Origin of the sequence: Martinezella miluonensis (genome assembly GCF_900094545.1) — a bacterium.
Lineage (GTDB): Bacteria > Pseudomonadota > Alphaproteobacteria > Rhizobiales > Rhizobiaceae > Rhizobium > Rhizobium miluonense.
Window position 1 is genome coordinate 1 of sequence record NZ_FMAH01000019.1, and the last position, 57671, is coordinate 57671.

Sequence of the window (57671 nt, forward strand, 5' to 3'; positions counted from 1 at the left end):
AGCAGCCACATCGTCTCCACATTACGCCGGCATTCACGCTCCAGTCGCCGGGAGGAGCGCACCTCGTTGAAATAGCCGTAGATGTAGAGCTTCAGCAGATCACGCGGATCGTAGGGGGGACGACCTGTCGAGGCCTCAACCGCTCGCCTGAATCCGAGCTGCGCAACATCAAGCCCATCGACAAAGGCATCGATCACCCGCACCGCAGCATCTGCCGCAACGTAATCCTCGATCCGGGCTGGCAACAGCGACGTCTGACCCCGATCAGTCCCTGAAATGTATCCCATGAAAATGGCCGCATCGTTTCCAATGCGGCCACCTTAATTGATTTGCCGGACTTCTCACACAGGCTGCAGCGAGCCGCCTTTTTATTTGTGCGCAGCTCCCGTCTGATTGCTTGCCGCCGCCGATTCCTCCCGTCGATGCAGGAAACGGGTGGAGACAATACCCCTCCTGACGTACAGATGCCTGAACGGGAGGAATGGCGATGAGCAACGACAATCGCATGAACGCACTCACCTGGGGCCTGCTGCTACTGCTCGGGCTTATCTGGGGCGGCTCGTTCTTCTTTGCCCGCATTGCCGTTCACCACGTGCCGCCCTTCACTCTGGTCCTTCTGAGATTGTCACTGGCAGCGGTGGCCCTACACATCTATCTCGGCGGCCGCTTCGGCATCTATCAGACGATAAAGAGCCACTGGCCGCAATTTCTGTTGCTAGGCCTGATCAACAATGCCGTGCCCCACACTTTGATCTTCTTCGGCCAGACGCAGATGGGCGCCGGGCTCGCCTCTATCCTCAATGCGACGACACCGATCTGGACGGTCCTGATCGGCAATCAATTGACGACCGATGAGCGCCTGACTTCGGCCAAGCTTGCGGGCTGCCTCACCGGACTGATCGGCACGGTTGTTCTGCTCGCTCCCAGTCTGAGCAACAGCGCCTCGGTGCCCTTCTGGGCGCTGCTGCTACCGATCCTTGCGGCGATCTCCTATGGCTTTGCGGCGATCTACGCCAAGCGCTTTAAAGGTATTGCGCCGCCCGTGGTCGCCGCTGGCCAGCTGACAGGCTCTTCGCTCATCATGTTGCCGTTCGCCCTGATCATGGACCAGCCTTGGACCCTAACGATGCCACCGGCGTCGGCAATCGCTGCCATTCTGGGCCTGGCTCTGCTGTCGACAGCCTTCGCCTATATTCTCTATTTTCGCATCATGGCGCTTGCCGGCGCCACGAACGCCTCGCTCGTCACGCTGCTGGTGCCGCCGAGCGCCATGCTGTTGGGCTTCCTTTTCCTTGGAGAACGCCTCGGCTTCTCCGAGATTGCCGGCATGATGCTCGTCGCCGCAGGCCTGCTCATTCTCGATGGCCGGGCCTACGCCTGGCTAAGACGCGGCGAGCGCCCACGCCTGACCTGATTTGCGCCGTGACCGTTAGCGGCGCCGTCTTCTACCGAAAACAGGCGGCTTGGTAACATTTATTCACAATCCGTTATAGAAATGGGCGGCGACAATTGCCGCATGAAATCAATGTTCTACGGCTGGATCATGAATTGAAATATCAGCCACGTACCGCATCGCAGCAACGAATTCCCTTTCCAAGGGACACATTTTGGACATAGAACTTACCGGCTGACTGAGGAGGAAGACATGGGATTGACGCGATCCATCAACGTCCTAGTGGTCGGTGCGGCCTTTGCCTTTGTCGTGACGATGCTCTTCATCTAACGACTTCGCGAAGCCCGCAAACGATCGAACTCCGAAAGCTAACAAAACACCGATTCCATTGGAAAAGCGCATGTCCGCGATGGACATGCGCTTTTTTATGATCAAGCGCAGTGCGCCAATACCTTAAGCGGCGGCACCAGCGCGCGCCTCTGCCTTGCGCTGAATTCCCAGCCGCTCAAGAACGGCGGAAACAAGCGGTGAGCGGTTCATGGTATAGAGATGGAATTCATAAATGCCGCGCCGCACTAGGTCCTGGATCTGCTCGGCCGCGACTTCGGCCGCGACCCTGGCACGTTCCTCGGCATAATCATCGGTGCCCTCGAAACGCTCATCCAGCCAGGACGGAATATTGGTCCCGCAGGCACCGGCAAAACGCTTCAGCTGCGTCAGATTCTGAATGGGCATGATGCCCGGCACGATCGGGATCTTGATGCCAGCGGCGCGGACGCGATCATGGTAGCGCTCGAAAGCGTCATTATCGAAGAAGAACTGCGTCAATGCCCGATCGGCGCCATTATCGGCCTTGCGCTTCAGCATATCGATATCGGCTGCGGTGTCGCGGCTTTCCGGGTGCTTTTCCGGATAGGCCGATACGGAAATATCGAAGTCGCCGCGCTCGCGCAGAGCAGCCACCAGTTCGGCCGCATTGGCGTAACCGCCCGGATGCGGCTGATAAGCGGAGCCGACGCCGCCCGGAGGATCGCCGCGCAGAGCAACGAAACGGCGAACGCCAGCCGCAAGAAACTCATCGATCACCCGATGCGTATCCTCGCGCGTCGCACCGACGCAGGTCAGATGCGAAGCGGTGGTGAACGGTGTCTCATGGATCATCTTGCGCACGGCAGAAAGTGTCGGCGCCTTGGTCGAGCCGCCTGCTCCATAGGTGACGGAGACGAATTCCGGCTCCCAATCGCTAAGGTCCGCAACTGTGTTCCACAGCTGCTGCTCCGCCTCTTCCGATTTCGGCGGAAAGAACTCGAAGGATATGCGGATGCCATCCTGGGCATTTTCCGAATTCGAAGACATATCAAACCCTCTCGGCAAGAATGGGGGACGATTGGCGGTCCTGCTCTGCTGCCACCAGCAGCCGTGGGTCGCGCGCCAGCCAGATCGTGACTGTCAGCGCCTGACCGCCTTCTTTCCCTGAATGAAGATCCTGCACCTGCTCGACATCGAGCCCCGCCAACTTCAGCCAATCCGCTATGGTCTGATGCGAGAAGCCGAGACGCAGATGCGCATGTTCGTCACGCAAATACTCAAGCCCGTGCGGCGCCAGATCGATGATCACAAGCCGACCGCCGGGCCGCAGCATTCGCGCCGCCTCCGCAACCGCGATCTCGGGTTGATCGAGAAAATGCAGTACCTGGTGGATGGTAATCAGATCGAAATCTTGCTGCTCGAGCGGCAGATTGAAAATGTCGCCCTGGCGCACCGAAGCAGCCGTGATGTTGGAACGGTCGAGATTGGCCCGCGCCACGGCCAGCATGTCGCGGCTGGCATCGATGCCGACCGCACGCCGATAATGACCCGCCAATAGCTGCAACATACGGCCGGTGCCGGTGCCGAGATCGAGAAATGAGTCGATCGGCTGCGGACCGATCAGCTCGATCAAAGCCTTGTCGACATCTTCGTCCGCAACATGCAGGCGGCGCAGCTCATCCCATTCGGCAGCATTGCGGCTGAAATAGGCCTGCGCACGCTCGGAGCGGATGCGCTTCACGGCGGTAAGGCGCTCTCCGTCGCGCAATAGAACGGCATCCTTCTCCGCCGTGTGACGCAGAAGGGTGCGGGCGAGCGTTACCGCCTTGCCTTCCTGCTTCAAGCGGAAATAGGCCCAGGCCCCCTCCTGATAACGATCGATCAGGCCGGCTTCGCCAAGCAGCTTCAGATGCCGCGAGATGCGGGGCTGCGACTGGCCGAGAATTTCGGTAAGATCGGTAACGGTCAGGTCGCCGGCGGCAAGGAGCGCCAGGAGACGCAGCCGAGTCGGTTCGCCGACCGCCTTCAGCACGTCCACAACCTCATCCAAACCGAGTTTCACCAGATCCGTCATTTGATGCCCAATCAACATATAAAGATATCTTTATGTGATTTGGGTGCATTTCGCAAGAGCCATTTGGCCGCCGAGCCCGTTCGACGTCGGAATCTTGCCAGCTTCTGCCGAAAGCGGAATATTGCCGGCCATCGCCGGGCAAACAAAAACCCCGGTTGAACCGGGGTTTTCGAAAAGCAAAGCGGGAGCCTATCGCGTCAGGCGCTTATAGGTGACGCGGCTCGGGTTGATACTATCCACACCGAGGCGGCGCATCTTGTCCTGTTCGTAATCCTCGAAGTTGCCTTCGAACCATTCGACATGACTGTCGCCTTCAAAAGCGAGGATGTGCGTGGCCAAACGGTCGAGGAACATACGATCGTGGCTGATGATCACAGCGCAGCCGGCGAAATTTTCAAGCGCGATCTCGAGAGCACCGAGCGTTTCGGTATCAAGGTCGTTGGTCGGTTCGTCGAGCAGCAGAACGTTGCCGCCAGCCTTCAGCATCTTGGCGAGATGGACGCGGTTGCGCTGGCCGCCGGAGAGGTTGCCGACCTTCTGTTGCTGGTCGCCGCCCTTGAAATTGAACGTCGCGCAATAAGCTCTCGAGTTCATTTCATACTTGCCGAGCTTGATGACTTCCGCACCGCCGGAGATTTCCTCCCAGACGGTCTTGCCGCCATCAAGTGCATCACGGCTCTGGTCGACATACCCAAGATGAACGCTGTCGCCGATGCGGATGCTACCGCTATCCGGCTTTTCCTGGCCGGTGATCATGCGGAAGAGCGTCGTCTTGCCGGCGCCGTTCGCACCGATAACGCCGACGATACCACCCGGCGGCAATTTCAGCGATAGACCTTCGATCAAGACGCGGTCGCCATAGCCCTTGGTGATGCCTTCCATTTCGATGACCACCTGACCGAGACGCTCGCCGACCGGAATGATGATCTGCGCATCGCCGGGACGCTGGTTCTCGGCCGCATCGACCAACTCATCATAGGCGCGGATACGGGCCTTGGACTTCGACTGGCGAGCTTTCGGGCTGGAAGCGATCCATTCCTGTTCGCGTGCGATCGCCTTCTGGCGGCCGGCCTCTTCGCGGCCCTCCTGCTGCATACGCTTCGCCTTCGCCAGCAAGTACGAGGAGTAGTTGCCTTCGTAGGGAATGCCGCGACCGCGGTCGAGTTCGAGGATCCAGCCGGTGACGTTATCCAGGAAGTAGCGATCGTGGGTGATCATCAGCACGGCGCCCGGATAGGCGCGCAGGTGCTTTTCAAGCCAGGCGATGGTTTCCGCGTCCAGGTGGTTGGTCGGCTCGTCGAGCAGCAGCACGTCCGGCTGCGACAGCAAGAGCTTGCACAGCGCCAGACGGCGGCGCTCACCGCCGGAGAGATTGGTGACGTCGGCATCGCCGGGCGGGCAGCGCAGCGCATCCATCGCCATTTCCACCTGGCTTTCCAGATCCCAGAGGTTCTGGCTGTCGATGATATCCTGGAGCTTGGCGCCCTCTTCCGCCGTCTCGTCGGAATAGTTCATCATCAATTCGTTGTAGCGATTGAGGATTTCCGTTTTGGCGGAAACGCCTTCCATGACGTTTTCGAGCGCGGTCTTGGTCGGATCGAGCTGCGGCTCCTGCGGCAGGTAGCCAATGGTCGCGCCTTCGGCCAGCCAGGCCTCACCGGTATATTCCTTATCGAGGCCGGCCATGATGCGCAGCACCGTCGACTTACCGGCGCCGTTCGGACCGAGAATACCGATCTTGGCGTCGGGGTAGAAGGAGAGATGAATATTCTCGAGGATCTTCTTGGCGCCATAGGCCTTATTCAGACCGGACATATGATAAATGAACTGACGTGCCATAGCTTGGGTTACTCCACGGGCGGATAACATTGCGAATTGTGCCGCTATGTAGGCGAAACCCGGCCCTCGGGCAACGGCGAAACCTTGTCCGAGGGCATTTATCCGCGCCGCAAAGACCGGAACAGCTTAGAAACCGGCCGCATCCACCACGCCGCGATCGCAGCCGAACGACGTGCTGCCGGCACCCTGGATCAGTTTTGCAAGCCGCGGCTCGCTGCCCTGCTGCGGATCGATCGCGTCTTCGGACAAGCCGATCGTCAGTTCAGAGATCATCCTGACGTTGCCGACCTTGCGGCAGCTCATCTTGATGCGAGCATTGGCATCCTCGCCGAAGCTCTGGTCGAAGGCGGCCTTGATGCTTTCCGCATCCAGCTCCTTGCCGATATTCTTGGCGAAAAGATCGCGCACGGCAGATGTATTGAGTTCGGCGACTAGGCCGGCAGCAATGGAAAAATATTGGTCGGCGCTGAGCTTGGTGCAGGTGCCGTGCTTGATCCATTCATGCCGTTCCAGACCGGATTGCGTGCCCGGCATGACCTTGTCCAGCCTCGCCTTGACGTCCTGCGACAGCTGTACCGCCGGCAGGTCCTTCCAGTCACGGCCGCGATCCGCCTGTTTCAGATCGTCCGAAACGTCGCAATATTCCTGCCGCATCGGCCAGAGGCCATGCAGCGAGAAATTCGTGGCATCATGATTGCTCGACGACTGGTTCCGGCATTCCGCCTTCTTCTGGTTCGTCGCGCAAAATGCCGGCTCCCAGCTTGCCGCCAGGATAAAGCGCGTGCGCCCCCGGCTGTGTTCTTGCGCCGCTGCGCTCGCGACTGTCCCGACCGAAAGGAGCACAACCGCAAATACCCGAAGCAAATGCTTCATTCCATGCCTCCAAATTAGAACATTATAGGAACAAATAAGCAGTTTGGCCGAGCGTATGCAACCCTGAGAATCACAAAGCGCGAAAAGAATTTATTTCTGTGGGCTTCGATCCCTATCCATTGCAATCCACCGGCTGATAAACTTTCGTCGAAATGGGGAGGAACCATGCATGTTCGCCGAGACGCAACGCCTGGATAGTCCAACAGGCGCGACGATCGCCTATCATCACGCGCCGGCTTCAGGCGAGGCGCGCGGTATCCTCCTGATCTCCCACGGCCTTGCTGAACATTCGCGCCGCTACGAGGCTTTCGCGCATGCCATGGCGTCCCACAGCTTTCATGTCTACGCGCATGATCACCGCGGCCACGGCGAAACAGTCGCCGCCGATGCCCCGACCGGCCGTTTCGCGCGCAGAGGCGGCGTCGATCAGGTCATTGCCGACGTTCTGGCCATGCGAGAGCTTGCTGCAGCTGCCCATCCCGGCCTGCCGATCATCCTGTTCGGCCACTCGATGGGCGGCTTGATCAGCCTCAATACTGCCGTCACGCACCCGGATAAATTCGATGCCGTCACGGTCTGGAATTCCAATTTCAACCCGGGCATTGCCGGCCGTGCCGCTCAACTCATCCTGAAGACGGAGCGCATGTTCAAGGGGTCGGATGTGCCAAGCGGGCCGCTGCCGAAGCTGACCTTTGGTGCCTGGGGCAAATCCATCGCCAATCGTCGCACCGAGTTCGATTGGCTGTCGCGCGTCCCCGAGCAGGTCGACAAGTACGTCGCCGACCCCCTCTGCGGCTTCGATGCATCCGTTTCGCTCTGGCTGGACATATTCGAACTCAGCTTTCGCGCACCGCAAAAGGCGTATCTCGGCCGGCTCCGGGGCGACATGCCGATCCATCTCGTCGGAGGTGCGAAGGATCCGGCGACGGACAACGGGAAAGCGATTTCCTGGCTGTCAAATCATTTGAAGGGCGCAGGCTTCTCTCATATTACAACGATCATCTACCCAGACATGCGGCACGAAACGCTGAACGAAATCGATGCCGATCAAGCCATTGCCGACTTTGCCAATTGGTGCAGGAAGATCACGGCAAGGAATTGATTTTCAAAGGAATACCCCAATGAACACCAGCGGCGGCTCCTCGCTACGATTGCCGCAGTCGGAGCTGACTTTCGGTCTTGCGATGATGTTCCTCTCCGTCATCCTTTCGCCGATTATCGATATCTTCTCCAAGCTCGCGGCGGCCACCATTCCACCAGCCGAAGTTACGGCCGCACGCTTCATCTTGCAGGCGCTTTTTGCCCTGCCGATGATGGCCATGCGAGGGCAGTGGGGCGTCTGGACATGGCGTCGCAGCGGCGTGCATGCCATCCGTGCCGGCATGCTGACGCTGTCCATGGTCTCATTCGTGACCACGCTACAGGTCATGGAAGTCGCCGACGCCATCGCCATCTTTTTCGTGGAGCCGATGATACTGACTATTCTCAGCAGCATCTTCCTGAAGGAAACCATCGGCTGGCGGCGCTATACGGCCTGTGCAGTCGGCTTCATCGGCGCGATGCTCATCATCCAGCCGAGCTTCCAGGAAGTCGGCTTCGTCGCATTGCTACCCGTCGTTACCGCCCTCTGCATCGCCGTCTACGTAATGATCACCCGCGTCGTCTCCCATAGCGAGGATGCATGGCCCATGCAGTTCCAGACTGGCATATGGGGCATCGCCTTCAGCCTGATCCTGCTCCTTATCGGCCAGGCAACGGGATTTGCAATTCTGAATACGGTCATGCCGGACTTGATAGCCATGCTCTATCTGCTCGGTGTCGGCGTTACCGCAGCCGTCGCCGGCATTCTCACGGTACACGCCTATCGCGCCGTGCCGGCCTCGAAGCTGGCGCCCTTGCAATATTTCGAGATCGTCTCCGCAACCATCTTCGGCTGGCTGGTTTTCGACAATTTTCCGAACGCCATCAAATGGCTCGGCATCCTCATCATCATCGGCTCCGGGCTCTACATTCTCTGGCGCGAACGGCGCTTTGCATCCAAGCCTGTATCCGATACATCTGAAGCAGCGTTCACGCCGTAAGCGGGAGAGCGGATCCATATGACAGAACAAAAGACCAAGAAACCTCCGCTTTCTGGTATTCGCGTCATCGAGCTTGCCCGCGTGCTCGCCGGCCCCTGGGCCGGGCAGATGCTGGCCGATCTCGGCGCCGACGTCATCAAGGTAGAAAATCCCGACGGCGGCGACGACACGCGCCAATGGGGACCTCCCTTCGTCGAAGGCAAGGACGGCGAGAACCTCTCGGCCGCCTATTACCATTCCGCCAACCGCGGCAAGCGTTCCATCGTCGCCGACCTCAAGACCGAGGAAGGACAGGAGCTGGTGCGCCGGTTGGTAAAAACTGCCGACGTGGTGATCGAAAACTTCAAGCTCGGCGGCCTCGTCAAATACGGGCTGGACTATGAAAGCCTGACAAAGATCAATCCCCGCATCGTCTATTGCTCCATCACCGGCTTCGGGCAGACCGGCCCCTATGCCGGCCTTGCAGGCTATGACTATATCGTCCAAGGCATGTCCGGCTTCATGTCGATCACCGGCGAGCCGGACGGCCAACCGGTGAAGGCAGGCGTTGCGATCGCCGATATCTTCACCGGCATCTATGCCGTCTCGGCAATCGAGGCCGCGCTGATCCACGCGCTGAAATCCGGCGAAGGCCAGCTTGTCGATATGGCGTTGCTCGATGTTCAATCGGCCGTGCTTGCCAACCAGAACATGAACTATCTGATCTCGGGCAAGCCGCCCGTGCGGCTTGGCAACGCCCACCCCAATATCTCGCCTTACGAGGTCGTTCCCACCGCGGACGGCTATCTCATTCTCGCCGTGGGGAATGACGGGCAATTCCGCCGCCTGTGCGGCATTCTCGGCCTCGAAGGCAATGCCGACGACGAACGCTACGCAACCAACAAAGCCCGCGTCGCCAACCGCGACGAGGTCAGGACGTTCATATCGGCAAAGACGTTGACCTGGAACAAGGCAGATCTGCTGAAGGCCTGCGAGGACAATGCCGTCCCGGCCGGCGCCATCAACACGATCGAGGATATGTTCGCCGACCCGCAGATCAAGGCGCGAGGCTTGCGCATCGATCTCGAGGACGGTGCAGGCACCATGATCCCAAGCGTGCGCACGCCGATCGTCCTGTCGGAGACACCGTTGACCTATACGCGGCCAAGTCCGCGCCTTGGAGAGCATCAGGAGGAGGTTCTCGCCGAATTGGCGGAACTGGAGGGAAAGGCGAAGATATGAAACGAACGGGCGGCCAACTCATCGTCGAGGCTTTGAAAGCAAATGGCGTAAAACGCATTTCCTGCGTGCCGGGCGAGAGCTTTCTGGCGGTGCTCGATGCGCTGCACGACAGCGACATCAATGTGCTCGTCTGCCGTCAGGAGGGTGGCGCGGCGATGATGGCGGATGCCTGGGGCCGGCTGACCGGCGAGCCAGGCATCTGCATGGTCACCCGCGGCCCCGGAGCCACGAACGCATCGGCCGGGCTCCACATCGCCCGGCAGGACTCGATCCCGATGATCCTTTTCATCGGTCAGGTCCAGCGCGACGCCCGCGAGCGCGAGGCCTTCCAGGAGGTGGAATTCCGCCGCGCGCTCACCGAATTTGCAAAATGGGTCGGCGAGATCGACGATGCTGCCCGCATCCCGGAATTCGTCACCCGCGCCTTTGCAGTCGCAACGTCTGGACGTCCCGGCCCCGTTGTACTGACCCTGCCGGAAGACATGCTGCGCGACGAGGTCGAGGCGCCGGAAGCCAAGCCTTATACGCCCGTCGCCGCTCATCCCGGCCGCGGCGAGCTTGCCGACCTTCAGCGGCGCCTCGCCGCCGCAGAGCGCCCAATCGTCATTCTCGGCGGTACGCGTTGGAATGAGGAGGCCGTTGCCGGCATCCAGCGGTTCGCGGAGCGTTTCAGCCTGCCGGTCGGATGCTCCTTCCGTCGCCAGATGCTGTTCGACCATCTGCACCCGAGCTATGCCGGCGATGTCGGCATCGGCATCAACCCGGCGCTGGCAAAGGAGATCAAGGAGGCGGATCTGCTGATCCTTCTCGGCGGACGCCTCTCCGAAATGCCGTCCTCCGGCTATACGCTTGTGGACATCCCCTACCCGCGTCAACAGCTCGTCCACGTTTACCCCGATCCGTCCGAGCTTGGCCGCGTCTATCGTCCGGATCTGGCGATCTGTGCCAGCCCCGCCGACTTCGTCGCCGCACTCGCCGATCTGGGGGCACCCAGCAAAGCGCGTTGGGCAGAGCGTACCGAGCGCATGCATGCCGCCTATCTCACCTGGTCGACGACACCGGAAAAAAGCCCCGGCGCGGTGCACATGGGCCGGATCATGGATTGGATCGAAGCCAATACGGCTGATGATACGATCTTCACCAACGGAGCCGGCAACTATGCGACGTGGCTGCATCGTTTTCACCGTTTCCGCCGCTTCGAGACACAGGCAGCGCCTGCGTCCGGATCGATGGGTTATGGCCTGCCGGCGGCGGTTGCCGCCAAGCAGCTGTTTCCGGAACGGGAAGTCATCTGCTTTGCCGGCGACGGCTGCTTCATGATGCACGGGCAGGAATTCGCGACCGCCGTGCAATATGGCTTGCCGCTGATCGCGCTCGTCATCAACAACGGCATGTACGGCACCATCCGCATGCATCAGGAGCGGGAATATCCCGGTCGTGTCAGCGGTACAGAACTCAGGAATCCGGATTTTGCAGCACTTGCCCGTGCCTATGGCGGCCATGGAGAGACGGTGACGGCGACGGAGGAATTTGCTCCGGCCTTCGAGCGAGCCCGCGCCAGCAGCAAGCCGGCCATCATCGAGATCGCGCTCGATCCGGAAGCGATCACGCCTTCGCGCACTCTGACGGAAATCGCCCAAACGAAAGGCCGGTGAGCGCAAGCTCCCCGGCCCTCCAAAACATGTCAGTTCGGACTAGTCGAGCGCTGCGGTCACGATGAACTCGACCTTGTACTTCGGCGCAGCGAGCTTGGCTTCGCTGGTCGCACGGGCCGGCGTGTTGGCCGGATCGACCCAGGCTTCCCATGCAGCGTTCATTTCTGCGAAGTCGGAAATGTCTGCGAGATAGATGAGCGTCTGCAGGATCTTCGACTTGTTGGTGCCGGCAGCTGCGAGCAGGCGGTCAACTTCGGCCAGTGCCGACTTGCATTGATCCGTAACGCTTGCACCCTCGCCGACCTGGCCAGCGAGATAAACGGTGTTGCCGTGGATGACTGCGCCGCTCATGCGGGCGCCGACGTCAATGCGCTTGATGCTCATGGTTTTCTCCTGATGTTATTTTCGACAGGCAAACAGGGCGCGGCGCATAGCCTGCCCCGCAATCTCAAGGGTTGGGAAAGCCGCTCAGCCGCGAATATGGTGCGTCTTCTGATAGATCGCCGTCGAGCGGGCGCCGGACCGGCAATAGCCGAGCATCGGGCGCGCAAACTCGTCGAGCGCATCGACCATGCCCTGCACAGCCTCCTCAGTGACGCCCATGGGGCCTACGGGCACATGGGTGATCTCCAGGCCAAGCTCCTTGGCGCGCGCTTCGATGACGCCAAACGGCGTCTGATCCGGGCTTTCATTGTCCGGGCGGTGGCAAACGATGGACTTGAAACCCATGGCCTTGATCTGGTCGAGATCCTCTACGCTGATCTGGCCGGATACCGAGTACTCATCGTCGATCGGGCGGATATCCATGGTTCATGTCCTCTCTAAAACCGTGGCCTTGATCTACGCCGCCCCGGATCAAGCGTCAACCGCCGCACGCGCTCAAACGAAGGCAAAGTTGAGCGCGAAACTGCGGGCTTCGCCAGGCTGGAGAATATTGAATTCGCCCGCCTCATCAAGCTCCGCGCGGGAAACCCATCGATGCGAAACGGGCTCGATACCGAGCACATGTGCCGGCGCGCGCTGATTGCGCCAGACCTGCAGGAAAGGCAGCGTATCCGTGCCGAAACGCACCCTTAAAGACCTGCCGCCGATGGCCGCGATGGGGCCGAGACTGATTTCCGCCCAGTCCTCTCCCTTGTCTTCTGCCGGCACGCAGAAAATGTCGCCAGGCTCCTCGCCAAACGTCCAGGGAAAACCACCATTCTCGAGCATCTGCCCGGTGAGACGCGTGCCGCTGTCGAACCACTTCCCCCCGATATTCATGTGGTACATGAGGAAGACCGGCATAGCCTCGATGCTCGTATTGACGACGCGATCAGCAAGCGAGACCTCGCCGCTCGCGCCATCGATGCGCCAATGGCGCTCCAGCCTTGCCGTTCGTCCCTCGGCGGTGACAATGTCGATATCGGCACGGCACTCCGCATTGCCATTCTCGACTTTGGTCCAGAGAATTTTGGCCGGATGAGAAGAAAACGAGCCGTGCAGTGGATAGCGCCTTCCCTCGAATGCCCCGGTCATCGGCTGCGGATGGCGGATATGATCCGGACCGCAAGTGAACAGGAAGCCCTCCAGCGAATGGTCGATGCGCGGGTCCCCGTCATCGGGAATGGCGCGCCCGGGAGCAAGGTTGTTCCCATCAACAACGCAGGCGCCGATGTCCAGAACGGAGGTTTCATCCAGTGCCAGTTTCGGCCCTTTGGCTGCGGCAAAATCCATCATTCTCCGAAATCCTCCCAGACCGGCTCCACGCGCGGGCGTTGTCCCGCAATGGCGCACGGCGCAAAATAAACGGTGATATACCTTACCGATTGTTAACTCGAACCCTTGATTACACAAATTTTTATATTTTATTCAGCATGATAATCTAAATTTCCATACTGGCGTCAAAATTGCCATGTGTGTGTCAGCCGAACTACCATCCGAGGATTCGACAGACGTGAACCGGTTCGTAAAATTGAGTTTTATCTTGGCAATGACTGCCACGGTGTCCGCGCTCGCGCTTAGCGAGGCGCAAGCACAGTATTATCGTGGCGGAAACGGCAATACGGTTCTAGTCACACCCGACGGGCGAATCCTCGAGCAGTACCCCGATGGGGGTGGATATTCCATGGCGAGAGACGGACGCGGCCGACGGGTTCTGGTCGACACCTACGGCAATGTCGTTGCGACGGAAATGAGGGCGAGCACCTATTATCCCAAAGCACCGGCCCGCGATGCCTACAACGACAATGGGTACGGCAATGGCGGCCGCTACGGCGACACGCAGCTTTCCAACAATGGTGGCTATCGCGACTATCGCCAGTATCGCACCGACGGCTATGGCCAACAGGATCAAGACATCGTGACCGGCGGCATTCCGCGCGATGGCGATATTCAGCGCCAGCCGCTCGACGACCAGCCAATGCCGGGCAAGAGCCCAAATCAGATGAATTCGACCGGCAACGACTATGCCTCGATCGACCCGCAGCAGGGCACGCCGGATATCATCCGCAAGCCGCAGCCGGCGGATCCAGTCATTACGCTCAAGGGCAAATCGAAAATGGAAATCACCGCGCTCGAGGTCTTCCTCGCGCGGCAGGGTATTTCCCCAGGCGCCATCGACGGCCGCATGGGCGCAAACGTCACCAAAGCGATCTATGCCTATCAGCAGATGACCGGCCAGACGCTCGATCCGAACAATACCGACGCGATTCTCGAGCAGCTGCGCATGTCCGGCGGCATGCCGATCATCAATTATACGATCACCGCAGCCGACGCGGCAGGCCCCTATGTCGCGTCGATCCCAGAGGACTATGCAGCGAAGTCGCAGATGCCGTCTCTCGGCTATACGTCAACCACGGAAATGCTGGCCGAGCGCTTTCATATGGATGAGGGCTACCTGAAGGCGCTCAACCCCGGCGTCGATTTCACTGTGCCAGGCAACACCATCAAGGTCGTCAATACGGGTCCTGCCAAGATCGGCGCGGTCGCCAAAATCCTGGCGGACAAGGGCCGCAAGCAGGTTTTTGCCTATGACGCCAACGGCACGCTGATCGCGGCCTATCCAGCAAGCATCGGTTCCGCCGACACGCCCTCGCCCTCCGGCACGGTCACGGTCGAGCGCGTCGCCTTCAATCCGGGCTATACCTACAACCCGAAGATCAACTTCCAACAGGGCGTCAACGACAAGGTTCTCAACATTCCGCCTGGCCCGAACGGCCCGGTCGGTACGGTGTGGATGGCTCTGTCGAAGCCGACCTACGGTATCCACGGCACGCCGGACCCTTCGAGGATCGGCAAGTCGCAAAGCCACGGCTGCGTGCGCCTCACCAATTGGGATGCGACCGAGCTCGCCAAGATGGTCAAGCCCGGCGTCGTCGTCGAATTCGTGGATTGATCGGCAACAAAGTTTCAACAAAAAAGCCGCTGGGCGCTCGCTCCGGCGGCTTTTTGTTTGTCTTTAAGTCCCTGACGCGCTGCTGCTTCCGTTCGGCGCGTCAGGAGTTGGGCAGCTTTTCAGAAGCAATCCCGGAAGAGAGCCTTGGTGTTTTCCAGCGTCATCGGCACCGGATTGCCGCCTGCACTCGGATCCTCGATCGCCATCGCAGAAAGCTCGTCGATCCGATCGGGCGCAATGCCCATGGCCGAGAGGCTTTCCGGCACGCCGAGTTCTGCACGCAGCTGCAGCACATAATCATAGAAGCCGTCGAAGCCGCCGGCGATGCCGAGGTAGGCTGCCGCGCGGGCGATCTTCTCCTCGATGGCCTTGCGGTTGAAGCGCAGGACCGCCGGCATGACGACAGCATTGGTCATGCCGTGATGCGTATTGTAGACGGCGCCGATCGGGTGCGACAATGCGTGAATGGCACCCAGGCCCTTCTGGAAGGCGACGGCGCCCATGGCGGCGGCGCTCATCATGTTGGCACGGGCTTCGAGATCCGTTCCCTCGCGATAGGCGCGCGGCAGGAATTCCTTGACCAGACGCATGCCTTCCAGCGCGATGCCGGCCGACATCGGATGGTAGAACGGCGAGGAATAGGCTTCCAGGCAATGGGCAAACGCGTCCATGCCGGTGCCGGCCGTAATGACCTTCGGCATGCCCACAGTCAGTTCCGGATCGGCGATGACGACACCCGGCAGGAACTTCGGATGGAAGATGATCTTCTTCACATGCGTCGCCGAATTGGTGATGACGCTGGCGCGGCCGACTTCAGAACCAGTGCCTGCCGTGGTCGGCACGGCGACGATCGGTGCGATCCCTTCGAGATTGGCGCGGGTCCACCAATCGCCGATATCTTCGAAATCCCAAACCGGCCGGGTCTGGCCAGCCATGAAGGCGACGCACTTGCCGAGATCGAGGCCGGAGCCGCCGCCGAAGGCGACGACGCCGTCGTGACCGCCATCCTTGAATGCCTTCACGCCGGCATCGAGGTTCTTCTCATTCGGGTTCGGATCGACATCGGCGAAAATCGCGCGTCCGAGTCCGGCGTCTTCCAGAATGTCGAGCGCGGTCTTGGTGATCGCCATGGATGCGAGTCCCCGGTCGGTGACCAGGAGAGGCTTCTTCATGCCCAGGCTCTTGCAGGCGTCCGCCAGTTCCTTGATGCGGCCGCGGCCGAGCTTGAAGGCGTTCGGATAGCTCCAATTCGCTGAGATGTTGCTCATGCTGTTACTTTCTTCAGGTGATAGGATTTCGGACGCGTCAGATTGTGAAAGCCGATGATCGACAGCGAACCGCCGCGGCCGGTTTCCTTGACGCCGGTCCAGCACAGTGCCGGATCGAGATAATCGGCGCGGTTCATGAAGACGGTGCCGGTTTCGATCTCGCGGCCGATGCGCGAGGCGCGCTCGACATCCTTCGTCCAGAGAGAAGCCGTCAGGCCGTAGGGGCTGTCGTTCATGAGTTCCAGTGCTTCTGCATCGCTCTTCACCTTCATGATGCCAACGGCCGGGCCGAAGGTCTCTTCCCGCATGAAGGCCATGGAATGATCGACATTGACGAGGATCTGCGGCGCAAGATAGGCGCCGCCGTCATCGGCCGGAAACAGCTTGGGATCGACCAGCGCCTTGGCGCCCTTGGCGACCGCATCGGCGATCTGCTCGCGCACGACCTTGGCAAAGCGCTTGTGCGCCATCGGCCCAAGCGACGTCTCAGGATCCAGCGGATTGCCGAGCTTATAGTTCGAAACCCATGCGACGGATTTCTCGACAAAAGCACCGTACAGGGATTCATGCACGTAGATGCGCTCGATGCCGCAGCAGCACTGGCCGGAATTGAAGGTGGCGCCATCCATCAGCGTGTCGACGGCTGCGTCGAGATCGGCATCCTCCATGACATAGCCAGGATCCTTGCCGCCGAGTTCCAGCCCGAGGCTGGTGAAGGTTCCGGCTGCCGCGCGCTCAATCGACCGACCGCCTTCGACGGAGCCGGTGAAATTGACAAAGTTGAAGCTGCCGTCCGCAATCAGCGCCGAGGTCGTTGCATGATCGAGGAAGACATTCTGGAAGACGTCGGCGGGAACGCCCGCCTCGATGAAGGCCTGAACGAGCCGCTCACCGACCAGAAGCGTCTGGCTTGCGTGCTTGAGAATGACAGTATTGCCGGCCATCAGGGCCGGGGCGACCGTGTTGATCGCCGTCATATAAGGATAGTTCCAGGGCGCGATAACGAAGACGACGCCATGCGGCTCGCGCTCGATTCGGCGCGCAAAATTGGCGCTGTCTTCGACCACCATCGGTGCCAGCGCATCCGCAGCGATCGACGCGACATAGTTCGAACGCTCGTTGAAGCCGCGATATTCGCCGCCATACTTGATCGGGCGGCCCATCTGCCAGGAGAGCTCCGGCACGACCACGTCGGCCATCTCATTGAGCCGGGCAACGCCCTTCAGGACGAGCTGGACACGATCTTCCAGCGGGCGACGCGCCCAATCCTTTTGCGCCTTGCGGGCACGGGCCACGACTTCCTTGGCCGCGTCCAGCGATAAAGCCGGACGTTCGGCATAAACCTCTCCGTTCACCGGAGAGACGCATGTGATCATGGTCATGATCGAATTCCTGTTTCCTTAATCATCCATTGATTGCCGGATGTTGCACAACCTGCAGCCGCATTCAAAAGGGGGAATGTCAGGCAGGCAAGTCATCCTTGCGCCCCTGCCCGATCATAGAATGAAATCGGGCATGAGGCAGTTCGCGAAAGCCTTACGCTCTTTCAAATCCGCGCGCCACTTCCCAATCGGTAATGCGGCGATCGTACTCCTCCTGCTCCCATTCGGCAGCGCGGGTATAGTGATCTATGACATCGTCGCCGAAGGCGGCGCGCAGCATTTTCGAATTGGCCAGGGCCTCGGTCGCACCGCGCAGGGTGCGCGGAATTTCGCGAACCTCACGTGCGCCATAGGCGTCGCCGACGAACGGCGCTTCCAGTTCGAGCTTGTTCTCGATGCCATCGATACCAGCAGCAATCAGGGCCGCGAAAGCGAGATAGGGATTAAGATCGGAGCCGCCGACCCGGCATTCGATACGAATGCTCTTGGTCTCAGCACCGCACAGGCGATAACCGGCCGTGCGATTATCGGTGCTCCAGATTGCCTTGGTGGGCGCGAAGGTGCCGGCGACGAAGCGCTTGTAGGAATTGATATAGGGCGCCAGGAAATAGGTAATTTCGCTGGCATGGTTCAAAAGACCGGCGACATAATGCTTCATCAGCGGCGTCATGCCGTGCTCTTTTTCCTTGTCGAAGAACAGCGGTGTCTTGCCGTCTGCGCTCCAGAGCGACTGATGGATATGCGAGGAGCTGCCGGCAGCGCTATAGTTCCATTTCGCCAGGAACGTTATGGCTTTGCCCTTCGACCAGGCAATTTCCTTGCAGCCGTTCTTGATGATGGCATGGCGGTCGGCCATGGTCAGCGCGTCGGCGTAGCGGACGTTGATTTCCTCCTGGCCGGCCGAGGCCTCGCCCTTGGAGTTTTCAACCGGAATATCGGCACCCTGCAAACCCTTGCGGATCGCCCGCATCACATCCTCTTCCTTGGTGGTCTGGAAGATGTGGTAATCCTCATTGTAGCCGCTGACGAGATTGAGGTTGCGATAACCAGATTCGCGGGCGCTATCGTAGCTCTGATCGAACAGGAAGAATTCGAGCTCCGAAGCCATATAGGCCTTCATACCCATCGCCTCGAGGCGCTTGACTTGCTTCTTGAGGATGGCACGCGGCGAATGCGCCACTTCCTCATGCGTATGATGGTCGAGCACGTCACAGAGAACCAGCGCCGTGCCTTCGAGCCAGGGAATGCGGCGCAGCGTTGCGAGATCGGGCTTCATGGTATAGTCGCCATAGCCTTTCTCCCAGCTTGTGGACTTGTAGCCGGAGACGGTTTCCATCTCGATGTCGGTCGCCTGCAGATAGTTGCAGCTATGCGTTTCCTTCCAAGCACTCTCGACGAAGAATTCCGCCTGGAAACGTTTGCCCATCAGGCGTCCCTGCATGTCCACCTGGCATGCCAGAACCGTGTCGATGCGCCCTTCGGCCACATCCTTTCTGAGGTCATCGAACGTATAGCTAGTGCTCATGATTAATCCGCCTGAAAGATATGAAGAGTGATCGGCTGACAGCTTAGTGGGACGTATAACCCAAAGCCGCGCATCGAGTGGGGGGGGGCCCGCAACAACGGCCCCCGCCGGATTGAAGACGAACGAGGATTATACTTCGCCAACGGCCCGTTCAGCGGCAGCGATATCGGCCTGACGCTTGGCGATGACGTCACCAATCGGCGGTCCCTGGAAGCGCCGCTGTTCGAAGGCAAACCAAACCACCGCGGTCAGGACCAGGAAGCCGATGGTGATGTAGAGAGCCCATTCGTTCGGCGGCTGCACGCCGATGATGAAGATGATCGCCATAGCAATGACCACCAGCACCGAGACCAGCTTATAGGCGCCGATACCCATGTTCCACGGTCCCATTTTGGGCCACTTCGCAGTTCCGATCGCCTTGATGCCGAGGACGATCGGCACAGTGAACGAGAGGAACAGGAAGATGACGGTGCACGACACGACGATGGTGTAGGCCGAAGAGCCGGCGATCGTGACGAGCGAAGCGCCCCAGACAAACAGGACGGAAAGAATGGCGGCCGTCCAGATGGCGACGGAAGGCGTGCGGAACTTGGGGCTGACGCTGGCGAGCGATTTCGAGAACGGCAGGCCGCCGTCGCGCGAGAAAGCATAGATCATGCGCGACGCGGATGTGACGGTCGCAAGGCCGCACAGCAGCTGCGAGATGAAGATCGCAACATAGAGGATATTGGCGACGACAGGGTTGGTGATGCTGTTGATCGTCCAGAAGAAGACGTTCCAGCCCTGTTTCGATGCTTCATTCATGTCCGGGATGGCCAGCAGGAAGGCCAGCAGCATGATGTAGCCGAACAATGACGACCACCAGACCGAGGAGACCATGCCGCGCGGCACCGAGCTGGATGCCTTGACGGTCTCTTCGGATGTATGCGCCGACGCGTCATATCCCGTGATCGTGTAGATCGGCAGCAGCAGACCAAGGGCAAAGACGTACCAAATATTGTCCATCTTCGGCCAAACCGATGCATCACCTTCCGGCGTGCCGGAGTAGTTGGTGAAGGTCCAGATGCGGCTGATGTCCCAGCTCTTCACGCCGATCAGGCAGACGACGGTCAGCGCGATCGCGGCAGCAAAGATCAGGTAGCCGGACATATCGGTCAGCTTTGCCGTAAGCTTGATGCCGAAATGATTGATCAACGCCTGCAGGCCGGTGATGAGCGCAACGAAAATGATCTGGTTCGCAAAACCGGCCGAAGTGTTGGTATCAACGGCAATGCCGAACCACGATGCGATGGAGCCGCTGAAGAAGCCCCAAGTCCCGACGTTGATCGCGCCAAGCACGGTGATCAGGCCGAGAAGATTGAGCCAGGCCGTCAGCCAGCCGGTGAACCGGTTGCCAAGGATCGAGCCCCAGTGATAAAGGCCGCCGGCCGTAGGATAGGCCGAGGAAATCTGTGCCATCGAGAGCGCGAAAACGCCGGAAATCAGGCAGCCGAGCGGCCAGCCGATGCCGATAGCGGCACCGCCTGCGCCCGATGTTGCCTGTGCGAGCGAATTGATACCGCCAGATAGAATGCAGATGATGGAGAAGGAAATGGCGAAATTCGAGAATGAACTCATGCGCCGTTCCAGCTCCTGAGCATAGCCCATGGAGTGCAGGATATGAACATCCTGCTTTTTGTCTAACTCTGTGTAATCAGACATGTCATTCCCCCTTAAGCCCGGTCGTCCGCGGGATTGCGGAGAACCATGTGTCACATGAGCCGCCAGCTTTTTGCCATGCGGCTCGATCGCAGTTGAACTGCTCCCCGGGGTCTTTTTCTTTTATGCTCAGGCTTCCAGACTGTTCTGGAGGAGCCCTGTCAGATAGTCAGCCATGACCCCTTGGCTAACGTCATCTTCGATGAGATCGTTGCGGATCTCGATCATTACGTTGTGCAGACCGTTGGCGATCCCATGCAGCTTCAGCGTATGGGTGACGCCATCTTCAGGACCGTAAGGCTGGTTGCGTTCGGTCTGACAGAGCGGCGCCTGCGCCGCCGCATCCAGCATGCGATCGGCCAGCCAATGGTCTTCGTCATGCAGAATGCCGAGCTCCACCGCCCGTTGCTTGCCGTTATAGATCGGCGTGAAGCTATGTATCGTCACGATCACGGTTTTTTGTGCGCGCGCCGCTCTCTCTTTCAGCAGAGCCCGGATGCGGTCATGAAAGGGTATGTAGAGACCTTCGGTGCGTGCCCGCCGGTCCGCCTCGCCCAGCCGCTGATTGCCCGGGATCGTATAAATCTCGCTGGTCTCCGGCATCGCACCGGCACTTTCCGGTGGCCGGTTGCAGTCATAAATCAGACGGGAGAAACGCTGAAAGATCAAAGTCGCGTCGAGGGCTGCCGAAATCTTGCCTGCAACCGCAAGTGCGCCCGGATCCCAGGCGATATGGCTGGAAAGAGCTTCGGCGGAAAGGCCGAGATCGCCAAACCGCTCGGGCAAAGCACGAGATGCGTGTTCGCAGATGATGAAAACCGCGCTGCTTCCGTCCGGCCTTTCGACCGCGACGCAATCGCCGTCCGCCTTCGTCAAAATGCCTTGCTGTGCAAGCATCCGGGGCGCCCCATTGCCGATTAATAAAATCTTTATAAGAAAAGAATTCTTCAGCTTTTGACCGCTGTCAACTGGAAACTGAAAATATTTCTTCATTTGTGACATTGACTCGAAATGTGACAGCGTTGTTATATCGTTGCAGGAGATCGGCATAAGACCGGCCCGGGGAGCAAAAATCGATTGCGCAATGCGTCAAAGACAGTTTCTGACGTGATCAATGCCCGCTTCGACACGCTGACGCGCGCCGAAAAGCAGCTGGCTAAGAGCCTGCTCGACAACTATCCGGTTTCTGGGCTGGGCAGCATCACGACAGTCGCCGAGAATGCGCGCGTTTCGACGCCGACCGTCGCCCGCATGGTGCAAAAGCTCGGCTATAAGGGCTATCCCGACTTTCAGTCTCATCTCCATCAGGAGGTCGAGGCGACCATCTCCAACCCGCTGACAAAGCATGATCGTTGGGCATCGAATGCGCCCGGCACGCATATTCTCAATCGCTTCGCAGATGCGATCATGAACAATTTGCGCCAGACGCTCGCTGATATCGATGCCGCAGCATTCGATAGCGTAGCGGCCTTGCTGTCCGAGCGTAAACGTGGCCTCTATTTCGTCGGCGGCCGCATCACGGGCGCGCTTGCCGAGTATTTCTTCACCCATATGCAGGTGATCCGCCCCAACACCACGCTGCTCTCTTCCAATTCCAGCACTTGGCCGCAATATCTGCTGAATATGAATCCGGGCGATCTGCTCGTGATCTTCGACATCAGGCGCTATGAGCAGGAAATGGTCAATCTGGCTGCCGCCGCCCGTCGGCGCGGCGCCGAGATCATCGTCTTTACCGATCAATGGGCGACACCGGCTGCCAAGCACGCCAAGCACATCTTCCGCGTGCAAATCGAGGCGCCATCAGCCTGGGATTCGTCGGTTGTCACACTTTTCATCGTCGAGGCCCTGATCGAAGCCGTGCAAAGCTTGACCTGGGACGAGACAAGCGAACGCATGAAAACGCTCGAAGGTCTTTTCGAACAAACGAAGTTGTTTCGCAAACTCAGCTAGAGGGAAGCAAAACTACAAAATTACATGAGATGGAGCGGTGTGAAATGCAGCAGCTGTCACACTTGACGATTAGAAGCGAAATCAACCGCGTTTACCGGAAACGAAGCGCTTTGAAGCCGTCACACAACCTTCATGCAACGTCATTAACAGCAACGCAAGGCACTGAAAACCCAAAAGGAGGAAATGCAGTGATCTCGAAAATTCACCGTCTTCTGACTATCTCCACCGCGATGCTCGTCGCTTCGTCCGCCATCGCTGCCGCAGAGCCGAGCGCCGATCTCATCGCTGCGGCCAAGAAGGAAGGCACGCTGACCACGATCGCCCTGCCCCACAACTGGTGCGGTTATGGCGACCTGATCGCTGCGTTCAAGGCCAAGTACGGTATCGACGTCAACGAACTGAACCCGGATGCCGGTTCGGGCGATGAAGTCGAAGCAATCCGCGCCAACAAAGGCAACACCGGCCCGCAGGCTCCTGATGTCATCGACGTCGGTCTCTCCTTCGGCCCGACCGCCAAGAAGGAAGGCCTGCTGCAGCCTTACAAGGTCTCCACCTGGGCTTCCATTCCGGACAGCGCCAAGGATGCCGAAGGCTACTGGTACGGCGACTATTACGGCGTTCTCTCCTTCGTCGTGAACAAGGACGTCGTGAAGAACCCGCCGAAGGACTGGGCTGACCTACAGAAGTCGGAATACGCAAACACCGTTTCGCTCGCTGGCGACCCGCGTACTTCCAACCAGGCTGTTCAGGCCGTTTACGCCGCTGGCCTCGCTGCCGGCGAAAAGGATGCCACCAAGGCAGGCGCAGCTGGTCTCGATTACTTTGCAAAGCTGAACAAGGCCGGCAACTTCGTTCCGGTCATCGGCAAGTCTGCTTCGCTCGCTCAGGGCGCGACCCCGATCGTCATCGCTTGGGACTACAACGGTCTTTCCTGGCGCGACAGCCTGAAGGGCAACCCGCCGGTTGACGTGACCGTCCCGGCTTCGGGCGTTATCGCCGGCGTATATGTTCAGGCGATCTCGGCCTTCGCTCCGCATCCGAACGCTGCCAAGCTCTGGATGGAATTCCTCTATTCGGACGAAGGTCAGATCGGCTGGCTGAAGGGCTATTGCCACCCCATCCGCTTCAACGACCTGGCAAAGAACAAGAAGGTTCCGCAGGAACTTCTCGACAAGCTGCCGCCGGCTGCTGCCTATGAAAAGGCTGTCTTCCCGACGCTCGAAGAGCAGGCTGCCGGCAAGACCGCCATCACCACCAAGTGGGATTCCGTCGTCGGTTCGAACGTACAGTAATCCGACCTAGCAGACCTCCCCGTTTCGGCGGGGAGGTTTTCCATTTTTTCGACGCCGCGGATTGGACCAGTCATGAGCATCGTCACAACATCAACGGTCAGTTCCACTCCGATGATCAACAAGCGCGTGGTCGTCGACTGGCTGGGTATTGCGCCCTTCCTGATCTTTGCGCTGCTGTTTCTGATTTTCCCGACGGTCTATCTGGTCGCCGGCGCTTTTTTGACGCCGGACGGAAGCTTTACGCTCAAGAACATCGCCGACCTGTTCACGCCGACGATCATGAGCGCCTATCTGATCAGTATCAAAATCTCGGTCGCTTCGGCGCTCGGCGGTGCGATCATCGGCTTTTATCTCGCTTGGGCGCTGGTGCTTGGCGGCCTCCCTTCGTGGGTCCGCCATGCCTTCCTGACCTTCTCGGGCGTCGCGTCCAATTTCGCCGGCGTGCCGCTGGCCTTTTCGTTCATCGCCACGCTGGGCCGCCAGGGTCTCGTCACCATATTGCTCGCCCATTTCGGCTTCAATCTTTACTCGACGGGCTTCAATCTCCTCAGCTTCTTCGGCCTTACCATCACCTACATGTACTTCCAGATCCCGTTGATGGTGCTGATCATCACGCCGGCGCTCGATGGCATGAAGAAGGAATGGCGCGAAGCCGCCTCCATTCTCGGCGCAACCAACACGCAATATTGGTTGATGGTCGCCCTGCCGATCCTCTGGCCCAGCCTGCTTGGCACGACGCTGCTGCTATTTGCCAATTCGTTCGGCGCGATCGCGACGGCAATTGCGCTCACCGGCAGCTCGCTAAATATCGTTCCGATCGTGCTCTATGCGCAAATCCGCGGCGACGTACTGCACAATGCCAATCTCGGCTATGCCCTGGCACTCGGCATGATCGTCATCACCGGTATCTCGAACGTCGTCTATATCTTGATGCGCATGCGCGCTGAACGGTGGCAAAAATGAAGCTGCAAAAACTCTTCGCCTGGATCGCCGTTGCCATCGGCCTCATCTACTTTCTGGTTCCGCTCATCGGCACGCTGGAATTCTCGCTGCGCATGCGGCGCAACGCCTATAGCTTCGATGCCTACGCTTCGGTCTTTTCGGACTTCGGCTTTATAACGGCCTTCGGCTTTTCGATGCTGATGGCGCTTCTGACTATCATCTTCGGCATGCTGCTCGTCGTACCGACCGTCTATTGGGTGCGGCTGCGGCTGCCGCAGATGCGCCCCTTCGTCGAATTCATCACGCTGATGCCGCTGGTCATTCCCGCCATCGTCATCGTCTTCGGCTATCTGCGCCTCTATAATTCTTCGTCGGTCCTGCCGCTGACGGGCTATAATTCAACGACGAACATTCTGCTTGTCTGTTCCTACATTGTATTATCCCTACCCTATATGTATCGTTCGGTGGATACGGCGATGCGCACCATTGATGTCGGCACGCTGACGGAAGCGGCCGAGAGCCTTGGTGCAAAATGGACAACCATCATGTTCAAATGCATCTTTCCAAATGTCATGAGCGGTGTGCTTTCCGGAGCGTTCATCACACTCGCGATCGTCATGGGTGAATTCACCATGGCGTCGCTGCTCAACCGTCCGGCATTCGGGCCCTATATGCAGCTCATGGGCGCCAACAGAGCTTACGAGCCGTCCGCACTGGCAATCATCGCACTTGCCGTTACCTGGCTCAGCATGGGCCTGTTGCAGCTCGTTTCCCGTTTCTCAAGATCCGCTCCGATTAAGGCGTAAGGCTTCTCACCATGGCTTTTCTCGAACTCACCCACATCAAGAAATCATTCGGCGAAGTTCAGGTCGTTCACGATTTCAATATGCAAATCGAGAAGGGCGAATTCGTCTCCTTCCTCGGACCGTCGGGTTGCGGCAAGACGACCGTGCTGCGCATGATCGCCGGCTTCGAAATGCCGACGGCAGGCACGTTGACGATCAACGGCAAGGATCAACGGCAGCTGAAGCCGAATCAGCGCAACATCGGCATGGTGTTTCAGGCTTACGCGCTGTTTCCCAATATGACGGTGCACGACAACGTCGCTTTCGGCCTCAAGGTCGCTGGCATGTCGAAGCCTGATATCGACAAGCGCGTCAACGAGATGCTGCGCCTCATCAAGCTCGATCACCTCGCTGGTCGCTATCCCTACCAGATGTCAGGCGGTCAGCAGCAGCGCGTGGCACTTGCGCGCGCCATTGCGGTCAAGCCTCAGGTTCTCCTGCTCGATGAACCGCTCTCGGCCTTGGATGCCAAGATCCGCATCTCGCTACGCGAGGAAATCCGCGCCATCCAGCAGCAGCTCGGCATCACCACGGTCTTCGTCACGCACGATCAGGAGGAGGCACTGTCGATCTCCGACCGCATCGTCGTCATGAATGCCGGCCGCGCCGACCAGATCGGTACGCCCTTTGAAATCTACAATACCCCAGCGACCCGCTTCGTAGCTTCCTTCGTCGGCACGCTGAACCTGATCGAAGGCAAAGTCGTCGATCCCAACAGCAACCGCATCATGATCGGCGATCAGGGCGTGACCTTGAAGCAGTCGGTTACGACCTACAAGCCGGGCGATACGGTATCGCTCGCCCTGCGTCCGGAGGCAGGCTCGCTGGCCGAATCGGCCAAGGGCGACACGGCATTGACGGGCGAGGTTTCCTCGGCGCACTTCCTGGGCTCGGTCATCCGCACGCGCATGAACGTCGCCGGCAACACGATTTCCTTCGATATGTTCAACAGCCCAGGCATGCTGCCCCCGAGCGTCGGAGAAAGGGTGACCCTGCGGTTCGCCTCGTCCGATCTCCTGGTCATTCAGGATTGAGAACATCCTCACACAAGAGGAATGTTTTGGAAAAATAATCGCCAACGCCGGGCCAAAAGCCTGGCGTTTTTCTTTGATTTCCCAGCGGAAATGCATTTATAGTTCACGCGTTCTCAGGGCGGGGTGAAATTCCCCACCGGCGGTATGGGGATTTCCCCGAGCCCGCGAGCGCCTTTCGGTTTTCCGAAAGGGTCAGCAGATCCGGTGAAAGGCCGGAGCCGACGGTATAGTCCGGATGGAAGAGAGCAAGCAGGGTCGCACCTCCTCGGCGCCGAGGGGCGCCGCAATGCTGCGTGTTCGCCCAAGGGATATTTGACACAACCCTTGAAAGGCAAATTCATGACTATTTCTATCTCTACCCAGCCGAGCCGCATTGCGCTTATTCGGGCCCGCTGGCACGCCGATGTCGTCGACCGTTGCGTCGATTCATTCATTGCCGAGTGGCAGACGGCGGAAGGCGCATCGCCGATCGATATCTTCGACGTGCCAGGTGCGCTTGAAATCCCGTTGCATGCGCAAACGCTTGCTCGCAACGGCCGCTATTCGGCGATCGTCGCCACCGCTTTTGTTGTCGATGGCGGCATCTATCGCCACGAATTCGTTGCCAATACGGTTCTCGATGCAATGATGCGCGTTCAGCTCGACACCGGCGTGCCGATCCTTTCGGCAGTCCTGACGCCACATCACTTCCAGGAGTCGGAGGCCCACATCCAGTTCTTCAAGGAACATTTCATCATCAAGGGCCGCGAAGCGGCGAGCGCCTGCCGGCATATTCTCGCAGAACGCGCAAAGCTGCTGCCATCCGTTACGGTCTGAGCCAACATGGTGGAGGCGCGGCGATAGCCCGCCTCCATTTCACATGGGAGAAACGTCAGTGACCGTCTTACGCATAATCCCAAACCTTACCGCCGCCGATCCTGCTGCGGCCCGACTATTTTATCACGACCTGCTCGGGCTCGACCTTGTCATGGACCATGGCTGGATCCTCACCTTCGCCTCAGAAGCGGCAACGGTGCCGCAGATCAGCGTCGCCAGCGAAGGCGGTTCGGGAACCATCGTTCCCGATCTTTCGATCGAGGTGGATGATGTCGACACACTCTATCAGCGCGCCACATCCATGGGTTTCGGCATATTGTATGACCTCACCGACGAGCCTTGGGGCGTTCGCCGTTTCTACCTTCGCGACCCTTTCGGCAAGGTTGTCAACATTCTGTCTCATCGCTAAAACAGAGCGAGCGGAGCACGCGGCGCAGTCCCGTTGCAAAACGATGCAGATCTCCCCTCAACCCAACTATCGCAGATCAACATTGAAGGTGGTGCGCTCGGCCGGCCAGATCGATTCCGAATAGGTTATCGGCACTCCGTCCGCATCCGCATCCACTTTGCGCGTCACGAGCAGCGGTGTCGATTTCGGTTGACGCAGGATCCGCGCCTCTTCGGCCGTCGGCATGCGTGCCTCGATCTCCGTCGACAAGCGCTCGTAATCGGTGACACCATAGCTGGCAAGCGCCGCCGAAATCGTTTGATACTGCAATCTGGCCTTGTCGAAATCAAGAAAGCGTTCGGCCGGATAATAAGAGTCGCCCAATTCGGCCGGAATGCCGTCGGCCGTCATCACGCCGCGGCGATGGATCACCAGCGCACCTACCGGCAGCTTCAGATAGGCAGCAATGCGTTCACTCGCCGGGATGATCTCGTGAACGAGCAGTTCGCCGCCCGGCTCGAAACCCTGCTCGATCAGGTTCTTGTGAAAGCGGGTGCGCTTCGACAGCGTATAGTCGAGCACACCCCTGTGGACGAAAGTTCCCCGCCCCTGTTCGGCGCGAACCAACCCGCGCTGCTCCAGATGCCCCAGCGCCTGGCGCACGGTGAAACGACTAACGCCGAAGCGCTGCATCAATTCAGGCTCGGTCGGCAATTTCTCTCCAGCAACGAAAGTCCCGGCAGCGATCTCTGCCGCCAGGATTTCACCAACCTGATGCCAGAGGGAGCTCCCGCCCTTTCGATCGATCGTCTCCATGTCAGACGCGCTTTTCTAGCCGGAACAACAGCTTGTATTCGGCAGGATAGCTGAGCGCGTCGAGAATGCTCGGATAGTATTTCCGATCCTTCGTCGCATGCACTAAGCCGTCATAGCCGAAGCGCTTGACGGAGACATCGAAGCCCGCCGCGGCGAAGGCATCGATGTAGTCCTGCGGGGAACGATCCTGCACCGGCGCATTGCTGTTACCGCCGATGAGGTCTCGCCACTTCGGCCAGAGCGGCATTTCATTGTGGCAACCGGTGACCGCGTAATAAACACCGCCATTGCGCATGACCTGGAACATCTGCTCGGCATGCCGCTTCAGATCCGGCAGCAGATAAACGACCTCGTAGCTGAAGGCCACGTCGAAGCTTTCAGCAAACGGGGACAGGTCGGTCGTCACATGAAACTGCAGCGGCATGTTGCCGACGACCGCGACAGCTGCAGCCACCGACTCCGAGGCGATATCGACGCCGACGCCGCGGCGGAAGGGCCGCATGGCATAGAGCAGCCGCAGGAAGCCGCCACGATTGCAGCCAAAATCCAGAATCGTCTTCGAAGAAAAATCACGCTCCGGCACCGTTTCGATGAAATGCCGCCAATAGGGACTATGCGATTCCGCCATCGCCCTATCGCCCTGCGGATCCGTATGCCAGGTTGCATAAGTGGATACTGCGTTTGTCATGATACTCTCGCTGTTGGAGTGGCTCGTGCTTTTGATAGCGCAGCTTCATGACATCGCTATAAATTCGTCCGGACGACCGGATTATTTTGGACCAGCTTTCAGAGTCGCAATAAGCGAGGTTCCTATTGCGCGCAGTCAATCATCCATTGCACGCCATACCGATCCGTCAGTTTGCCGTAGTAGCTGCCCCATGGCTGTACGGCGAGCGGCGTCGTCACCGTTGCGCCCTCAGCCAATAGGGCAAAAATCCTGTCGGCGCTGGCGCGGTCGTCCATGACCAGGATGTGCGCGGATCCGCGCATCGGCTCGGCGTCATGATTGTCGGATGCGAAGAATAACACGCCTGGCCCCTCGAAACGCGCATGCATCACCCTGCCCCGCATAGACTCGTCAGCAAGCGTCATTCCATTGGCACCGTGCCGAACCAACAGCGTGACCCGGCCGAGCCCACAGGCGGTATAGAAGGCAAGCGCTTCCTCACAATGCGTCGTGAAAAACAGATAATTGGCGAGTTGCACGTCCTGCCTCCCTCTTGCTGTCGGACGATAGCGGCTTAAGCGCACTCGCCCGGAGTTGATGTTAACTCCGCTGCCTCAGCGGTGATAAGCCTTTGCTTAGGATGCTGCAGCGTTCTGAATGGCTCCAACCAGATCTGCGTTGCTGTAACTCTGCCCTGCGATGCCCCAGGCCCCCTCCGGCGCATAGACGATATTCGACCAGATGTGCTCGCGCTTGATGCGCCCTTCGGCTGCGCGCTCGACGACGTCTGTCGCCTTTTCGATGAAAGCGCGCTTGGCCTCAGTCGTCGCAAGTGCGATCTCGGGCAGCTTGAGTTCGACAAAGGCCGCGGCAACGGGCTTGCCTGCAGCCAGCACATGTTCGGCGGGAAGCACGTTGATCGTGCCGATGACATTTGCCGTCATGAAGGTATTCCCGGTCAAGCCGGCAACATCGAGGACTGCATCGGTCAAGCCGGCAAAAGCCTGCGCCTGTGCTTGAGACGAAAGCAGTCCTTCGGGTACTGTGAGCGTAATGGGCATGGAACATCTCCTTGTTGGACCTGTGGCGGCAATTGATATATACCGATCACTCTTTAACGATACACACTGATCGCTCTCTATGCAACCGATAAAGAGAGACCACTCTTAATGGAGGCCGCAATGCGGTATAGTGCCGAACATAAGCAAGAGACCCGGACACGGGTTATCGCGGCTGCCGGACAGGTATTTCGAAAGGAAGGTTACGGCGGTGCGGGCATCGACGCCCTGACGAAAGCGGCCGGGGTTACCAACGGCGCTTTCTACGGACACTTTAAGTCTAAGGTCGAAGCATTCCGCACGGCTGTCGTGGAGGGATTGGAGGAGCTGCGCCAGGCCGTTTTAACACTCAGGGAAAGCCAGTCGAAAGGCTGGCTGCAAACCTTTGCCAGCTACTATCTCGGCTACAAGCGGACTTGCGATCTCGGCGACAGCTGCACGCTGCCGAGCCTTTCCCCCGATGTCATGCGCGCCGACGAGGAAACGCGCGATGCCTATACGGCAGTATTGAAGAAACTCATTGCGGATGTTGCGGCCGGCCTGCCGGAGGACAAGAAAGGAGACGCAAACGAGACAACGGCGGAGGATCGCGCAATCATTCTCCTCGCCACACTCAGCGGCGGCGTGACCCTTGCGCGCGCGGTCTCCGATCCTGCTCTTTCCAGCCATATTGCCGAGGTCATAGAACGGGCCGCCCTGGTAATGGGCAATCTCGCTAGTCCGCAAGACGAGTGATCAATTGTCGGGATTTTTCAGCGAGAAGCGACCGAGGCAAAGCTTCCCGCTTCACCTCGGTTAGGCCAATTTACGCCCGGATCGCTTGGTCATTCGCATCGAAGCGATGCATATGGCTCCTGTCCGGCGTCGCGTAAACGATCTGGTCCGGCTCGTATTTGTGCTCGCCGAATAAACGCACGGTCAGGAGGCCGGTGGTCTCGGATTCGAGATAGATGATCGTGTCGGCGCCGAGATGCTCGACGTGGATGACCTTGGCGGCCCAAGAGCCCTGATCGGGCGACAGCGTAATATGCTCGGGGCGGATGCCGACAGTCTTGGCGCCGCTTTCGCCCAGCCGCTCGGCCGGAATGAAATTCATCTGCGGCGAGCCGATGAAGCCGGCAACGAAGGTGTTGGCCGGGCGATTGTAGAGTTCCATCGGCGAGCCGATCTGCTCGATCGCGCCGGCATTGAGCACCACGATCTTGTCGGCAAGCGTCATCGCCTCAACCTGATCGTGGGTAACATAGATCATGGTTGCCTTAAGGCTGCGATGCAGGCGGGCGATTTCGAGGCGTGTCTGTACGCGCAGGGCCGCATCGAGGTTCGACAGCGGCTCGTCGAAAAGGAAAAGTTCCGGTTCGCGCACGATAGCGCGGCCGATGGCGACACGCTGGCGCTGACCGCCGGAAAGCTCGGCCGGTCGGCGGGCCAGATAAGGGGCAAGCGACAGCATGCCGGAAGCCTTCTCGACACGGCTGTCGATCTCTGCCTTTGGGGTGCCGGCCTGCTTGAGACCAAGCCCCATATTGTCCTTCACCGTCAGATGCGGGTAGAGCGCATAGGACTGGAAGACCATCGAAATGCCCCGCTTTGCAGGCGGCGTCACGGTGACATCCTGCCCATTAATCAGCACGGCGCCCGAAGTCACGTCTTCGAGGCCGGCAATGCTGCGCAGAAGGGTCGACTTGCCGCAGCCGGAAGGACCGACGAAGATGACGAACTCACCGTCCTTCACTTCGAGGTCGATGCCCTTCAGCACATCATGGATACCGTAGGCCTTGCGGATGGATTTCAGTTGAAGCGATCCCACAGACTTTTGTCCTTATAGATAAACAGGCTTGCCGGTGCGCACGCTTTCATCGGCGGCGAGGCAGATTCGAAGAGAGTTGAGAGCGTCGTCCATGTGGCGGGTGAGGTCCAAGTCTTCACGGATGGCCTTCAACATGAAGGCCTGCTCCGCCTCACAAAGTTCCTGGTGACCAGGTTCGCCCGTCATGCTGATGATTTCATCCGGAGATGCGAGCCGACCAGTCGCTTTGTCGATATCAGCGCGATGAACGCGGATCGTTGAGGTCTTCGTGTGAGCATCCACATCATCCGACTTCGTATTCGGATCAACGACAATCGAGACTGCCCCATTCGGCGACATCACATCCTTCACGAAGAAGGCCGTCTCCGAAATCATCGGCCCCCAGCCAGCCTCATACCAGCCGACCGAACCGTCCTCGTAGATCACCTGCAGATGGCCGTAATTATACATATCCGGCTTGATCTCCTGCGATAGCCGCAGACCCATGCCGCGCACTTCGACGGGTTTGGCATCGGTGATCTGGCACATCACGTCGACATAATGCACGCCGCAATCGACGATCGGCGAGGTCGTGCGCATCAATGACTTGTGTGTTTCCCAAGTCGGGCCGCTGGATTGTTGATTGAGGTTCATGCGGAAGACATAGGGGCCGCCGAGCTTCCGCGCTTCCTCAATCAGTTTCACCCAGGATGGATGATGGCGAAGGATGTAACCGATCACCAGCTTCCGCCCGGCCTTCTTGGCGGCGGCAACAATACGCTCCGCATCCTCCATAGTTGCCGCCAGCGGCTTTTCAATAAAGACGTCGCAACCTGCCTCAAGCGCCATCACAGCGTAGTCGGCATGGCTTTCCGTATAAGTGCAAATCGAACAAAGATCCGGTTTCAGCTCGGCAAGGGCTTTGGCAAAGTCAGGCCGGATCTCGTAGATATGCAGGGCCGGATCCAATGTTGGAGCTGTCCGGTTCACCAAACCGACAATCTCGAAGCCCGGATTGCGGTGATACGCGAGGGCGTGGCTGCGACCCATATTGCCGAGCCCGGCGACGAGCACACGAACTGGCTTGTTTGCCGCGTTGATATCTGCTTGTTCGGGTTTCACTTGACTGCTCCGGAGGTAATGCCGCGAATGAGTTGACGCGAAAACAGGACGTAGAGGATGAGGATCGGCAGGATGGCGAGCGTCAGCGCCGCCAGCACAGCGTTCCAGTTGGTGACGAACTGGCCGATGAAGATCTGCGAGCCTAACGTCACCGTCTTGGTCGCCTCGCTCGGCGCCAGGATCAGCGGGAACCATAGGTCGTTCCAGATCGGGATCATGGTGAAGACCGCGACCGTTGCCATCGCCGGACGGACCAGCGGCAGAACCAGGCGGAAGAAGATGGCGTATTCACTGAGACCATCGATCCGGCCGGCGTTCTTCAGATCACCGGATACGGTCCGCATGAACTCCGAGAGAATGAAGATCGCCAGCGGCAGACCCTGCGCGGTATAGACGAGGATCAGCGCCGTCAGCGTGTTGACGAGGCCGGCGGCGACCATGCCCTGCAGAATCGCGACCGTACCGAGGCGGATCGGGATCATGATGCCGATCGCCAGATAAAGGCCCGTAATGGTATTGCCGCGGAAGCGATATTCCGACAGCGCGAAAGCCGCCATCGCCCCGAACAGCAAGGTGAAAATGATCGAGACGATCGTCACGATGAAACTGTTCTGGAAATAGGTCAGGAAATCCCCCTGCTTCAGAACGGTGTCATAACCGATCATGCTGAAGGAGGATGGCGTCGGAACCGACAAGGGCGCACGGAAGATCGATGCGCGATCCTTGAAGGAATTGATGACCGTCAGGAACACCGGGAAAATGGCGACAAGCGTATAGGCGATGAGCGCCAGATGGACGAGGCTGGTACGGATAACGGAAGTGCGTGCCTTCGACATGGATCGCCGCTCCTCAGAATTGGTAACGGCGAATGCGCCGCTGCACGATGAAAAGATAGAAGGAAACGCCGGCGAGGATGATCAGGAACATCACCGTCGCGATCGTCGCCCCCATCGAGCGGTCACCCAGCTGCAGCTGAAAGCCGAAGAACACGCGATAGAGCAACGTGCCGAGAATATCGGTGGAGCCGTCGGGTCCCGCCAGGGCACCCTGCACGGTATAGACCAGATCGAACGCGTTGAAGTTGCCGACGAAGGTAAGGATCGAGATGATGCCGATCGCAGGAAGCACCAGCGGCAGTTTGATCTTCCAGAACTGGCTCCAGCCGGTGATGCCATCGCATTCGGCAGCCTCGATGACCTCTTCTGGAATGTTGAGCAGGGCCGCATAGATCAGCATCATCGGAATGCCGACATATTGCCAGACGGAGATAAGGGCGACGGCAATCAGAGCCGTGCTCGGCTTGCCGAGCCAGGGCGCAAAAAGCGACTTGAGGCCGATCACGTTCAAGAGCTCCGGCGCAACGCCCCAGAGCGGCGAGAGGATCAGCTTCCAGATAAAGCCGACGACGACGAAGGACAGCAATGTCGGCAGGAAAATGGCCGTGCGGTAGAAGGCGACGAAGCGCAGCTTCGGCAGAGACAGAAGTGCTGCCAGCGCGACACCGATCGGATTCTGCACGCACATATGAATGACGAAGAAGATCAGATTGTTGCGCAGCGCATTCCAGAAGTCATGCGCCCAGCGCTCATCGCCGAACAGCACTTTGAAATTGTTCAGACCGACGAAGACGGGTTGATTGTCGACGACGTTGTAAAGCGACAGTCGCAAGGTCTCGATCAGCGGCAGGATCATGATCGCCGTGTAGACGACGAAGGCCGGGAAAAGGAAAACGAGGATGTGCCAGCGTTTGGGGTGCCTGATCGGCCTGACCTCAAGGGCATCTGATGTCGCAGCGTCGCTCATGGCTTTCTGCCTGTTCTTGTTGGCTGACCGATGGAACGGTAGCACTAAGGTTCAAATCCACCCGTTGCCCCGGTGTGCGGCCGGATCGAAACGACGTCGGGCGTGTCGCAATGCAATGGCGATATGATCGCCGGAGCGATGGTCAATGATAAGAAAAGGGCGGGGAGCCAGAAGCCCCTCGCCCCTCTAAGCGATGATCACTTGGCCGGCTTGTACCAGCTGTCGAGACCCTTCTGCAGCTTCTCGCCAGCCTGTGCCGGCGTATCCGTGCCGTTGATGACGTTCGCGGATTCGGTCCAAGTTGCGTTTTCCAGGTTCGGCGTGCCGCGCGACAGGATCTGATACGTGGAGCGAACGGTCGACTTGTGGTCGTTGCGCCAGGAAACGAATGCCTGGGCAAGCGGATCGCTCATCTTTACCGGATGCGAGTTCAAGCTGAAGAAGCCCGGCAGCGCATTGGCGTAGATGGTGGCGAACTCGTCGGAAGCGACCCAGCTCAGGAACTTCTTGGCTTCTTCCTGATGTGTGCTCTTCGCATTGAGGCCAACGCCGATATCCGGATGGTCCGAGATGTAAGCTGCGTCGCCAGCCTTTGCGACCGGTGGCGGGAAAGCGCCCATCTTGAACTGAGCCTGCGTGTTGAACAGGCCGATTTCCCAGGAACCGGACGGATAGATCGCAGCCTTGCCGAGCGTGAAGAGGTTCTGGCTGTCAGAATAGCTCTGAGCCTCGAAACCGTCGCCGAGATAGGGCTTCCACTTGACCAGTTCCTTGTAAGGATCGATCCATGCGGCGTCCGTCAGCTTTTCCTTGCCTGATATCAGAGCCTTGCGGCCATCCTCACCCTTCCAGTAGTTCGGGCCGACGTTCTGGTAGCCCATGGTTGCGGCTTCCCACAGATCCTTCGTGCCCATTGCCATCGGGATGTAGGTGCCGTCAGCCTTAATCTTGTCGAGAACTGCAAAGAACTCGTCGCGCGTCGTCGGAACCTTGAGGCCGAGCTTGTCGAAGGCGTCCTTATTGTAGATGAAGCCGTGAATGACCGAGGCCATCGGCACGCAGAAGGTCGACTTGCCGTCGTCCGTGGACCATGCAGCCTTGGCAACTGCTGAGAAGTTGTCCATCCCCTTCAGGCTCGTGAGATCAACAAGATGCTTCTTGTTGAAGAGATCGAGCGAGGCGTCGAACGGACGGCAGGTGATGATGTCACCGGCGGAGCCGGCATCGAGCTTGGCGTTCAGCGATGCGTTGTATTCGGTCGGCGCAGTCGGCGAGAAGACGATCTTGATGCCCGGGTTCTTCGCCTCGAACGCCGGGATGATCTTTTCCTGCCAGATCTGCAGGTCGTCGTTACGCCAGCTTTCAATGGTCAGCGTCACGTCGGCTGCATGCGCCAGGCTGACGGAGGTCAGCAGGCTCGATGCGAGAAGCAAGCCTTTCAGAACATTGGTTTTCATTTCCCTCTCCTGTTTTCCGCGCCCGTAGCAAGGCGCTGTTCTCGATCTGAAAATCCGCTAGCCGGTCCGAGGAAACGGTCAGCGCTCCATAGAGATCGCCAGTTCTGCCGACCTCCCATGCATAAGGCTTCAGGGGCGAATTGCCCGATCGGCCCGAACGACGTCTGCCTGCCGCAGGAAAACGGAGGCACTGCAAGAACCCTGCGGGAAATTCATGACGAGCGCCGAAACGCGGATCCTCCTGATCCAGTGGCTTCGAACAACGACGAGATGCGCGCTTAATCGCCTCGCCTACCGGCCGTTGTTGTTCTGCCAGCCCTGCCGATGTCCATTCGCACTGTTCCCTTGAAACGAATTAAGGCCAAAAAAATACCAATTGTCCAGCCGATTTTAACGCTCGGCAGCAAAAAGAAAGAATAAAAAATTTTTATGTAAATTTTTCAAATAGATAGAAGACGGCAAAAATGGACGCTTTGCCTATTGGTAAATGGTATTTTTTTGGTATTGTATAAAAAGGCGGGGAACAGGCGGTATCCGGAGGCATGATGGGACAGTTTGCAATAGGCATCGACGGCGGCGGAACGAACTGCCGTGCGGCCGTGATAGACCAAACGGGGCAAATTCTCGGCACAGGCAAAGCCGGCGCCGCAAACATTCTCTCCGACCTGGAAAACTCTCTGATCAACATCGTCGAGTCGGCACGGCAGGCATTGGCAACAGCGGGGCTTGACCCGGAGCTTGTTCGCCAGCTGCCTGCAGTCATCGGTACGGCAGGCGCCAATGTCGGCAACTATGGCAAACGGGTGGAGGGCGCCCTTCCCTTCGCGAGCTCTCGCGTGGTGACGGATGCCACGATCGCGCTTCAGGGCGCGCTCGGCGATGCCGATGGGATCATCGGCGCCTTCGGCACCGGCTCCGTCTACAATGCCCGCCGTGACGGCAAAATCTGGGGGATCGGCGGTTGGGGTTTTGTCATCGGCGATCAGGCGAGCGGCGCCCGTCTCGGTCGCGACCTGCTCGAACGAGCCGTTCTCGCCTTTGATCGGGTCACTGCAGCCTCACCGCTGACGGATGCCGTCATGGCCGAATACGGAAATGATCCAGAGCGGGTCGTCGAATTTGCCCATGCATCCAAGCCAAAGGATTTTGCGCGCTATTCGCCGATCGTCTTCGAATATGCCGCAATGAACGATGTCGTCGCCATGGACATCGTCAAGACGGCAGCAAAGGCCATAACCGAAAGCCTCGACGCGCTGCTCTGGCCCGAATGCCCTTCGATCTGCCTTCTCGGCGGCCTTGCCCAAGCCTACCGCCCCTGGCTCGATGCGCGCCATAAAACGCTTCTCGCCGAACCCAGGGGTGACGTGCTACGCGGAGCAATTGATCTGGCAGTAAAACTACTGCGGGATGGGGAAGGAAACCGGGGATGACCGAGGATTTAAGTGCCATCTTCTCACCGGAACGCCTGTCAGGCGGGGGCACCGGCCCGCTCTATGTCAAGCTGCGCCGTACGCTCGAAGATGCCGTAAAGGTCGGGAGATTGAAACAAGGCGACGCGCTGCCGCCCGAGCGCGATATCGCCGAGTTCGCCGCCGTCAGCCGCGTCACCGTGCGCAAGGCGATCGACGATCTCGTCGCCGAAGGCATTCTGGTGCGCCGTCACGGATCAGGCACCTTCGTCGCAAAGCCGGTTTCCAAAGTGGAACAGCGCCTATCGCAGCTCACCTCGTTCACCGAGGATATGGCGCGGCGCGGTATGACCGCGCGTTCAGAATGGCTGCATAAGGGCATCCATACGCCATCCCCCGACGAGATGATGATCCTCGGCCTTGCCGCCGATACCAAAGTGTCGAGGCTGAGCCGCCTGCGTATCGCCGACGATCAGCCGCTCGCGATCGAGCACGCCAGCGTCTCCGGCGAGTTCCTGCCGGATCCATCGGTGGTGACGACATCGCTTTATGCGGAACTGGAGAAGCAGCAGGTTCGCCCGGTGCGGGCCGTTCAGCGCATATCGGCGACCAATATGAAAGAGGCGGACGCGGGGCTGCTTGGCGTTCCGGTGGGAGCGGCAGGCCTTTCGATCGAGCGTATTTCCTATCTCGGCTCAGGTCGAGCCGTGGAATTCACAAGGTCGCTCTATCGGGGAGACGCCTATGATTTCGTCGCAGAATTGACGATCGGCGCCACGTAATCTCACTCCCGCCCAGACAAGAGATTCATATCTGCAATCAAATTGATATCGTCGCAACCTCAGTGAGATTGCGACGATTGTGGAATGCGGAATGAGCCTGTGATCGAAACGCTCTAAGACGTTGAAACGACTCTCAATCAGGCCGCATCATCGACCACGTCATCGCCCTTCGCCGGCACATAGTTTAGCACCGGACCCAGCCAACGCTCTACCTCGGCGACGGGCATGCCCTTGCGGATCGAATAGTCCTCGACCTGATCGCGCTCGACCTTGGCGACGCCGAAATAGTAGGAGTCGGGATGCCCGATATAGATGCCGGACACCGAGGAACCGGGCCACATCGCATAGCTCTCCGTGAGCTTGACGCCGGTCGCCGCTTCGGCATCGAGCAGACGGAAGAGCGTTTCCTTTTCGGTGTGATCGGGCTGCGCGGGATAGCCGGGCGCCGGACGAATGCCGGCATAGGCTTCCGAAACAAGCTCCTCGCCGGAAAAGTTCTCATCTGGAGCATAACCCCAGAATTCACGTCGGACGCGCTCGTGCATCCGTTCAGCGAAGGCTTCGGCAAAACGATCGGCGAGCGCCTTCACCAGGATCGACGAATAATCGTCATTGGCGCGTTCGAAGCGCTCGGCAATAGCGATTTCTTCGATCCCCGCTGTGACGACGAAACCGCCGACATAGTCGCCCACATCGCTCGAAATCGGCGCAACGAAGTCCGAAAGAGCGACATTCGGGCGACCGTCACGCTTCGACAGCTGCTGGCGTAGCGTGTAGAACGTCGCAAGCTCACTGGAACGGCTTCCGTCCGTGAACAGCTTGATGTCGTCACCGACGGTACCGGCCGGCCAGAAGCCGATGACGGCGCGAGGCCGGAACCAGTTTTCCGAGATGATCTTTTCCAGCATCGCCTGAGCGTCGCCATAAAGCTGCCGCGCCGCCTCGCCCTGCTTTTCATCTTCGAGGATCGCCGGGAAGCGCCCCTTCAACTCCCAGGTCTGGAAGAATGGCGTCCAGTCGATATATTTAGCGAGTTCCGCCAGATCGTAGTTCTCGAATACCTTTGTTCCGAAGAACTGCGGCTTGACGGGCTTGTAGTTCGCCCAATCGACCTTCTGGGCATTCTCGCGGGCTCTGGCAATCGGCAGGCGCACCTTCTCCGCCTCGCTGCGCGCATGGGCGGCGGCGACTTTGGCATATTCCGTCCTGATAGTGTCGACATAGCCCTGCTTGGCATCCTGCGACAGTAGCGACGAGACAACACCGACGGCGCGGCTGGCATCGGTGACGTAAACCGCCTGCCCCTTCTCGTAGCGCGGATGGATCTTCACCGCCGTATGCACACGGCTGGTGGTCGCACCGCCGATCAGCAACGGAATGTCAAAACCCTGCCTCTCCATCTCCGAGGCGACATGCACCATTTCATCCAGGGACGGCGTGATCAGGCCCGAGAGGCCAATAATATCGACCTTCTCGGCAACTGCCGTTTCGAGAATCTTCGTCGTCGGCACCATCACGCCGAGATCGATGATCTCGTAGTTGTTGCAGGCGAGCACAACGCCGACGATATTCTTGCCGATATCATGCACGTCGCCCTTGACTGTCGCCATCAGCACCTTGCCGGCGGACTGTCGTTCGCTGACGCCGCCATTGGCGAGCTTCTCAGCTTCCATGTAGGGCAGCAACACGGCAACAGCCTGCTTCATCACGCGAGCGGACTTCACCACCTGCGGCAGGAACATCTTGCCCGCACCAAAAAGATCGCCAACGACGTTCATACCGGCCATCAGCGGGCCTTCGATAACATGCAGGGGACGCTCGGCTGCCTGACGCGCCTCCTCGGTATCGGCCTCGATATACTCGGTAATGCCGTTGACCAGCGCATGCTCCAGCCGCTTCGCGACGGGCCATTCGCGCCAGGAAAGATCCTGCGCCCTCGCTTCCTTGCTGCCAGCTCCGCGGAAACGCTCGGCAATTTCAAGCAGCCTTTCCGTGCCGTCAGGCCGGCGATTGAGAACGACATCCTCGCAGGCCTCGCGCAGTTCAGGGTCGATGTTGTCGTAGACTGCGAGCTGACCGGCATTGACAATGCCCATGTCCATACCCGCCTGAATGGCGTGGTAGAGGAACACGGCATGCATCGCTTCGCGGACGGGTTCATTGCCACGGAAGGAAAATGACAGGTTCGACACGCCGCCGGAAATATGAACCAGCGGCATGGTCTGACGGATCGTCCGCGTCGCTTCGATGAAGTCGACGCCGTAATTGTTGTGTTCCTCGATACCGGTCGCAACGGCGAAGATGTTCGGATCGAAGATGATATCTTCCGGCGGCAGGCCTGCCTTTTCCGTCAGCAGCTTATAAGCGCGCGAGCAAATCTCGACCTTACGCTCATAGCTATCTGCCTGCCCCTGCTCATCGAACGCCATGACCACGACTGCAGCGCCATACATGCGCATCAGGCGGGCCTGCTTGAGGAAGTTCTCCTCACCCTCTTTCAAGGAGATCGAATTGACGATCGGCTTGCCCTGCACGCATTTCAAACCAGCCTCGATGATCGAGAATTTCGAGCTGTCGATCATCACGGGAACGCGGGCAATGTCCGGCTCGGCGGCAACCAAATTCAAAAACTCGACCATGGCCTTTTCGGAATCGATCAGGCCCTCGTCCATATTGATGTCAATGACTTGCGCACCGTTCTCGACCTGATCGCGGGCAACCGCCAGCGCTGCCGAATAGTCGGCATTGGTGATCAGCTTGCGGAATTTCGCGGAACCCGTGACATTCGTACGCTCGCCAACGTTGACAAACGGAATGTCCTTGGTGAGCTCGAACGGTTCGAGACCGGAAAGTGACATAAAGGGGCGGTGCTCGGCCGGCTTGCGCGGAGGATATTTCGAAACCGCCTTGGCGATCGCAGCGATATGCTCAGGCGTGGAGCCACAGCAGCCGCCAACGATATTCACGAGGCCTTCGCGCGCAAACTCCTCCACCTGAGCCGCCATCATTTCGGGCGTCTCGTCATACTGGCCGAACTCGTTCGGCAAGCCGGCGTTGGGATAGGCGCAGATGAACGTGTCTGAAGCCGCCGAAAGCTCCTGTAGATGCGGCAGCATAGCATTTGCGCCGAGAGCGCAATTGAGGCCGACTGTGAAAGGGCTGGCGTGACGCACGGAGTTCCAGAAGGCCGACGGAGTCTGACCCGACAGCGTGCGGCCCGAAAGATCCGTGATCGTGCCTGAAATCATGACCGGCAGGTGGATGCCCTTGGCCTCGAAGCGCTCTTCACAGGCGAAAATCGCTGCCTTGGCGTTCAAAGTATCGAAAATGGTCTCGATCAGGATGATGTCGGCGCCGCCATCGATCAGGCCGTCAATCTGCTCGCCATAGGCCAGGCGCAAATCGTCGAAGCTGACGGCGCGATAGCCGGGATTGTTCACATCAGGGGAAATGGAAGCGGTACGGTTGGTCGGACCGATGGCGCCGGCCACGAAGCGGCGCTTGCCGTCTTCCCGTTCCGCACGGATTGCGGCGCGGCGGACGATCTCGGCCCCCTCTTTGTTGAGATCATAGACCGCACCTTCCATCTGGTAGTCCGCTTGCGCGATGCTCGTGGATGAGAAGGTGTTGGTTTCCAGGATGTCGGCACCGGCCTTGGCGTAGCGATAATGAATCTCTTCGATCGCGTCAGGCTGGGTCAGAATAAGAAGGTCGTTATTGCCCTTCTGGTGACAGGCGCAGCCTATGAAGCGATGACCCCGAAACTGGTCCTCGTCGAAACCGAGACCTTGGATCTGCGTACCCATGGCGCCATCGAGCACGAGAATGCGCTCGCTCGCAGCCTTTCGCAGAGCTTTGAGTATTTCGCCGCCGTCACGCTTTGTCGTTTCGGAACCAAAAAGATCGTCAAACATTGGGTGAATTCCTCTGGCCTGATTACGACTCCGCAATCAGATCACATAAAGATATCTTTATGTCAATATATCTATGCTCTAGTCGCGCGCAACGCAAGCTCGCTGCTTCTATAGCCTACCCAATTTGCGAAAAATACGAATAAAGCGATTCCCCATCCGACCATGGACAAAACAATGCCGTCGACACAGTTTCCTCCCATCACGCCATGACAGCACTTTCGGGCAGCGCTATAGGGCTTGTGGAAAAGAATCCAAGGAGGACGGCATGAATACACAGGTTGAACCCGCAACGCTCGGAAACTGGAGCACGCGCGCCTATCATCGGCGCTGGCTGCTTGATCAGGCGAGCGCGCTCTTTGACTTCTTCCAGTATCGCGCCGTCAATCCCAAAGGCGGCTTCTATGACTTAGACGATGCCGGCAAGCCGCTGGATGCGACCAATCCGGTACGCGGCATTCATTCGACGGCCCGCATGGTCCATTGCTTCTCGATCGGATCACTGCTCGGCCGCCCCGGCGCGAACGAGATTGTCGATCACGGAATGAACTATCTGTGGAAGCATCACCGCGATACGAAACATGGCGGTTACGTCTGGTCGGTGAACAATGACGGCCCGGTCGATTCCAGCAAGCAGGGCTATGGCCATGCATTCGTACTGCTCGCAGCCTCCTCCGCCAAGACGATCGGCCATCCTCTGGCCGACGGGATGCTCGCCGATGTCACCGAAATTCTGAATGCGAAGTTCTGGGAAGAAAAGCACGGCGCGATTGCCGAGGAGTTCAATCAGGATTGGTCGCTGATCGATGGCGGTAGCTATCGCGGCCAGAACTCCAACATGCATTTGACCGAAGCCCTGATGGCCGCTTTCGAAGCAACGGGCGACAAGTCGTACCTCGACAAGGCTGAAAGCATCGCCGATCTCGTCATCAGGCGATCGGCTGGATCCGTTGGCTGGCGCGTGGCCGAACACTTCAACACCGATTGGGTGCTGGACAAGGATTACCGCGGCAACGAAATGTTCCGCCCATCGGGCACGACGCCAGGGCATTGGCTGGAATGGGCGCGCCTCATCCTACAGCTTTGGTCTTTGGGGGAAAAGCGTCACGACTGGATGCCGGAAGCGGCTAAAGGCTTGTTCTCTCAGTCCATGTCACTGGGTTGGGACAGCAAAAAGAACGGGTTCTTCTACACGCTCGATTGGGAAGATGTGCCTGCAAAGCGCAACAAGCTCTGGTGGCCTGCCTGCGAAGGCGCCGGCGCCGCTTACTATCTGAATGAGCACGTTCCGAGTGATTTCCACGAGGAAAGCTATCGCAAGATTTGGAGCGTGATCGGCCAGGCGTTCATAGATCGCACCAATGGTGGTTGGCATGAGGAACTGACGGAAGATCTCGTTCCGGCTCACACGCTGTTCCCCGGCAAGGGTGATATCTACCACGCCTTGCAAGCATGTCTGATCCCCCTCTTCTCGGCAACGGGCAGCCTGACCAAAGTCATCACCGAGGCCGGCGGAAAGATCTGACATTGGTGGCGGCGCCCGCTCAAAGCCCGGCGCCGCCTCAGCCCTCTAGCCGAGGCTGAGATTGTGGAGTTCGTGGCCGAGCGTGAGAGCCAAAGCCTCGACAACGAGATTGTGGTCTTCACGCTGAGGGAGACCTGAAACCGTGACAGCACCAATGCAGCCCGTGCCGTTGACGAAAATGGGGAAGCTGCCGCCGGATGCGGCGTACTCGGCGCTCGAAAGCCCGCTCTCCTCGATCGTCTTGCCCTGCTGCTGCAGCCGCAATGTGCTGGCATAGCTGCTACGAAAATAGCGCAGCACCATGTTGCACTTGCGGCGTATCCAGTTGGAATTGTCGGGTGTCGATCCGGGCAAGGCTATGTAAAAAACCGGCATGGAGTGCAGCGTGATGTCGATGGCAACGCCGAGATTACGCTCGCTGGCGAGATCATGCAGCAACTTGCCGAGTACCCAGGCAGTCGAGAGGTCAAAGGCGTCGAAACGCAGCGTCTCCTCTTGCAGCGCGATACGATTGAGGTCCTTGTCGATCGTCATAGAAAACCTTCCCTAAAAATAGATCAGCCTATCAAACGCTGAGGGAGTGATTTGTCCACCTATCTATTCGACATTTCAAAACCAAGTTGCCACTTCTGGCCCAGCAGAAGATCGTATTCCTCCGGCTCGAGCACCTCGAAGCCTCCGCCTGGATAGAACGTCAACTCGCCGATGCAAACCCAATCTGCCGACGCATAGAAATCGACCCGCACGAAATCGATGTCGGAAGCGACGGTTTCCGCAACGGAAATCATCTCGTCGAGCCGCGGCGGACGCGCGACATGGCCCGGATAGAGACCGAGGTAATCCCGATCGAAGAACGGAAGCTTTTGCCAGTCCGGCGTATAGTTGCAGGAATAGCCCCGGCCATTCTCGCGTATGTCGATTTCGATATGCGATACCTTGCCGTTGAAGGTGAAGAGCCGGTAATCCCAGGGAACACGCCCCTCGACCAGCAGCATGCTTTCGATCAGGATGCGAGGTTCGATGCGCCTGTAGGCCCACTCCCGGTTATAAGACGCGTGGTCGATCGCCAGCCATTCGGCGGAAGGGTTGTTCTTAAGCAGCCGATCCACATCGGCCTGTCCGTAAAGAAAGAGCCCTACCCCGCTTGCATGGGTCGGCTTGACGACGGCGGGCAAGGAAATCTCGAACCAGTTGACGGCCGCAAGGTCTGTGCCGACCCAGAGTGTCGGGATGATGTACTGGCTACCCACTCTTTCCGCAATTAGCGCTTTCGCATCGGCCTTATCCACGAAACGCGGAAGCAGCGGATTACGATCATAGAGCTTCCGGGCCTGGATCTTCTCGGTGAGCGTTTGAGGCGACGTCAGATTGGGAAATCTGCCGCGGATGATACGATATTTCAACGCGCAATAGGACTTGTCGGGCAGCGGCGATATAAGGCGCCATAGAAGATTGTGCGCTCGCTCACGCAACCCCTTCTGGAGATACCCCGGAATAAGAAACCCATCCCGGTCGACGGTTCTATCTGTCATGGCAGCCAACTTAAATTTCAACTAGAACGCAAGTGAAAATTATCAGCGGGCCTTTAACACAAGGTTATGCGGCAACCTCCTAGATGAATTGCATGAGTACTTCTGTGTCCAATCTTCTTAAAAGTTCACTGATTAGCCTGGCGGCGACCTTGATTTCGCTGGTTGCCGGCTTTGCAACCAGTGTCATCGCCGCCCGCCTGCTTGGTCCGGCAGGATCCGGCAAAGTTGCCTACGCATTGTGGATTGCGACCTCCGCCGCGGCATTGGCCGATATGGGACTTCCACAAGCATTGCTGCGCAACACTGGCGGCCTTTCAGGCGACGGCGAAGCATGGAAAATACTGGTGCGGACGGCACTGCGCAGTTTCATAATTTCGGTCAGCATGGTGGGCGCCGCCATATTGGCCTTTGCCGCGATCATCTACATTCAACGCGATGCACAGCACGCCTGGCTCTGGATCGTCACGGGGCTTTTGTTTTTAAGCTACGCATTCCACGTATTTTCCACGGCGATCGCGCGTGGGAGAAATCGGTTCGGCCAGACTGCACGGACGACCGCTCTTGGTGGAGTGTTACAAATTCCGCTCGTCTTTGTCGGAGCATGGCTGCTTGGCCCAACCGGCGCTCTGATCGGATATATCGCGCGCTACCTGCCGCAAGCGTTGCTATTGCGGAGCTATATCGATCGCGACATGAAACCGTCCCGTGAAGCCCTGACGCAGGAAATGCGGCGTTACGGTCGCCACATATGGTTGAGCGACCTCATCGAAATTCTGGTTCTGTCGCGGATAGAATTCCTGTTTCTTGGCTTCTTTCTTTCGTCGACCAGCATCGGGTATTTTGCAGCAGGCCTCGGCCTGGCCGGCCTAATCGAACAGGTGATGCTGCAGATATCACCAGCGCTGATCGTCAGCTTTACCGAAGCGCATGCGAAAAACGATCAGCAGATGCTGAACGCTGCGTACCGTCGTGTCATTCGCATAGTCGCGCTCGTCATGCTGCCGATCAGTTTCGGCGGCGCGGCCATCATGCCCGATCTTTTGCCTCTCATATTCGGCAATGCCTTCGATCCTGCCATACCGGCTTCCGCGACCTTGCTCGCCTTCGTCTGGCTTGCCGGGATGTCCGTCATTCCCTGGGGTATCATAGGCGCATCGGGGCGCAGCGTTCTTTTGCTACGCGTGCAGATCGTAAGTGGCCTATTGATGATATTGTTGCTCACAGCTCTCGTGCCGCGGATGGGCCTGCAGGGTGCTGCCCTTGCTCGCGCTGCCATTGTAACGCTGACTTTTGTTCTGCTCGGCTGGACTGCCTGGAGACATGTCCAGGTTTCCGTCCCGGTTACGGCACTGGCAAAAACGATGCTTGCCGCCGTTCTTTGCGCAGTGGCGGCTGGGGTCGGCATCTATAGTTTCGACGGAGCAATCGCGATCGCAACTGCCATTCCAGCGGGTGTGGTGGCTTATATGCTGGCTGTCCGCGTCCTGCGCCTCATCACCCCTGAAGACGTACAGATACTGATGGATACGGCTGGCGGAAAACTGCCCGGCGCCTCACGCCCACTCGCCAACAAGCTCTTGACCTTCCTGGCGCCAGGCTAGGCCAGTCATAGCGGTTCGAAGGCTGCACTCAGCGTCTGCCGCGCAACTTCGTCCCAAGTCATGATCCCATCGCGAAAGACCGGCGAACGCTGCATCGCCAACGCTGCATCGATTTTTTCGCGCCACGCTGCTTCGCCGTCGAGGCAGTAAGCAATACCATTGGCGCGGGCAAATGGGACGAGATCTGGCAACAGGATCGGTAGACCGCAATAGCTGTACTGCGCCAGCTTGAGGCTCGATTCCGCCAGATAAACCTCATTTTCGGTGAGGCGGTAGGGAGCGATGCCGAAATCCGCATGCTGCAGATAAGGCACAATGCTCTCAAAGTCTTTCTCGCCATAGATTACGACATTTGGTGGTGCCCAACCGCTCCAGGCCGCACCAAACACATGGAAATTCACATCTGGCGCAGCCGTTGCCATTGCGGCGACGGAAGCATGATCGAAAAGCATATTACCGATGGAAATGGCGTTGCGGGTGCCGGGCCGATATGGTGACGGCTGCTCTCGATCAAACAAGGCTGCATCAACGCCTTGGGGAATAACCCTTACGCGGCCGCCATGCGGAAGCAAGGCCCCTAGCCTTTCCGATGGAACGCAAACGGCGTCGAAACGACCAATCTCGGTCGCTTGGATATCCTGCAGCACCGGTGCCGCCCCTATGCTTCTCAGCAGGTCGCGGCAAAAATAGAGCGTACGCGCCTTCGGATTGAGCTTTTTAATCTGACCGAAGAAAGCGAGCGCCGAGCCGCTCTCAGCCAGCACCAGATCCGCATTACTTATGATGCGACGGGCAAAGCGCGGCAGGTAGCTGCCATAGAGCCGAAAGAGCACTGCGTTCGCCGCATTCAGAAAGCGGTTGCTCGAGCTGAATGCATGCAATGGCGGCAGATAGGCCCCCGCTCTCAAATTGGTATCGATCGTATGAAATCGGTTTGCTTGATCCTGCGACAAGGCTCGGAAGCGCGGGCGATCCTTAAGCAAGGTCAACCAACTATGACCTATAGTGAGAAAATGAACCTCATGCCCCTGTTCAGCCCAGTGGGATGCGATGAAATGGACCGACGCCTTGCGATAGCCACGCAGAAACGCGTGCGCTGTTAGAATGACGATTCTTCTTCGCTGCTCGGCCTCGTTTAAGGCCGGCTCTGCTTTCCTATTTGCCAAAGGCTGCCCCCAACAGCGCCCCTCAGCCGGTTTTGTCATGACCGACATTAAAACGTCGATAAAGCTGCGGCGGCGAACGATCATGTCCGGGGCGCTGATAGCCGCAGCCAAAGCCCAATTTTGCGGGATATGAACCGCAAAGCGTCTAACAGGCCGTTAAAGTTGAACGGGAAATGACACAATAAGTTGAGTAAATCTTCTGAAATCGAGCAAAATCAATTGCGGTCGCCATCAATGCATCGTGAAGCGACATACCTCTCACTTGCCTGCGAGAAGCGAACAGGTCATTGATAATGCTTTGCGAATGTCCCGCCATAGGAATATCCCAGCATGAATGCAAAATATGCGCTGCCCGCGATCCTGGCCTGCACCTGCGCCGGTGTCGTAACACCAGCTTTGGCTGAGGACGCCGCACAACTTGTGCTGCATGACGGATTCGACGGTAAGGACTTCGCCCCATCAGGCCATCTTTATTATCGGGAAAATTTCGAGCAGAAAGCTGGAACGATTGAATTTCAGTCAGACGTGAAGCGCTCGGGCACGGGAGCTTTGAAGCTCAGCGTCAAGCCATTCTGCCCGCCAGGCAAAGCAAATTGCAGCGAGAGAGCCGAAATCTGGGAACGCACAAAATACCGCGTGCCCTACGATCAGGGAGTCTGGTACGGCTTTGCCGTGAAATTTGCCGACCCCATTCCGTCAGGGGATCACCGCTATCTCATCGCGCAATGGAAGCGAGAAATTGGGCCACAGGCCGAGGGTGATTTCAGCCCCTTTCTGGCATTGCGGCTCAACAACGGCAAGCTGTTTGCCACGGTGGAAACCAACTACCTTGCTCCAGTCGCCAAGAAGGACGAGATCAAGAATGGTGGCAAAGCTTGCAGCGATGGCGAGACACCCGTCTGGTTCCGCCCAGATACCAATCAAATGCGCGCACTGGTCGCCACGGATGGCAATTGGAACACGGCAGATGGTGAAGAGTTTACGGATTGCACTAGCGCCATCAAGGTAATTAATCGCGGCAACAGCCTTCCGCCCCCCGCCTCAGGCTGGATTGATTTCGCCATTTACAGCAAACCCGGCCCGGATGGCTCAGGTCACATCGAAATATTCGCCAACAATAAATGGATTTCCACGGTCACGGGGCACATTGGACACGCGGATCATGGACTTGGTAAAAATCAATACTTTAAATTCGGCCCTTATCGTGCCGCCGATACTACGGTATGGACGCTTTATTACGACGATTTTCGCCGCTCGCCCCACTGCGCGGACGTATTGGCGGATCCCAATCTTTGCCCGATGAAATCGATTGACCACCAGTAGCCACTATTAGCAAATAGGGATCGAAAAGGCACTGCGGGTATCCCGTCGATTTTTTTTAAAAACTCGGCTGAACTTTTTCGCTTCTTGCCGGTTATCTCCCTTGGTGAAGGAGATAACCGAAATGCTTACCACCCATCGCGATTGCAAGCATCACGTCAAGAGGAATGCGATTCCATCTCTCGGCGAGATAGAGGGGCGCGTTGCTGTTCTGGAAATAGTCGCTCAATCTGCTTTGACCCACGTCTTCGATGAAGGAGAAGTGGACTTTGACGCAGCGTTTCTGTCTCAAATCCGCAGGGCCATGCATCGCAAATGTAAGGAGCTGAAGCTGGACGGCGAGGATACGGCGTCAGCACTTTCTTACGCAGAGGAATTGATCGAGGCCGCAGTGAATTCGTCGCATCCAATCCACCAATGATGCCTTCCGGGCCAAGATATATTTTGTTTCTGATGGTGGCGCTGACGTTTGTGCTCGGCGTCCTTCTCTTTCTTGCGCCCCGCGCGTCGATCGACAAACTTCAGCACCCGGCTCAATCCTCTGAGCGCAAAAATCCGCAGTGATGTTTCATAACGAGACCGTGTCGCATTAAGAGACAAAGCGCCTGTATCATCTCAGGAGCATATTAACGTCGAGAAATGATCGCGATTGCAAATCCCAAAAATCAAAGCAGTGTTTGCTACACCCGCCGCCTCGGCTCCAGCCCTAACCATGAATGGTCTAGCGAATGTCTATGATGGTCAACGCGCCTCTCTATTCCGACGATATCGACGTTCTTGCAAGCGCGCTCTTTGCTTGGTGTGCCGAACGCAGCATTAGATTGCAAAGTCAAGAAGGTCTGTCCGCTGCAAACGTGGCCATCAATCTTTACAATGCTGGTTACCAGACACAGGACCGGCTTCTTGGCGCCCTACACAATCATGATTTTCATTAGGGCATAACTGATATTGCCGTTCGAAGGCGAAGAACAAGCCGCGACGAGCTTGGCCTCGTCGGTCAGTGTTTAGAATTGGCGCAATCTCGCCTTCATCCCGCCGCCGCTTTTCGCAGCACCCCGGAGATGCACTCACGCTCTACGAGAATCCCGGGCCATTCGTCCTCATAGTATGGGGAATCATAGATAAGCGTGAAAGGGCCGCGATAACCAACCGCGTTGGACAGCTCTATGCAACGAACATAGTCCGCTAAATCGAGACCGGTAGTCGAATAGCGTTCCTTCGCGTGGCAGAGCTCAGCCCGCCCCATGATCTTCGCCAGATCTTCGTACTTGCCGACGCGCTCCCAATTTCCGAAATCACCATTGAGACCAACTTTTCCGCCTAAGGCGTCGAGAACACGGTTAACTTCGCTCGGCCCAGGCAACAGGTCGAACCAGTTTTCGGCGCGGCTGGCGACACCCTTGGAGAACGATGGCTCTGCAAGGAATGAAGATCTTGACGAAGATGATGATTAATAGTTTGAAATCACTGGGAAATATCGCAATTCCTTGTCCGACAAAATGAGTGAAGTTGTCTCCAGTTCATAGCAACATACCTCAGCTCGCGGCGTATCAATGACCCAGATACGCAATGGGATCCGGTCGAGCAAACAATCTGAAGTAGGGTTCCGCTATACTTTCGGAGCTTGCCATGGAATGCATAGCACCGCCGAACTCACCGATGTTGATCAACCGCAGCGGAGACGGCGTCTGATAACGGCGACGAAGAGCGAGCGGGAAAGCACATTGGAACGTAGCCAGGACAGCATCGCGAATCTCGACTGGGTGCGGCAGTTCATTGCTGCCAATCTTCCGATTCTGCCCGTTCCCGGCGTTCCGGAAATTCGCCTGCACAAAGCAGGCCCGCATAGCGGATTGCGGCGCCTTGCAGAGAGAGATCCGCAATTCGGCTCGCCCTACTGGGCACATCATTGGGGAGGAGGCCTGGTCCTGGCCCGGTACCTCTTTGACAGATCGGAAGTCGTCGCTGGCCACCGCGTGCTCGACCTCGGCGCCGGCTCGGGAATCGTGGGCATCGCAGCCGCAAAGAGCGGCGCTCGGGAAGTGTACGCTGCCGACGTCGATCCCTATGCCATTGCAGCCATCGGGCTTAATGCAGCGCTTAATGAGGTCGCCATCAAAGCCACCCTCGCCGACCTGACGACCGGCGAGCCGCCCGCAGTCGATATCATCTGTGTCGGCGATCTTTTCTACGAAGAAGCACTTGCGAAGTGCGTCACCGGATTTCTGGATCGCTGCCTGGCGCAGGGCATAAAGGTTTTGATCGGCGACCCATGGCGCGCCCATCTCCCGGCATCGAGACTTCGGTTTTTGGCGGAATATACCGTGCCGGATTTTGGCGAAGCCGCGGCAAGCCCCCGGCGAAGCGGTGTTTTCGCCAGCAATATGTCATCGTGAAAGGTGAAGGCGATTGGGAACGTCGGCAATGGCAAAATCCGGGTTCGGACCGTTTATGCCGCCGCAGTCTAGACTCTCAACTTCGCACGCCGGCGATTGCCGCGCTCCAGCTGCTTGGCAAGTTCGGCAAGCTCCGGGCTTGCCGCATCGAACACCGGTTTGGCATCATCGGCCAGCCAATGCCTTTCGTGTTTGGTTATTCGGGCGATGAGCGAGGATAGCCTCCGCGGCACGCTCTACGAAGTTCGATCTGGCAGCGCATCGATGGTCGATGGCAGATGATATTTCATCAGGGCACACTCACCACGCCACATCCCTGATGCTCCAAGATCATCCAGGCAGCAGAGCGATTACCCAGGGGCAAAGGCGTCATCCTATACGAACATATGAAGCCTAACGTGACCGGGGTGTAACGCCGCTGCCCTTGCCGTCGGCGGTTGCGTCGGACAATCCAAGACTATCTGCCATTCTGATGAGGTCGGCGATGGAGTCTGCTCGCATCTTGCGCATGACTTGGCCACGATGAACCTTCACGGTGATCTCGCTCAAACCGATTTCGGCGGCGATCTGCTTATTCAGGAGGCCACGCGCCACGAGGGACATCACCTCACGCTCGCGCGGCGTCAACGACGCGAAATGTTCGTGAAGATCGACTGCGGCGGCTTCCTTGCGAAGACGGGCGCGATCCACATCTAAAGCCTGCCGGATTGCGTCGAGAAGATCCTGTTCGCGAAAGGGCTTTAGAAGAAACTCCACCGCGCCGGCCTTCATGGCCCGCACGGACATCGGCACATCGCCATGGCCGGTAAGAAAGATGATCGGCGTCAGATAACCAGCCTTTGCAAGCTCATCCTGAAAGTCGAGACCGCTTGCATCCGGCATCCGAACGTCGAGGACGATGCAGGCCGGGCTGTTCGAGCGCGGATGCAGAAGAAAATCGCGCGGCGAAGCGAAGCCGCGCGTTTCATAGCCGACAGAACGCAGGAGGCTATCCAGCCCGTCGCGCACGGACGGATCATCATCGATCACATAGACGGCCGGTCGCTGTTCTTGCATATCCTATCCTCTTGTCTTTCCATCCAGCGGCAGGGTGAAGCCAAATACGGTCCCATGAGGGAAGTTCGGTGCCGCATAGACGGTGCCACCGTGCGCTTCGATAATCGACCGGCTGATTGCAAGCCCCATTCCCATGCCGTTCGGCTTGGTCGTGTAGAAAGCCTCGAATATTCTGTCGAGCCTGGCAGGCGCCACACCGATGCCTGTGTCGCGCACGCTGACCGTAATTTTGCTCTCGGCGGCGGCGGCGCTGACAAGCAACTCACGAGCCCCCGCATCGACATCCGCCAGGGCCTCGATCGCATTCATCACGAAATTGAGGATCACCTGCTGAAGCTGCACGCGATCGCCAGCCACGAACGGCAGATCACTCGCCAGCTCGGTGCGAAGAAGGATCTGGTTCTTCCGGATTTCGCCGCGAACGAGCTCCAACACGTCGCCAATCGCCTCGGTCAGATCAAACGTATCGCGCGAAGGGGATGAGCGGGCGACGAGCCTGCGAACGCGGCCGATGACGTCACCCGCCCGGCCTGCATCCATGACGATCCGCTCGATGGCCCGCCGCGCCTCTTCCTGGTCGGCAGGCGTGGCCGCAAGCCATCTAAGCGCGGCGTTGCCATTCGCTGTGATCGCCGTAATCGGCTGGCTGACCTCATGGGCAATGGATGTGCCGAGCTCGCCGACAATCATCAGGCGCGACATCCGTGCGAGTTCGGATTGCGCCGCCCTCGCTCTTGCATCAAACGTCTCGATCCTGATCGCCAGATAGGTCGTCGCACCTATGGCAACCAGACTGAGGATGCCATTGATCAGGCCGGCATGGGAAGCGCCGTGGCGTGTCAGAAAATAGCTCAATACCGTAAGGGCTGCACAGACAATGCCGACGACCGCAATCGCTCCGGTTCGTCCGAAGTTAACCGATAGCAGGATCACCGAAACATAGAGAACGGCAAACGCAATCTCCAAATCCGTGATGGTATCGCCGACAAAGATAACGCCTGCAAGAACCGCAATGCCGAGCCAGAGCAAGGGCATATCGAAAAGATACTTCAGAAACTCGCGCCTCATGCCTTTCGTCCTTGTATCAGCGTTTCGGCACGTAGAGTGCGCGAAAGGCAAACTGCCTCAGCCGAAGTCCGAACACAACCGCAGCCTTCAACCGCCTCATCAGCCTATAGCGCTGATTTTATTCGATGAGAGCCTCGGCCCGCCAGCGTGCAGCCGTCACCTGTGGCTCGAGACTGAGCCGTCCAACGATATGTTCAAGCGCAGCGTCTTCACGGTGGTCGGCAGTAACGATCGCCGTCACCTCCACTCGGTCGCTATCTTCGATATTGACGCTGTCCAGTTGCTGAAGATGCAGCTTGGCCGAACCGAACCCCTGAAGCATCAACGCGCGAACATGAGCCTCACCCTCATTCCTGCAAACCGCCGTCACCGTATATCGAACAATGAGCTCCGTGGTTGCTATGGATTGCCGGGCAATCACTTGGATCAAGGGACGCAGCGCCAGATTGACCAGAATGACAAAGGCTGTCGCTATAAGGGCATGCAGGGGATAGCCAGCGCCGGCCACAAGGCCGACAGCCGCCGAACACCAGAGCGTCGCGGCCGTATTGAGACCCCGAACATTAAGCCCTTCCTTAAAGATGACGCCAGCTCCAAGAAAGCCGATCCCGGAGACGACCTGCGCCGCCACCCGGGTCGGGCTGCCATCTCCTGGAAAGAGGCCCGCAAAATTGACGTATATGGCCGCTCCCAAGGCAACGAGCGTATTCGTCCGCAAGCCTGCGAGGCGCTGCCTCCATTGCCGTTCAAAACCGATAATGGCCCCAAACGCGAAGGCCGTACCCAGATTGAGAGCGATTTGATCAAGTTCGACGGTCATAATTGTCGTTCCAGGCATAATAATTGAAGAGACGCCGGCGTTGGCTGCGCCGGAGAATGACGAGGCTCTTTCTATTGAGGAATGCCGCCCAGCGAAGCAGCGTGCGCGTCTGGTTTACTGATAGAAAACCGGTGAAAAACAGTCGAGTAGCGCCTAGCATGAGCCAGTGCGCACCCCATACGAGCGCCCGCATGGCCACCAATCCGGCATAATCCTTCGGACGCTCCATTCGTGTCCGAAAGCGCCTCCTCCCACCCGAGTGCCGCGGTTTTCCCGCGCCAGGCTTGTTTCGGTTATTCCTGCTGCGAGCCTCCAGAAAGCAGCCAAGTTCTTCGTTGTTTCTGGGCATGACGATCCATCCCCCAGCCGGAAAGGCCGCGCGAGTGCAGGTCGCCACCGTTGGCAATCTGCCGGAATTCCCTGCGCTAGGTCCTGCCTTGGCTGCTTATCAAGTTCAAAAAAAATAATGGGGTCGCTCGCCGCCTCAGCCAGCGGCGACCCTGCAGCATTCGACCCGACAGCTTGTTTCAACTCGGGTTCTCCAGCGTGAACAGGTCGGCATTCTCGTCATAGGCGAAATATTCGGCGTAGCGGGCCCAGTTCGTGACCGCCTTGATGGTGGTGTCTGCGTAATCTTCCGACATGTAGTCCTCGAGTTCGTCGCGGAACCGCCGAGCCGGGGCGCGATGGGTCGGACGCTCGTCGAGCACGCGACGGATATGCGCGGCAAGCGGCACATAGGTCGCCAGATGCTGCTCGAAGAGCTTCTTGCGCTCATCGACATCGCTGTCGGAGAAACGCAGGCCGGGTGCGGTCAACTTGATGTCACCCCCTTCGAGATCGGCAAAGCGCAGAAGCTGCAGGATTTCCGCGACGGGGAACAGATCATCGATGCCGAGATGCAGATGCGTGGCCAGCGGCGGCAGGTCGGCCTGACCGCGATAAGGTTCGGCGGCAAGCGTCTCGATAAGACCGGACATCAGGTTGGTCGAGACCCGCGGCAGTGCCATGGCGATACCGGTGCCGGGGAAGAGACCGTCGCGTGTCGGCGCTCCGGTCTTCACCGTCATCCGAGCATAGATGTCTTCGACCAACATACGGAATGCCGGGTCGAGGCGGTTGCGCGGCTGCGGCAGATCCACCTTGATTTCAGCGATCACACGGCCGGGATTTGATCCGAAGATCAGGATGCGGTCGCACATCAGCACCGCTTCTTCGATGTTGTGCGTCACCATCAGAACCGACTCGATCGGCATGCGGCCTTCGCACCACAGGTCGAGAAGGTCAGTACGAAGCGTTTCCGCGGTCAAGACGTCGAGCGCGGAAAACGGCTCGTCCATCAGCAGCACTTTCGGCCGAACGACAAGCGCACGGGCAAGGCCGACACGTTGACGCATGCCGCCCGACAACTCTTTCGGATAGGCGCTTTCGAAGCCGTCGAGACCGATCAGGTCGATGGCGGCCAGTGCGCGCTTGCGGCGTTCCGACGAAGCGACACCCTGAGCCTCGAGGCCGAGTTCAACATTCTGCAGCACCGTCAGCCACGGAAACAGGGCGAAGCTCTGAAAGACGACAGCGACATCGGAATTGGGGCCAACCACCGGCCGGCCGGCGAAGGTGATCTCACCTTTGCTGGGACGGATCAGGCCGGCGATGGCGCGCAGCAGCGTGGACTTGCCCGAACCGGAGCGGCCAAGCAGACCGACGATTTCATTCGGGTAGAGCTGAAGGTCGACATTATCGAGTACGACCAGCGAACCCGAAGTTCCCTTGTCGTATGTCTGGCAGACCTGCTTGGCCAGAACCAGCGGCGTGCCATTTGCAATATCGACCTTTTTGGAGACGACAGCGTTTTCCATGTTCATTTCTCCGATCTGTGATTAATCGAGACGCAGGCGACGTTCAGCGAAGACGTAAAGCGGCCGCCAAAGCGTTCTGTTGAAAAGGGTGACGAAGATCGACATGACGACAATGCCGAGAATGACCCGCGGAAAATCGCCCGCTGCGGTCGCTTTCGCGATGTATGATCCCAGCCCAAAGGCTTCGAGCTTCGTGTCTCCCCAGCTCGCCAGCTCAGCGACGATGCTCGCATTCCAGGAGCCGCCGGAAGCCGTCAGCGCTCCCGTGACGTAGTAGGGAAATATTCCCGGCAGTATCGCACGGCGCCACCAGGTCCACGAACGGAGCCTGTAGACCGCGGATGCCTCCCGCAGATCGGTGGGGAAAGCGCTTGCCCCAGCAATCACGTTGAAAAGGATGTACCACTGCGTACCCAGCACCATCAGCGGCGATAGCCAGATGCTGGGGCTAGCACCTGTGGCGACGATCGCAATCACCGCAACCGGAAAGAGCACGTTCGCCGGGAATGCTGCGAGAAACTGTGCAATCGGCTGAACCCGCTCCGCGACAGCC

At 58.5% G+C, this 57671-nt stretch carries 53 protein-coding genes and 1 riboswitch (1 of these 54 running past the window's edge); of the genes, 21 read left to right on the top strand and 32 right to left on the bottom strand.

Features of this window, described 5'->3' with window-relative positions:
* Window positions 1–287: transposase (locus GA0061102_RS16350; protein ID WP_139115065.1), on the bottom strand; the 287-nt coding region annotated here is incomplete at its 3' end.
* Between the two features lie 200 nt (window positions 288–487).
* Here GA0061102_RS16350 and GA0061102_RS16355 point away from each other — a divergent pair.
* A complete protein-coding gene (locus tag GA0061102_RS16355) occupies window positions 488–1414 on the top strand; it encodes a DMT family transporter (protein ID WP_092850852.1) in 927 nt (308 codons plus the stop codon).
* 432 nt (window positions 1415–1846) lie between these two features.
* On the opposite strand, the gene metF is transcribed toward GA0061102_RS16355, so the two are convergent.
* The 4 genes from metF to GA0061102_RS16375 all read right to left on the bottom strand — a co-directional run bounded on the left by metF (window position 1847) and on the right by GA0061102_RS16375 (window position 6488).
* Window positions 1847–2749 carry a methylenetetrahydrofolate reductase [NAD(P)H] gene (gene metF, locus GA0061102_RS16360; RefSeq protein WP_092850853.1) on the bottom strand — a complete coding sequence of 301 codons (903 nt, stop codon included), beginning with the start codon at window positions 2747–2749 and terminating at the stop codon, window positions 1847–1849.
* 1 nt (window position 2750) lies between these two features.
* Entirely contained in the window at window positions 2751–3776 is a 1026-nt protein-coding gene (locus tag GA0061102_RS16365; protein WP_092851071.1) for an ArsR/SmtB family transcription factor, read from the bottom strand.
* Window positions 3777–3965: 189 nt separating this feature from the next.
* Entirely contained in the window at window positions 3966–5615 is a 1650-nt protein-coding gene (ettA, locus tag GA0061102_RS16370; RefSeq protein WP_092850854.1) for an energy-dependent translational throttle protein EttA, read from the bottom strand.
* A gap of 126 nt (window positions 5616–5741) precedes the next feature.
* Window positions 5742–6488 (bottom strand): ribonuclease T2 family protein, encoded by a 747-nt coding sequence (locus GA0061102_RS16375; protein WP_092850855.1) that lies wholly within the window; start codon window positions 6486–6488, stop codon window positions 5742–5744.
* 169 nt (window positions 6489–6657) lie between these two features.
* On the opposite strand from GA0061102_RS16375, the gene GA0061102_RS16380 reads away from it, so the two are divergent.
* Genes GA0061102_RS16380 through GA0061102_RS16395 form a run of 4 tightly spaced genes read left to right on the top strand, consistent with a single transcriptional unit; the run spans window position 6658 to window position 11445 of the window.
* Window positions 6658–7590 (top strand): alpha/beta fold hydrolase, encoded by a 933-nt coding sequence (locus tag GA0061102_RS16380; protein WP_092850856.1) that lies wholly within the window; start codon window positions 6658–6660, stop codon window positions 7588–7590.
* Between the two features lie 19 nt (window positions 7591–7609).
* Window positions 7610–8569, top strand: coding sequence for a DMT family transporter (locus tag GA0061102_RS16385; RefSeq protein ID WP_092850857.1), 960 nt, complete (start codon window positions 7610–7612; stop codon window positions 8567–8569).
* Window positions 8570–8587: 18 nt separating this feature from the next.
* Entirely contained in the window at window positions 8588–9790 is a 1203-nt protein-coding gene (gene caiB, locus GA0061102_RS16390) for a succinate--glutarate CoA-transferase (RefSeq protein WP_092850858.1), read from the top strand.
* Window positions 9787–11445 (top strand): thiamine pyrophosphate-binding protein, encoded by a 1659-nt coding sequence (locus tag GA0061102_RS16395; RefSeq protein ID WP_092850859.1) that lies wholly within the window; start codon window positions 9787–9789, stop codon window positions 11443–11445. The genes caiB and GA0061102_RS16395 overlap by 4 nt, the downstream gene beginning before the upstream one ends.
* Before the next feature lie 39 nt (window positions 11446–11484).
* Here GA0061102_RS16395 and GA0061102_RS16400 read toward each other — a convergent pair whose 3' ends face one another.
* From GA0061102_RS16400 to GA0061102_RS16410, 3 genes are all read right to left on the bottom strand, one after another.
* Entirely contained in the window at window positions 11485–11829 is a 345-nt protein-coding gene (locus tag GA0061102_RS16400; RefSeq protein WP_092850860.1) for a RidA family protein, read from the bottom strand.
* Between the two features lie 84 nt (window positions 11830–11913).
* Window positions 11914–12252, bottom strand: a complete 339-nt coding sequence (locus tag GA0061102_RS16405) for a protein tyrosine phosphatase family protein (RefSeq protein WP_092850861.1) — start codon at window positions 12250–12252, stop codon at window positions 11914–11916.
* Between the two features lie 72 nt (window positions 12253–12324).
* Complete coding sequence (locus GA0061102_RS16410; protein WP_092850863.1) at window positions 12325–13164, bottom strand: DUF4432 family protein; 840 nt, start codon at window positions 13162–13164, stop codon at window positions 12325–12327.
* 253 nt (window positions 13165–13417) lie between these two features.
* Between GA0061102_RS16410 and GA0061102_RS16415 the strand changes: the two genes are divergently transcribed.
* Window positions 13418–14821, top strand: a complete 1404-nt coding sequence (locus GA0061102_RS16415; protein ID WP_245298035.1) for a L,D-transpeptidase family protein — start codon at window positions 13418–13420, stop codon at window positions 14819–14821.
* A 119-nt stretch (window positions 14822–14940) separates the two neighbouring features.
* Here GA0061102_RS16415 and GA0061102_RS16420 read toward each other — a convergent pair whose 3' ends face one another.
* The 5 genes from GA0061102_RS16420 to GA0061102_RS16440 all read right to left on the bottom strand — a co-directional run bounded on the left by GA0061102_RS16420 (window position 14941) and on the right by GA0061102_RS16440 (window position 21591).
* The gene (locus tag GA0061102_RS16420) at window positions 14941–16089 is read right to left on the bottom strand and encodes an iron-containing alcohol dehydrogenase (RefSeq protein WP_092850870.1); all 1149 of its coding nucleotides are present in this window, start codon (window positions 16087–16089) and stop codon (window positions 14941–14943) included.
* Window positions 16086–17471: an aldehyde dehydrogenase family protein gene (locus GA0061102_RS16425; protein WP_092850872.1), complete on the bottom strand. Its 1386-nt coding sequence runs from the start codon at window positions 17469–17471 to the stop codon at window positions 16086–16088. Before GA0061102_RS16425 ends, GA0061102_RS16420 begins: the two co-directional genes overlap by 4 nt.
* Window positions 17472–17625: 154 nt before the next feature.
* Window positions 17626–18996 carry a glutamine synthetase family protein gene (locus GA0061102_RS16430; RefSeq protein ID WP_092850874.1) on the bottom strand — a complete coding sequence of 457 codons (1371 nt, stop codon included), beginning with the start codon at window positions 18994–18996 and terminating at the stop codon, window positions 17626–17628.
* Between the two features lie 129 nt (window positions 18997–19125).
* Window positions 19126–20697 (bottom strand): amino acid permease, encoded by a 1572-nt coding sequence (locus tag GA0061102_RS16435; RefSeq protein WP_092850876.1) that lies wholly within the window; start codon window positions 20695–20697, stop codon window positions 19126–19128.
* 126 nt (window positions 20698–20823) lie between these two features.
* Window positions 20824–21591: an N-formylglutamate amidohydrolase gene (locus GA0061102_RS16440; protein WP_092850878.1), complete on the bottom strand. Its 768-nt coding sequence runs from the start codon at window positions 21589–21591 to the stop codon at window positions 20824–20826.
* A 180-nt stretch (window positions 21592–21771) separates the two neighbouring features.
* Here GA0061102_RS16440 and GA0061102_RS16445 point away from each other — a divergent pair, with 180 nt between their 5' ends.
* From GA0061102_RS16445 to GA0061102_RS16475, 7 genes are all read left to right on the top strand, one after another.
* Window positions 21772–22644, top strand: coding sequence for a MurR/RpiR family transcriptional regulator (locus GA0061102_RS16445; RefSeq protein ID WP_092850880.1), 873 nt, complete (start codon window positions 21772–21774; stop codon window positions 22642–22644).
* Between the two features lie 188 nt (window positions 22645–22832).
* On the top strand, window positions 22833–23936 hold the full coding sequence (locus GA0061102_RS16450; protein ID WP_092850882.1) for an ABC transporter substrate-binding protein: 1104 nt from the start codon (window positions 22833–22835) through the stop codon (window positions 23934–23936).
* 72 nt (window positions 23937–24008) lie between these two features.
* Window positions 24009–24899, top strand: coding sequence for an ABC transporter permease (locus GA0061102_RS16455; RefSeq protein WP_092850884.1), 891 nt, complete (start codon window positions 24009–24011; stop codon window positions 24897–24899).
* A complete protein-coding gene (locus GA0061102_RS16460; RefSeq protein ID WP_092850886.1) occupies window positions 24896–25684 on the top strand; it encodes an ABC transporter permease in 789 nt (262 codons plus the stop codon). The genes GA0061102_RS16455 and GA0061102_RS16460 overlap by 4 nt, the downstream gene beginning before the upstream one ends.
* A gap of 11 nt (window positions 25685–25695) precedes the next feature.
* Window positions 25696–26757: an ABC transporter ATP-binding protein gene (locus tag GA0061102_RS16465; protein WP_092850888.1), complete on the top strand. Its 1062-nt coding sequence runs from the start codon at window positions 25696–25698 to the stop codon at window positions 26755–26757.
* Between the two features lie 105 nt (window positions 26758–26862).
* Window positions 26863–27008: riboswitch (FMN riboswitch) on the top strand.
* An 88-nt stretch (window positions 27009–27096) separates the two neighbouring features.
* A complete protein-coding gene (locus GA0061102_RS16470; RefSeq protein WP_092850893.1) occupies window positions 27097–27573 on the top strand; it encodes a 6,7-dimethyl-8-ribityllumazine synthase in 477 nt (158 codons plus the stop codon).
* A 58-nt stretch (window positions 27574–27631) separates the two neighbouring features.
* Window positions 27632–27982, top strand: a complete 351-nt coding sequence (locus GA0061102_RS16475; protein ID WP_092851074.1) for a VOC family protein — start codon at window positions 27632–27634, stop codon at window positions 27980–27982.
* Window positions 27983–28048: 66 nt separating this feature from the next.
* On the opposite strand, the gene phnF is transcribed toward GA0061102_RS16475, so the two are convergent.
* The 4 genes from phnF to GA0061102_RS16495 form a co-directional block, all read right to left on the bottom strand.
* On the bottom strand, window positions 28049–28777 hold the full coding sequence (gene phnF / locus GA0061102_RS16480; RefSeq protein ID WP_092850897.1) for a phosphonate metabolism transcriptional regulator PhnF: 729 nt from the start codon (window positions 28775–28777) through the stop codon (window positions 28049–28051).
* Window position 28778: 1 nt separating this feature from the next.
* A complete protein-coding gene (locus GA0061102_RS16485; protein ID WP_092850899.1) occupies window positions 28779–29465 on the bottom strand; it encodes a class I SAM-dependent methyltransferase in 687 nt (228 codons plus the stop codon).
* Between the two features lie 122 nt (window positions 29466–29587).
* Complete coding sequence (locus tag GA0061102_RS16490; protein WP_092850901.1) at window positions 29588–29983, bottom strand: VOC family protein; 396 nt, start codon at window positions 29981–29983, stop codon at window positions 29588–29590.
* Between the two features lie 96 nt (window positions 29984–30079).
* Window positions 30080–30505: a tautomerase family protein gene (locus GA0061102_RS16495; protein WP_092850903.1), complete on the bottom strand. Its 426-nt coding sequence runs from the start codon at window positions 30503–30505 to the stop codon at window positions 30080–30082.
* A gap of 120 nt (window positions 30506–30625) precedes the next feature.
* Between GA0061102_RS16495 and GA0061102_RS16500 the strand changes: the two genes are divergently transcribed.
* Entirely contained in the window at window positions 30626–31237 is a 612-nt protein-coding gene (locus GA0061102_RS16500; protein WP_092850905.1) for a TetR/AcrR family transcriptional regulator, read from the top strand.
* A 70-nt stretch (window positions 31238–31307) separates the two neighbouring features.
* Here the strand turns inward: GA0061102_RS16500 and GA0061102_RS16505 are convergent, their stop codons facing one another.
* From GA0061102_RS16505 to GA0061102_RS16525, 5 genes are all read right to left on the bottom strand, one after another.
* Window positions 31308–32312 carry an ABC transporter ATP-binding protein gene (locus GA0061102_RS16505; protein ID WP_092850907.1) on the bottom strand — a complete coding sequence of 335 codons (1005 nt, stop codon included), beginning with the start codon at window positions 32310–32312 and terminating at the stop codon, window positions 31308–31310.
* Window positions 32313–32324: 12 nt separating this feature from the next.
* Window positions 32325–33392 (bottom strand): Gfo/Idh/MocA family protein, encoded by a 1068-nt coding sequence (locus GA0061102_RS16510; RefSeq protein WP_092851078.1) that lies wholly within the window; start codon window positions 33390–33392, stop codon window positions 32325–32327.
* Between the two features lie 17 nt (window positions 33393–33409).
* A complete protein-coding gene (locus tag GA0061102_RS16515; RefSeq protein WP_092850909.1) occupies window positions 33410–34249 on the bottom strand; it encodes a carbohydrate ABC transporter permease in 840 nt (279 codons plus the stop codon).
* Window positions 34250–34262: 13 nt separating this feature from the next.
* Complete coding sequence (locus GA0061102_RS16520; protein WP_092850911.1) at window positions 34263–35216, bottom strand: carbohydrate ABC transporter permease; 954 nt, start codon at window positions 35214–35216, stop codon at window positions 34263–34265.
* Between the two features lie 197 nt (window positions 35217–35413).
* Window positions 35414–36673 carry an ABC transporter substrate-binding protein gene (locus tag GA0061102_RS16525; RefSeq protein ID WP_092850913.1) on the bottom strand — a complete coding sequence of 420 codons (1260 nt, stop codon included), beginning with the start codon at window positions 36671–36673 and terminating at the stop codon, window positions 35414–35416.
* Between the two features lie 545 nt (window positions 36674–37218).
* On the opposite strand from GA0061102_RS16525, the gene GA0061102_RS16530 reads away from it, so the two are divergent.
* The gene (locus GA0061102_RS16530; RefSeq protein WP_092850915.1) at window positions 37219–38103 is read left to right on the top strand and encodes a glucosamine kinase nucleotide-binding domain-containing protein; all 885 of its coding nucleotides are present in this window, start codon (window positions 37219–37221) and stop codon (window positions 38101–38103) included.
* The gene (locus GA0061102_RS16535; protein WP_092850919.1) at window positions 38100–38864 is read left to right on the top strand and encodes a GntR family transcriptional regulator; all 765 of its coding nucleotides are present in this window, start codon (window positions 38100–38102) and stop codon (window positions 38862–38864) included. Before GA0061102_RS16530 ends, GA0061102_RS16535 begins: the two co-directional genes overlap by 4 nt.
* 137 nt (window positions 38865–39001) lie before the next feature.
* On the opposite strand, the gene metH is transcribed toward GA0061102_RS16535, so the two are convergent.
* Window positions 39002–42778, bottom strand: a complete 3777-nt coding sequence (gene metH / locus GA0061102_RS16540; RefSeq protein WP_092850922.1) for a methionine synthase — start codon at window positions 42776–42778, stop codon at window positions 39002–39004.
* Between the two features lie 265 nt (window positions 42779–43043).
* Between metH and GA0061102_RS16545 the strand changes: the two genes are divergently transcribed.
* Window positions 43044–44300, top strand: a complete 1257-nt coding sequence (locus GA0061102_RS16545) for an AGE family epimerase/isomerase (protein ID WP_092850925.1) — start codon at window positions 43044–43046, stop codon at window positions 44298–44300.
* A gap of 45 nt (window positions 44301–44345) precedes the next feature.
* On the opposite strand, the gene GA0061102_RS16550 is transcribed toward GA0061102_RS16545, so the two are convergent.
* Window positions 44346–44834 (bottom strand): heme-degrading domain-containing protein, encoded by a 489-nt coding sequence (locus tag GA0061102_RS16550; protein WP_092850927.1) that lies wholly within the window; start codon window positions 44832–44834, stop codon window positions 44346–44348.
* Between the two features lie 59 nt (window positions 44835–44893).
* On the bottom strand, window positions 44894–45832 hold the full coding sequence (locus GA0061102_RS16555) for an ATP-grasp fold amidoligase family protein (RefSeq protein ID WP_092851081.1): 939 nt from the start codon (window positions 45830–45832) through the stop codon (window positions 44894–44896).
* A gap of 92 nt (window positions 45833–45924) precedes the next feature.
* Between GA0061102_RS16555 and GA0061102_RS16560 the strand changes: the two genes are divergently transcribed.
* On the top strand, window positions 45925–47433 hold the full coding sequence (locus tag GA0061102_RS16560; RefSeq protein WP_092851083.1) for a lipopolysaccharide biosynthesis protein: 1509 nt from the start codon (window positions 45925–45927) through the stop codon (window positions 47431–47433).
* Between the two features lie 5 nt (window positions 47434–47438).
* Here the strand turns inward: GA0061102_RS16560 and GA0061102_RS16565 are convergent, their stop codons facing one another.
* On the bottom strand, window positions 47439–48710 hold the full coding sequence (locus tag GA0061102_RS16565; protein WP_245298031.1) for a GumK N-terminal domain-containing glycosyltransferase: 1272 nt from the start codon (window positions 48708–48710) through the stop codon (window positions 47439–47441).
* Between the two features lie 219 nt (window positions 48711–48929).
* Between GA0061102_RS16565 and GA0061102_RS16570 the strand changes: the two genes are divergently transcribed.
* The 3 genes from GA0061102_RS16570 to GA0061102_RS16590 all read left to right on the top strand — a co-directional run bounded on the left by GA0061102_RS16570 (window position 48930) and on the right by GA0061102_RS16590 (window position 52315).
* Window positions 48930–49922, top strand: a complete 993-nt coding sequence (locus GA0061102_RS16570) for a polysaccharide lyase family 20 protein (RefSeq protein ID WP_092850931.1) — start codon at window positions 48930–48932, stop codon at window positions 49920–49922.
* Between the two features lie 121 nt (window positions 49923–50043).
* Window positions 50044–50340, top strand: coding sequence for a hypothetical protein (locus tag GA0061102_RS16575; protein ID WP_092850933.1), 297 nt, complete (start codon window positions 50044–50046; stop codon window positions 50338–50340).
* A 1303-nt stretch (window positions 50341–51643) separates the two neighbouring features.
* Window positions 51644–52315: a class I SAM-dependent methyltransferase gene (locus GA0061102_RS16590; RefSeq protein ID WP_245298032.1), complete on the top strand. Its 672-nt coding sequence runs from the start codon at window positions 51644–51646 to the stop codon at window positions 52313–52315.
* 393 nt (window positions 52316–52708) lie between these two features.
* Here GA0061102_RS16590 and GA0061102_RS16595 read toward each other — a convergent pair whose 3' ends face one another.
* The 6 genes from GA0061102_RS16595 to GA0061102_RS16620 all read right to left on the bottom strand — a co-directional run.
* A complete protein-coding gene (locus GA0061102_RS16595; RefSeq protein WP_092850937.1) occupies window positions 52709–53371 on the bottom strand; it encodes a response regulator transcription factor in 663 nt (220 codons plus the stop codon).
* A gap of 3 nt (window positions 53372–53374) precedes the next feature.
* Entirely contained in the window at window positions 53375–54439 is a 1065-nt protein-coding gene (locus tag GA0061102_RS16600; RefSeq protein ID WP_092850938.1) for a sensor histidine kinase, read from the bottom strand.
* 118 nt (window positions 54440–54557) lie between these two features.
* Complete coding sequence (locus GA0061102_RS16605) at window positions 54558–55262, bottom strand: MgtC/SapB family protein (protein ID WP_425348538.1); 705 nt, start codon at window positions 55260–55262, stop codon at window positions 54558–54560.
* On the bottom strand, window positions 55243–55488 hold the full coding sequence (locus GA0061102_RS16610) for a hypothetical protein (RefSeq protein WP_092850948.1): 246 nt from the start codon (window positions 55486–55488) through the stop codon (window positions 55243–55245). Before GA0061102_RS16610 ends, GA0061102_RS16605 begins: the two co-directional genes overlap by 20 nt.
* A gap of 298 nt (window positions 55489–55786) precedes the next feature.
* Window positions 55787–57118, bottom strand: coding sequence for an ABC transporter ATP-binding protein (locus GA0061102_RS16615; RefSeq protein WP_092850953.1), 1332 nt, complete (start codon window positions 57116–57118; stop codon window positions 55787–55789).
* A 21-nt stretch (window positions 57119–57139) separates the two neighbouring features.
* Window positions 57140–57671: the 3' end of an ABC transporter permease gene (locus tag GA0061102_RS16620; RefSeq protein WP_092850954.1), read on the bottom strand. 1229 nt of this gene lie beyond the right edge of the window; only the last 532 of its 1761 coding nucleotides appear in the window; its start codon lies beyond the right edge, outside the window; its stop codon occupies window positions 57140–57142.

What these genes read in the sequence shown, in the direction of transcription:
- GA0061102_RS16355 (WP_092850852.1), top strand. Translation starts at nt 488, where the DNA reads ATGAGCAACGACAATCGCATGAACGCACTCACCTGGGGCCTGCTGCTA.
- metF (WP_092850853.1), bottom strand. Translation starts at nt 2,749, where the DNA reads ATGTCTTCGAATTCGGAAAATGCCCAGGATGGCATCCGCATATCCTTC.
- GA0061102_RS16365 (WP_092851071.1), bottom strand. Translation starts at nt 3,776, where the DNA reads ATGACGGATCTGGTGAAACTCGGTTTGGATGAGGTTGTGGACGTGCTG.
- ettA (WP_092850854.1), bottom strand. Translation starts at nt 5,615, where the DNA reads ATGGCACGTCAGTTCATTTATCATATGTCCGGTCTGAATAAGGCCTAT.
- GA0061102_RS16375 (WP_092850855.1), bottom strand. Translation starts at nt 6,488, where the DNA reads ATGAAGCATTTGCTTCGGGTATTTGCGGTTGTGCTCCTTTCGGTCGGG.
- GA0061102_RS16380 (WP_092850856.1), top strand. Translation starts at nt 6,658, where the DNA reads ATGTTCGCCGAGACGCAACGCCTGGATAGTCCAACAGGCGCGACGATC.
- GA0061102_RS16385 (WP_092850857.1), top strand. Translation starts at nt 7,610, where the DNA reads ATGAACACCAGCGGCGGCTCCTCGCTACGATTGCCGCAGTCGGAGCTG.
- caiB (WP_092850858.1), top strand. Translation starts at nt 8,588, where the DNA reads ATGACAGAACAAAAGACCAAGAAACCTCCGCTTTCTGGTATTCGCGTC.
- GA0061102_RS16395 (WP_092850859.1), top strand. Translation starts at nt 9,787, where the DNA reads ATGAAACGAACGGGCGGCCAACTCATCGTCGAGGCTTTGAAAGCAAAT.
- GA0061102_RS16400 (WP_092850860.1), bottom strand. Translation starts at nt 11,829, where the DNA reads ATGAGCATCAAGCGCATTGACGTCGGCGCCCGCATGAGCGGCGCAGTC.
- GA0061102_RS16405 (WP_092850861.1), bottom strand. Translation starts at nt 12,252, where the DNA reads ATGGATATCCGCCCGATCGACGATGAGTACTCGGTATCCGGCCAGATC.
- GA0061102_RS16410 (WP_092850863.1), bottom strand. Translation starts at nt 13,164, where the DNA reads ATGATGGATTTTGCCGCAGCCAAAGGGCCGAAACTGGCACTGGATGAA.
- GA0061102_RS16415 (WP_245298035.1), top strand. Translation starts at nt 13,418, where the DNA reads ATGACTGCCACGGTGTCCGCGCTCGCGCTTAGCGAGGCGCAAGCACAG.
- GA0061102_RS16420 (WP_092850870.1), bottom strand. Translation starts at nt 16,089, where the DNA reads ATGAGCAACATCTCAGCGAATTGGAGCTATCCGAACGCCTTCAAGCTC.
- GA0061102_RS16425 (WP_092850872.1), bottom strand. Translation starts at nt 17,471, where the DNA reads ATGACCATGATCACATGCGTCTCTCCGGTGAACGGAGAGGTTTATGCC.
- GA0061102_RS16430 (WP_092850874.1), bottom strand. Translation starts at nt 18,996, where the DNA reads ATGAGCACTAGCTATACGTTCGATGACCTCAGAAAGGATGTGGCCGAA.
- GA0061102_RS16435 (WP_092850876.1), bottom strand. Translation starts at nt 20,697, where the DNA reads ATGTCTGATTACACAGAGTTAGACAAAAAGCAGGATGTTCATATCCTG.
- GA0061102_RS16440 (WP_092850878.1), bottom strand. Translation starts at nt 21,591, where the DNA reads ATGCTTGCACAGCAAGGCATTTTGACGAAGGCGGACGGCGATTGCGTC.
- GA0061102_RS16455 (WP_092850884.1), top strand. Translation starts at nt 24,009, where the DNA reads ATGAGCATCGTCACAACATCAACGGTCAGTTCCACTCCGATGATCAAC.
- GA0061102_RS16460 (WP_092850886.1), top strand. Translation starts at nt 24,896, where the DNA reads ATGAAGCTGCAAAAACTCTTCGCCTGGATCGCCGTTGCCATCGGCCTC.
- GA0061102_RS16465 (WP_092850888.1), top strand. Translation starts at nt 25,696, where the DNA reads ATGGCTTTTCTCGAACTCACCCACATCAAGAAATCATTCGGCGAAGTT.
- GA0061102_RS16470 (WP_092850893.1), top strand. Translation starts at nt 27,097, where the DNA reads ATGACTATTTCTATCTCTACCCAGCCGAGCCGCATTGCGCTTATTCGG.
- phnF (WP_092850897.1), bottom strand. Translation starts at nt 28,777, where the DNA reads ATGGAGACGATCGATCGAAAGGGCGGGAGCTCCCTCTGGCATCAGGTT.
- GA0061102_RS16485 (WP_092850899.1), bottom strand. Translation starts at nt 29,465, where the DNA reads ATGACAAACGCAGTATCCACTTATGCAACCTGGCATACGGATCCGCAG.
- GA0061102_RS16495 (WP_092850903.1), bottom strand. Translation starts at nt 30,505, where the DNA reads ATGCCCATTACGCTCACAGTACCCGAAGGACTGCTTTCGTCTCAAGCA.
- GA0061102_RS16500 (WP_092850905.1), top strand. Translation starts at nt 30,626, where the DNA reads ATGCGGTATAGTGCCGAACATAAGCAAGAGACCCGGACACGGGTTATC.
- GA0061102_RS16515 (WP_092850909.1), bottom strand. Translation starts at nt 34,249, where the DNA reads ATGTCGAAGGCACGCACTTCCGTTATCCGTACCAGCCTCGTCCATCTG.
- GA0061102_RS16520 (WP_092850911.1), bottom strand. Translation starts at nt 35,216, where the DNA reads ATGAGCGACGCTGCGACATCAGATGCCCTTGAGGTCAGGCCGATCAGG.
- GA0061102_RS16525 (WP_092850913.1), bottom strand. Translation starts at nt 36,673, where the DNA reads ATGAAAACCAATGTTCTGAAAGGCTTGCTTCTCGCATCGAGCCTGCTG.
- GA0061102_RS16530 (WP_092850915.1), top strand. Translation starts at nt 37,219, where the DNA reads ATGGGACAGTTTGCAATAGGCATCGACGGCGGCGGAACGAACTGCCGT.
- GA0061102_RS16535 (WP_092850919.1), top strand. Translation starts at nt 38,100, where the DNA reads ATGACCGAGGATTTAAGTGCCATCTTCTCACCGGAACGCCTGTCAGGC.
- metH (WP_092850922.1), bottom strand. Translation starts at nt 42,778, where the DNA reads ATGTTTGACGATCTTTTTGGTTCCGAAACGACAAAGCGTGACGGCGGC.
- GA0061102_RS16545 (WP_092850925.1), top strand. Translation starts at nt 43,044, where the DNA reads ATGAATACACAGGTTGAACCCGCAACGCTCGGAAACTGGAGCACGCGC.
- GA0061102_RS16550 (WP_092850927.1), bottom strand. Translation starts at nt 44,834, where the DNA reads ATGACGATCGACAAGGACCTCAATCGTATCGCGCTGCAAGAGGAGACG.
- GA0061102_RS16555 (WP_092851081.1), bottom strand. Translation starts at nt 45,832, where the DNA reads ATGACAGATAGAACCGTCGACCGGGATGGGTTTCTTATTCCGGGGTAT.
- GA0061102_RS16560 (WP_092851083.1), top strand. Translation starts at nt 45,925, where the DNA reads ATGAGTACTTCTGTGTCCAATCTTCTTAAAAGTTCACTGATTAGCCTG.
- GA0061102_RS16570 (WP_092850931.1), top strand. Translation starts at nt 48,930, where the DNA reads ATGAATGCAAAATATGCGCTGCCCGCGATCCTGGCCTGCACCTGCGCC.
- GA0061102_RS16575 (WP_092850933.1), top strand. Translation starts at nt 50,044, where the DNA reads ATGCTTACCACCCATCGCGATTGCAAGCATCACGTCAAGAGGAATGCG.
- GA0061102_RS16595 (WP_092850937.1), bottom strand. Translation starts at nt 53,371, where the DNA reads ATGCAAGAACAGCGACCGGCCGTCTATGTGATCGATGATGATCCGTCC.
- GA0061102_RS16600 (WP_092850938.1), bottom strand. Translation starts at nt 54,439, where the DNA reads ATGAGGCGCGAGTTTCTGAAGTATCTTTTCGATATGCCCTTGCTCTGG.
- GA0061102_RS16610 (WP_092850948.1), bottom strand. Translation starts at nt 55,488, where the DNA reads ATGGAGCGTCCGAAGGATTATGCCGGATTGGTGGCCATGCGGGCGCTC.
- GA0061102_RS16615 (WP_092850953.1), bottom strand. Translation starts at nt 57,118, where the DNA reads ATGGAAAACGCTGTCGTCTCCAAAAAGGTCGATATTGCAAATGGCACG.